Genomic DNA, 56,077 nt, shown 5'->3' with positions numbered 1-56,077 from the left:
CTTGATGGCGTCGCGCGCAGCGCCACGGGCATTGAGCGGCGCGGAGGTTTCACGCACCAGTGCATCCGCTTCAAGGCGATACCGGACAACTTGCCAGCGCGTGGGCAGTGTGGCCTCGCGCAGCCATCGCACGATACGCAGGTCGCCCCCGCTAAACGCGACTGCGGGTTCGCCAAGGTCATCGTCTCGTACGGCCTCGCCAAAATCCGTGTCGAGCTGCTCGAAGAGCTGATCGATGGCGCGCGTCTCCTGCAGGTTGTCTGCCAGTGCGTGCTGGCCGCGGATGATGCCGTCCAGCGAGCGCCACGAAATCAACGCAATGATCGCGAGGATGGTGATGGCGATCACCATCTCGATGAGCGTGAAGCCGCCGGGCGAACGCGCGCGCCGCATCACAGGGCCGGACTGGTGGGGGCGGTGAGCACGGTGGCGACCTGCGCCAGGCGCACGCGTGTGTCGACGCCTTCATCAGCGCGATAGACCGACACGACGACGAGGTGGAAGGCGGGGTTCTCCAGCGTGATCACGGTGTCTTCGCAGACGAGCGCGATGCGCCCCTGGCTGCATTGCGTGCGCTGCAGGCCGGGCGGCGGCAACACGCCCGTCAGTCGCATGCGCGCAAGATGGTTCGTGGCACTCCATTGCGCCAGCGTGCGCTCACGCATGCCGGCGCTCGAATCGGCCAGCATGCCGGTCGCGCGCAGGCAGGCGCCCAATGCGACGGCGACGATCACAAGCGCCACCAGCACTTCAAGCAGCGTGAACCCCTCGCTGCCGCGCGCGCTACTGCACGACATAGCGCCCGGGCCCCGTGGTGACGATATCGACCTGGGCATCGTCGCGCGCGAGGCGAATCGTGATGGCTGGCTCGATGGCTTCACGACCGAACAGCACCCGCACGGTGCCGGACTGCGGCGCGCGCCCCGCCTGCATGAACGACAGCGCCGACAGCGGCTCACGCCAGGCGCCGCCGCGCAGGACGTCGTCTTGCAACGGCTGCCAGGTATCACGTTCGCGGACGAGGAAGCGGTAGCCCTGCGGTGTCGCCTCCCAGACGATGGGCTGCGCGCGCAGGCGTGCCTCGTCGCGGGCAGCGTACAGAAGGAAGACGAGCTGCTGGGCCTGCTGCTCCAGGACATTGCGCTTGCTCGGCTGCGCGTTGACGACCACCGCACCCATCACGATGCCGATGATGACGACCACCACCAGCATCTCCAGCAGCGTGAAGGCACGAGAGCGGTCACGACCGCGGATATGGATACGGGGCCACAGGCTCATGTTTCAGCGCACCATCTGGTTGATGTCGAGAATCGGCATCAGCACCGCCAGCACGATCAGCAGCACCATCACGCCCATGCTGAGGATGAGCGCCGGCTCCAGCAGACTCGTGATGAACAGGGTGCGGCGCTCAAGCTCGCGCGTTTCGCCTTCGGCGGCACGGTCCAGCATGGGCGCGAGGTTGCCGGTGGATTCGCCCGAGCGGATGAGATGCACCAGCACCGGCGGAAACCGGTTGGCCTGCGCCAGCGCACGCGAGAGCGAGGTGCCTTCACGCACGCGGCTGATGGCGTCTTCTACGTTATGGCGCAGGACGACGTTGTTCAGCGTTTCTCCTGCCGCCTGCAGCGCGCGCAGGATGGGCACGCCCGCGCTGATCAGGATGGCGAGCGTGCTGGCAAAGCGCGCGGTGTTGTAGCCGCGCACGAGCCGCCCGACCAGTGGCGCGCCCAGCAGCCAGCCATGCCATGCCCGCTGGGGGCCGGGTCGTTTCAGCAGCCGCTTGATGCTTAACACCACGCCGGTGACAAAGAGCGCCGCAAGCCAGCCCCAGTCCCGCGCAAAGTCGCTGCACGCGAGCATGACGACGGTCAGCGTCGGCAACTTCTGTTTGGTCGTCGTAAACACGCCCACCACCTGCGGCACGACATAAGTCAGCAGAAAGACCACGATGCCGAATGCCACGACGGTTACGACGGCAGGGTAGGTGAAGGCCAGCTTGATCTTTTGCGTGAGGGCGTTGCGGCCTTCGATGTAGTCGGCCAGACGTGCGAGCACCACGTGCAGCTTGCCCGTGTGTTCGCCTGCGGAAACGAGGGCGCGGTAGATGTCGGGAAAGTCGCGCGGGTGCCGCGCCAATGCGCCGGAAAGCGACTGGCCGCCGACCACCTCGGAACGCAGCGTGCTGACCAGGTCGCGCACGTAGTCGCGTTCGGCTTCAGCGGCCAGCGCGGAGAGCGCTTCGTCCAGCGGCAGGCCAGCCGTCAGCAGGCTGGCGAGCTGCCGCGTGAACAGCGCCTGTTCTGTCGTGCCGAGCCGCTGGCCCAACAGCCCGAGGCGACTGCCCGCGGTGCGCTCCGCCACCGCCGATACGTCGATCGGAGTCATGCCGCGCGAGCGCAACAGCGCCCGCGCACCGCGGCTGCCGTCCGCGTCGATGACGCCACGGCGAAGTTGTCCGGCCGGCGTAACGGCCTCGTAGCGGAAGGTCGGCATGAGCTTGAACGAGCGATTGCGGGTTCATCAGCAAAGCCGGACCGACTTTAGGGAAGAAAGATGGCGCCTCGGTGTGGGAAAGTTTGCACCGACGTGTCAACGGCCCATGCTACGGCTGCTCATCGTCTTCCAGCGAAAACCGCTGCGCAGCGCGTGTGCCATTGCGAGCCGTTTCATCGACCACGCCGCGCATGACCACCCGCTGGCCGGGCTCCGCCGCGATGGTCGGGCGCCCCTGGTTGGGCCGGCTGTCGATCCCGGCGATGGGCGCTTCCGGGTCCGGCTCGGGGCGGCTGTTGTCGAGCGACGCGTTCGAGTAGATGACGTTGTCTTGCCACTGAGACGCACTCTTTGCGGCCTCGAGCCCCTTGCCGTCGGTATCGACGGTGTTGTCAGTCGCTTCAGCCCCGGCGGCGTCGACGGAGAGGATGCGGCGAGACGCTTGCGCCAGCGGGTCGTTGCGTGGGGCGTCAGGCGGCGGTTGCGTGAGCTTGGCGCTCTCCGGACGGTGAGTCACCGGCTCTTCGGGCTGAGGTTGCGCTTGATTGTGCTCGGCGTTGTGCATGATCGGGCTCCTGCGCCGCTGCATGCGGCATGAACCTCAACAGCATCGCAACGCCCGTGCCCGGCACGCTGGCGTCAGGCGCGTTTGCGGCCGGGCCGCCGCCCCGCCTCCTGCAGGAAGGCCACCGCACGGGGCTCGGTCGCATAGGCGCTGTTGATGCGCACCCACGGCGATACCTCCAGGTTCGGTCGGAAGTAATGCCCGGGCGCCAACGTCACGCCGTGCTTTTCTGCGGTGGCTGCCAGATCGCGCGAATCGTCCACGTGGGGCACACGCGCCCAGAGGAAGTTTCCGCCCGACGGATGGTGAAACACCTCCCAGCCTGCATCGGCCAACACATCCAGCGACGCGATGACGGAGTCACCCGCGCGGTGGCGCAGCCGCTCCACATATTTGCGATAGGCGCCGCGCTCCAGCAGCGTGCTGACCACGGCCTCGGCAAAGCGCGAACCGCCCACGCTGGTCAGCATCTTCACGTTGGTCAGGTCATGTACCAGCTCGCGCTTGGCAATCAGGTAACCCACTGGCAGCGATGCCGACACCGTCTTGGAAAACCCGCCCACGTAGATCACATGATCGAGCTGATCCAGTGTGGCAAGCCGTGCGGTCGGATCGGCCTGCAAGTCGGCAAAGATGTCGTCTTCGAGAAACGTGAAACCGTGGCGCCGCGCCAGTTCAAGCAGGCGGAACGCCACGGGCGGTGACACCACCGAGCCCGTGGGGTTCTGCAGCACGCTGTTGATGAAGAACAGCTTGGGCCGATGCTCGCGCAGCATCGCTTCCGTCACTTCCACGTCCGGCCCGTCGCTGCGGCGCGGAATGCCGACCAGCTTCACGCCGTGCAGCCGCAGCAGCCCAAACACGGTGTAGTAGCCCGGGTCTTCCACGAAGACCGTGTCGCCGGGTTTGAGCAGGTGCCGCATCACCAGGTCGATGGCCTGGCTCGTGCCGGCGGTGATGAGCACATTGGGCGGGTCGGCCTGGATGCCGAGCTGCCGCGCACGCATCATGACCTGATGCCGTAGCGCCGCGTTGCCCAGTGGCGAGGCGTAGTCGATTACCGCATGTGTATCGGTGCGCGATACCTGACGGATCGCCTGCGTCAGGCCATCGACATCGCGCCAGTCGGCCGGCACGAAGCCGCCGCCGAGCTTGAGCATGCCGTCGGGGTAGCTGAACTGCTCGAAGATGTGTTTGGACTCGGCCTCCGCCCGGCGCGGGTCTGACCAGCCGCGCCCGTCGCGCCCCGTCAGGTTGCTCTCGGCCACGTAGAAGCCCGAGCCGTGGCGCGAGTCCAGCAGGCCCAGCGAAACCAGCCGGTCATACGCCTCGATCACGGGGAAGCGGCTGATGCCGTAGTCCGCCGCCAGTTGCCGGATCGACGGCAGCTTGGCGCCGGGGCGCACGTCGTTGTCGCGAATCCACGCCTGTACGCCCGCCACGATCTGGTCGGCAATCGGGACGCGGGTGCTGGCATCGATGAGGAGTTTCATGGCGCGGGGGCGTGTCGGATGGGTAGAAGCTGCCGAACAGCCATCGCAAACTGTTCGGTAGTGTTCGCATTGTAGTCGGGGCCGGTGGAACGGAAAGCCCATCGCCCCGGCGGGGCGCCGCGCCTTGCTTATGCGTTGGGCAACGATCGAAGGGCGGTTTTATTCGTTTTGGCAAATATCACCCACGGCTAGAGTGGGCTTGTCCGTCACTCATTGCGCGCTCGTCGCGATTATTCAGTCGGAGGTTCGATGTCTGTCACCACCGTTCAAACTGCGCCACGCGATCCGGCTGTGCAAGCCGTGCTCGATAGCGTGCTGTCTACACCGTCGTCAACGCTGCTGGAGCGCGCACGCAGCCACGCCAGCGAGCAGGGGCTGCGCTACGCGGGCGGGCTGACACCGGCCGAAGCCTGGGCGCTGGTCAGCCGTGGCGACGCCGTACTCGTGGACGTGCGTACCGCGGAAGAACGGAAGTTCGTGGGTCGTGTACCGGATACCCCGCACGCGGCGTGGCAGACCGGGCCCGCCATGATCAAGAACCCACGCTTCCTGCGCGAGCTGGAGAAAGCCGCGCCCAAGAGCGCCGTGGTGCTGCTGCTGTGCCGCAGTGGCAAACGCTCTGCTGCCGCAGCGGAAGCCGCCGCCGCAGCCGGATTCCAGAACGTGTTCAACGTGCTGGAAGGCTTCGAGGGCGACCTGGACGAACAGCAGCAACGCGGCGAAGCCGGCGGCTGGCGCCGCTGGGGCCTGCCCTGGCAGCAGGACTGAGCGCCGCCGCAGCGCTAACAATCAAACCAACAGAACAGGGGAGCGACGATGAGCGATCGCGTCATCGCGGGGAGGCCTGCGTCCGCACACGACCCAGGCTGGCAATTGGACCGCATCGTCGGCGAGTTGCGTGCGGCCCGCGCTGATTGGCGCGCCCGCAACGGCCGTACCGAAGTCACAGGCCGCGAGTTGCCCTCGCGCGAGGCGGTGCGGCAGATCCTGGAGGCGCTGCGCGGGGCACTGTTCCCCATGCGGCTCGGCCCCACGGACCTGCGTGAAGAAAGCGAAGACTTCTACGTCGGCCATACGCTCGATTCGGCACTCAATGCGCTGGTAGCGCAGGTGCGGCTGGAACTGCGTCACACGGTGCGCCAGGCGCGCGCCGTGGATCGCGATCCCGATGCCGAGGCTGTGCAACTCGTGCGCGACTTCGCGGCGGCACTCCCCACGCTGCGTCGCCTGCTCGATACCGACGTGCTGGCCGCCTACCACGGTGATCCCGCAGCGCGCAGCGTCGACGAGGTGCTGCTGTGCTACCCCGGCATCCTTGCCGTCATCCATCACCGCATTGCCCATCACCTGTACCGCGCCGGCTTGCCGCTGCTCGCGCGCATGGTCGCCGAGACCGCGCATGCCGACACGGGCATCGACATCCACCCCGGCGCGCAGATCGGCAGCGGTTTCTTCATCGACCACGGTACGGGCGTGGTGATTGGTGAGACCGCCGTGATTGGCGAGCGCGTTCGTATCTACCAAGCGGTGACGCTCGGCGCCAAGCGCTTTTCTGCCGATGCCGATGGCCACCTCGAGAAGGGCGCCCCACGCCACCCGGTGGTGGAAGACGACGTCGTCATCTACGCCGGCGCGACCATCCTCGGGCGGATCACCATCGGGCGCGGCTCGTCCATTGGCGGCAACGTGTGGCTCACGCGCAGCGTGCCGCCTGGCAGCAGCGTCACCCAGGCAAACGTGCAGAGCGGCATTCAGGACGGAATTCAGGACCCGCGGCCGCACACGCACAGCGACAGCGAGGCACACCCCGCCCGCTGATCCGCCTAACGCACCTTTCCCACCGGTTTTATCCACCGCACCCGCCAGAGAAACGGGGGCATTTTTTCAAATGAAGTTGGGAGTCATTGCATGGCAGAAGCAGATACCCAGGACGTGCGCACCGCGCTAGGCGACAGTGCCGCACGCCAATTGGCGAACGCGACCAAGACCGTTCCGCAGCTTTCCACCATCAGCCCCCGCTGGCTGGTGCACCTGCTGCAGTGGCAGCCGGTGGAGGCCGGCATCTTCCGCCTGAACCGCGTGAAGAATCCGCGCGATGTGCGTGTTGCCTGCTCGCAGCGGGACGAGGCAGAGCTGCCGCAGACCTTTGTCGACTACGACGAACATCCGCGCGAGTACTTCCTCAACGCGGTGACGACGGTGCTGGACGTGCATACGCGTGTCTCCGATCTGTACAGCAGCCCGCACGACCAGATCCAGCAGCAGTTGCGCCTGACCATCGAGACCATCAAGGAGCGTCAGGAAAGCGAGCTGATCAACAACCCCGACTACGGCCTGCTGGCCAATGTGGATGAAACGCAGCGCATCTCCACGCTCACCGGCGCGCCCACGCCTGACGATCTTGACGAGCTGATCACCAAGGTCTGGAAAGAGCCGGCGTTCTTCCTTGCGCATCCGCTGGCGATTGCCGCGTTTGGCCGCGAATGCACGCGCCGTGGCGTGCCACCGCCCACCGTGAGCCTGTTCGGCTCCCAGTTCCTGACATGGCGCGGCCTGCCGCTGATTCCGTCGGACAAGGTGCCCATTGACGAAAACGGCCGCACGAAGATTCTGCTGCTGCGCGTGGGCGACAAGCGCCAGGGCGTGGTGGGCCTGTATCAGCCGGGTGTGGCGGGCGAGCAGAGCCCGGGCCTGTCGGTGCGCTTCATGGGCATCAACCGGAACGCCATCGCGTCGTATCTGATTTCGCTGTATTGCTCGCTGGCCGTGCTGACCGAAGACGCGCTGGCAGTGCTCGAAGACGTGGAGATCGGCAAGTACCATGACTACCCCGACACTTACAAGTAATGCGCCTGGTGTGAGCGGCCTGGCGCCGCCGGGGGGCGATGTGCCGGCAGGTTTGCCGGACGTGGCCGCGCTGGCGCAACTTGCCAACGCGTTCTTCACAGCACTGCCCGGTCATGAGCCGGAGCCCTCTATCGATCTGGCGCCGGCGGGTACGTCGCCGCAACTCAGTGCGTTGCCCGTTGCGGATGCCGCACCGATTGCTCCGCAGGTGCCTGTGCTGGGCGTGCCGACGCAGTATGCGGCGGCGTTGCCGCAGGCTGCATCCGGTCATGGCCAACCTGTACCGGCGCATTCCGTCTCGGCACCGAGTTCGCCGTACTACTTCCTGGGTGAGGCGAGCGGCTATCAGTCCGCTGCGCCGCATGCGGGGGTGGCGGCATCGGAGGCGGGCGTGCCAGAGGATCGCGTTTCGGCGCAGCCGTTCAATCTTCCCGGCACCGATGCGTTGGCACGGTTGATCGACGGCGCGGCGGGTACGCCCCCCGCGGGGCCGGAAGCATTGCAACAGCCGGGCGGTGCGACGCAGGCGGGGCAGTTTTACTTTCTCACCCCAGCCTCAGGCTCTGCTGCCCCCGCGCTGGAGGCACCGCGCAATACGAGGGACCAGCAGAGCCACCAGCCGCATCGCGCTGGCGCCTTCGACGTGCATGCCGTGCGGCGGGATTTTCCGATCCTGGCCGAGCGCGTCAATGGCCGACCGCCGATCTGGCTGGACAACGCAGCCACCACGCACAAGCCTCAAGCGGTAATCGATCGGCTGGCGTATTTCTACGCGCACGAGAACTCCAACATCCACCGCGCAGCGCATGAACTGGCCGCACGTGCGACGGACGCGTACGAGGGTGCCCGCAACAAGGCGGCGCGCTTTCTCGGGGCGCGGTCGGCCAGCGAGATCATCTTCGTGCGCGGCGCCACCGAGGCAATCAACCTCGTTGCGCAGACGTTCGGCCGTCAGCACATCGGCGCGGGGGACGAGATCATCGTCTCGCACCTGGAGCATCACGCCAACATCGTGCCGTGGCAGCAACTGGCCGCGCAGGTGGGTGCGCGCATCCGCGTGATTCCGGTGGACGACAGCGGGCAGGTTCTGCTGGACGAATACCGCAAGCTGCTCAACCCACGGACGAAGCTGGTGTCCGTCACGCAGGTGTCGAATGCGCTGGGGACGGTGACGCCCGTGCAGGAGATCATCGCACTGGCGCATGCGGCCGGCGCGCGCGTGCTGGTGGACGGCGCGCAGGCGGTCTCGCACTTGCGTGTGAACGTGCAGGCGCTGGACGCGGACTTTTACGTGTTCTCCGGCCACAAGGTGTTCGGGCCGACGGGCATTGGCGTGGTCTACGGCAGGCAGGATCTGCTCGACACGCTGCCGCCGTGGCAGGGGGGCGGCAACATGATTGCCGACGTCACGTTCGAGAAGACGCTGTACCAGCCCGCGCCTGCGCGCTTCGAGGCCGGCACCGGCAACATTGCCGATGCGGTGGGGCTGGGCGCTGCACTCGATTACGTCGAGCGTATCGGCCTGGAAAACATCGCGCGCTACGAGCATGACCTGCTGGTGTATGCCACGCATGGGTTGTCACGCATCCCGGGGCTGCGGCTGATCGGCACGGCGGCCAACAAGGCAAGCGTGCTGTCGTTCACGCTGGCCGGGTACCGCACGGAAGAAGTGGGCGCGGCGCTCAACCGTGAAGGCATTGCCGTGCGCTCGGGCCATCACTGCGCGCAGCCCATCCTGCGGCGCTTTGGGGTGGAGGCGACGGTGCGGCCATCGCTGGCGTTCTACAACACGTGCGAGGAGGTGGATGAACTCGTGCGCGTGGTGGGGGCACTGGCCCGGCGGTGAGGGGTTTTGGGCTGTTGAAGAAGAACGCCCTGTCGGTCCGATGCACCACGGGCTGGCGGGGCGTTTTTTTTGTTTTGGCTTTTGGCTTTTGGCCTTTGGCCTTTGGCGGGGCGGGGGGTGGTGGTGCATCTCTGTTTCTCCCCCTGCCGGGGGCGACTTACTTTCTTTGTCTTGCCAAAGAAAGTAAGCAAAGAAAGGCGCGCCCGAGATGGCGACCCCCTCCTTGGATTTTTGTCGCGGGGAGGGGAAGGAGCCAAACTCGCTGCGCTCAGACAAGGCTCCTTCCTTTTTCCTCCCCGCAACAAAAATCCAAGGCTCCATCAAGGGCAGGAACGTCAAAGGCCACACCGTCGGTGTGCTGGGCTAGGTGGCACTGGTTTGCTGCTGTTGTTGCTCGCTTTGCTTCGCGTTGTGCTGTGGATTGCTACGACACTGGTGATCGATGGTTTGGCCTTTGACTTTCCTGCCCTATGTGGCGACTTGAATTTCTGTTGCAAGGAGGAAAAAGAGGGGAGGCCTGTCTGAGCGCAGCGAGTTTGCCTCCCCTCCCTCCTTGCGACATAAATTCAAGGAGTCTTTCGCCGCATCGGGCGCGCCTTTCTTTGCTTACTTTCTTTGGCAAGACAAAGAAAGTGAGTCAGCCCCGCCAGGGGATGAAACCAAGAATGGACCACCAGAAAAAAAATCAACGACCCCTCAACGCGCCTTAAGCCGGCGCACCGAGAAATCTCCCACCCATTGCACCAGGCTCACCAGCCCGATCAGCACCACGATCACCACCGCCATGACGGTGGTGTCGAAGCGTTGATAGCCGTAACGGATGGCGATGTCGCCCAGCCCGCCTGCGCCAACTGCACCCGCCATGGCCGATGCGCCAATCAACGACACCACAGTCAGCGTAAAGCCGCCGATGATGCCGGGCAGCGCTTCGGGCAGCAGCACGTGCCAGACGATGTGGCGACGCTCGCAACCCATGGCCTGGGCGGCTTCCATCAGGCCGCGGTCGACCTCGCGCAGGCTGATCTCCGCAATGCGCGCGAAGAACGGTGTGGCGCTGATCGACAGCGGCACCACGGCCGCCCACACGCCGATCGTCGCGCCCACCACCAGCCGCGTGAACGGCAGCAGCGCCACCAGCAGGATGATGAATGGCGTGGCCCGAAAGCCGTTGATGAGTGCACCCAGCACGCGGTGTACGCGCGGCGACTCCAGCGCATTGCCCGGCGCGGTCAGCACCAGGATGAGCGCCAGCGGAATACCGGCCAGCACGGCGATGAGCGCGGAGGCCGACACCATCGTGAGCGTGTCGAGCAAGCCCTGCCAGATGCGGTCAATCGTGAGCGGCGACATAGCCGAGGCTCCGGGTGTGTTGCGACAACTGCAGCGCGGCGAGCGCGTCAGCCGACAGCGTGCTGCCCGCTGCTGCGACCAGCAGGCGCCCTTGCGTGCGGCCCTGGATGCGGTCAAGGTCGGCGCGCAGCAGGCGGGTGGGTTGGTGCAGCGCCTGGGCAATCTGCGCGAGTTCCGGCACGGCGGCGGTGCCGGTGTAGCTGAGTTCGATCAGTTGCTCGAACGGAGCGCGCGCGGGCGGCGTGGGCTGCAAACGTAGGGCCACGTCTTCGGGCAAGCCGCCGCGTAGCGGTTCGAGCAACGCCCGGGTGGCGTCGTGCTGCGGGTCGCCAAAGACGCGCCACACGGGGCCTTGCTCGGCAATGCGACCGGCTTCGAGCACGAGCACGTTGTCGCAGATATCGCGAATCACGCCCATCTCATGCGTGATGAGCACGATGGTTAGCCCCAGGCGGCGGTTGATGTCGCGCAGGAGGGCGAGGATGGCGTCGGTCGTTTCGGGGTCGAGCGCGGAGGTGGCCTCATCGCACAACAGAATTTCGGGGCGATGCACGAGTGCGCGCGCAATCCCGACGCGCTGCTTTTGCCCGCCGGACAGGCGCCCGGGATACACGTGCTGCTTGCCCTCCAGCCCGACCAGCGCCAACAGCGCATCCACGCGCTCCGCGATCTCGGCCGGCGGCACGCCTGCCACCTTCAGCGGCAGCGCGACGTTTTCCCAGACCGTCTTGGCGGAAAGCAGGTTGAAGTGCTGGAAGATCATGCCGATGCGCCGGCGCAGCCCCACCATTGCGGCGCTGCCGAGCGTGCCGACATCGACGCCGTCCACCAGCACCTGCCCGCTGGTGGGTTGTTCAAGTCCGTTGATGGTGCGCAGCAGGCTGGATTTGCCCGCACCGCTGCGCCCGATAATGCCGAAGATGCCCCCAGCCGGAATGTCGAGGTCGATGCCTTGCAGTGCATGCACATCGCCCGCGGCCGCGCGGTACGTCTTGCCGACGTTGCGAAACGTGATGGTGCCTGCGGTGGGCGTGGAGACCGCGGCATCGGCGTGCCTGGCATACGGCGCGATCTCGTCGGTCCAGATGTGTGCGGGGTTTGAGACGAGTGTGGTCATGGCCTTGGCGTCTTCCGAGTCACCGTTTCACCCAGGGCAGAGTGAAGAGCTTGTCGTCGTTGGCATAGGACGTGCGCACTTGCTGGCGCACGGCAGGCGAGTCCTGATACAGCTTGATGAAGCGGGCGATGCGCGGGTCGTTGGCGTTGTCGTTGCGGGCAACGAAGCGGATGGCGAAGTACTCGTCGTCGATGCCCGAGTACAGCAAGCCGGCGCTTGCAACGTCCGGTTTGCCCGCGTTGACGAAGTGCGCGGGGTAGCCCTGTGCAAGGTCCACGTCATCGAGCGCGCGTACAAGCTGCGGCCCTTCGATTTCGACAAACTTCAGCTTCTTCGGATTGGCGACCACGTCATTGAGCGTGCCGCGTGCACCCACGCCATCGCGCAGTTTGATCAGCCCTGCCTTCTGCAGCAGCAACAGGCCACGGCCCTGGTTGACGGGGTCATTGGCCACGGCCACGCGGGCGCCGTCCTTCAAATCGCTCAGGCGTTTGATCTTGCTGGAATACAGGCCGATGTTGCCCAGCACGCCGATGCCGACGCTCTTGAAGGCATAACCGCGTTCCTTGATCGCGTTGTCTAGAAAGGCCTGGTGCTGGAAGTAATTGAGATCCAGATCACCCGAGGCGAGTGCCACGTTCGGGGTGGTCCAGTCGGTCAACTCCACCACCTTGACGTCCAGCCCCTGCTTTCGGGCTTCGGCGGCGGCCACCTCCACGGAATCGGCCAGCGCACCAGGCGTGACGCCGATACGCAGTGGGGCCGCATGGGCGGCAGCGGCAATGGTGAGGGCGCTGAGTGCGAGGGCGAGTCGTTGAGTCAGTTTCATGGGAACGGTTGCAGCAAAAGGAACATGCAGTGATTCCAGCATGGCAACCGGGCCCATTCCCACGAATATTTGCGTAGATGGTTACTCGGTCTGAGTTAGAGCGATACTTGCGGTCGACCGTGGCAGTTCAATCACAAGGAGGGGACTCTTCGATGCATGCATCTTTCAAACGTCGCCGAGCGACGGCGGGGCGGGTGATGGGGCGTTTGCTGTTGGCAATCGCCGTCATCCTGGTGGCCCTTGCAGCGGTTGTGGGCGTCAATACGTGGCGGCACAACTCGCGCCAGCTGGATGTGCCGGCCGTCACGCCGGTCGCGGTGGATGGCCCGGCCGCTGCGGCGCACCTGGCCGAAGCCGTGCGCGCACGCACCGTGTCGAGCGCCGCCGATGCGCAACTGAGCGCCGACCAGTTCCGCCAGCTGCACGCCATGCTCGAGGCGCGTTACCCCAAGGCGCACGCCGTGCTGCAGCGTGAGCAGGTGGGCGACTTTGCGTTGCTCTACACCTGGAAGGGCGCTGACCCGTCGCTGAAGCCCATCATGCTGATGGCGCACCAGGATGTCGTGCCGATTGCCCCCGGCACCGAAGGCGACTGGGCGCAGCCGCCGTTCGACGGCGTCGTCAAAGACGGCATGGTCTGGGGGCGCGGTGCGTGGGACGACAAGGGCAACCTGATCTCTCAGATGGAAGCCATCGAGTTGCTGGCCGCCAGCGGCTTCAAGCCGCGCCGCACCATCCACCTGGCCTTTGGCGCCGACGAGGAAGTGGGCGGCGAGCGCGGTGCCAAGCAGATCGCCGCGTTGCTGAAATCGCGCGGCGAACGGCTCGACTTCGTGATCGACGAAGGTCTGCTGATTACCGAAGGCGTGCTGCCTGGGCTCACCAAACCTGCGGCGCTGATCGGCGTGGCAGAGAAGGGCTTCCTCTCCGTGCAGCTCAAGGTGGGCGCTACGCCGGGACATTCGTCGATGCCGCCTCCGCAAGGGCAGAGCGCCATCGCCATGATGAGCGCCACGCTCAAGCGGCTGGATGACGATCAATTGCCCGCGGGCATTAGGGGCGTTGCGCAGGAGATGTTTGCGACGCTGGCGCCCGAGATGCAGGGTTTCAGCCGCGTGGCACTGTCGAACCTCTGGCTGTTCGGGCCGCTGCTCCAGAAGCAATTGGAGGCATCGGGCAGCTCCAACGCCATGCTGCGCACCACGACTGCGTTGACCATCGTGCAGGCCGGCAACAAGGACAACGTGCTGCCCGGCCGCGCCGAGGCCACGGTCAACTTCCGCCTGCTGCCCGGCGACACCATCGCCTCCGTCACCGCGCACGTGGAGGACGCCGCCAAGGCGGCGGCGCCCAAAGGCAAGTTCGAGCTGACACGGCTGCCCGGCTCGAGCGAAGCCTCGCCGGTGTCGCCCACGCAATCGGCGTCGTATCAGTTGATCAACAAGACGGTGCGCGAGCTGTTCCCGGGCACGGTCGTGGCGCCGGGGCTGATGATCGGCGCGACGGATTCGCGCCACATGATCGAGATTGCCGACCATGTGTATCGGTTCTCGCCGGTGCGCGCCAAGCCGGAAGACCTGCCGCGCTTTCACGGCACCAACGAGCGGATCACCGAAGCCAACCTGGTGGAGCTGATCCGCTTCTACCACCGGTTGGTGCAGCAGGCGGCCGGGGCCTGATCTTAGTGTGAGGCTGCCACCAGCGTGTCGATGTGCGCGTCGTTGGTGGCTTCGGGGCGGCGCAGTTGCGTGCTGCGGCTGCCATCCACCGAGATGGCCGTGTCGCCATGCACGGTCACGCGGCGTACCAGGCGCGGCTGGTTGCCGTAATCGTTGATGGCGTAATGCTGCGTGGCGCGGTTGTCCCAGATGGCAACGTCGTGCTGGCGCCATTGCCAGCGCACGGTGTTGTCCAGCCGCGTTACGCGGTTCTGCAGCAGTTCGAACAGCCGCGTCGATTCGCTTCCCGGCAGGCCGGTGAAGCGCTTGACAAAATGCCCGAGCAGCAGGGCGCGTTCGCTGGTCTCAGGATGCACATGCACCACGGGGTGCGACGCTTCATACACCGACGCGGTAAACACCTCGCGGTGATGCTGCAGGCGTGCGCCGTCGATCTGCGTGCGCTCGGCACCGTAGTCGTAATCGTTGGTGTGCACGGCCCAGAGTTGCTCGGCAAGCTGCTTGAGCGTATCCGGCAATTGTTCGTAGGCGCGGGCCGTGTTGGCCCAGACCGTGTCGCCGCCGTAAGCGGGAATCGTCACCGCGCGCAGGATCGACACCTTCGGAAACGCATCGAGAAACGTCACGTCGGTGTGCCACGAGTCGGCACGGCCGCCGCCCTTTGACGCGTCCAGTTCAAACAGCTGCGTGCCGGTGGGCGCCGGCACGGTTGGATGGGCGACGATGCGGCCGAAGCGTTTGCCGAAGGCCTGGTGTCGATCATCGTCCAGATGCTGCTGGTCGCGAAAGAACAACACCTTGTACTTGAGCAGAGCGGCATACAGGCTCGCGAACGTGTCGTCCGCCAACTCCGCGTCGAGCTTGAGGTCGAGCACCTCCCCGCCGATATGTCCGGCCACGCGGCGTACGCGCAGGGTGCCGAACGTGGTGTCGATGGCGGCGTTGTGATCGTCTGGCATGGCGGCTCCGAGCAATGGCGATGGATCATGCTAGCCACCCGGTGCCCGGCCGAAAACGAACGGTTTGACATATCCAAATGCAGTTCTGTCGGTCATGCAGATGAACTGTTCGCGAAAGATGGTGAACAGTTCAGCGAAACTGTTCACAACTGTTCATGTCAACCGGTTGCGCTGCCGCTCAAGATGGGACCGTGCCGATCCGCAGTCCCCATAAAAATCCACCACGAACCCCGGCACAGGAGTCTCAATCATGCGCGAGATCAGAATCTTTGAACTGGACCGGCCGGGCGTGCCGGTGAGTTGGCGGTCGGCACGGGCCCAAACCATCGCCGCACAAGCCGGGCTGTTGTGGGTTACGCAGGAGCATCAGCGCCAGGACATCTGGCTCAAGCCGGGCCAATCGATCGATGTGCCGGCGGGCGTGCGGTTCTGGTTGTCGGGTGAGCCCGTCGAAGGCACACCGGCGCGCTTTGCCGTGACCGAAGACATCAACGCCCCGCGCCGCCTGCTGCGGTTTATCGGCGCGATGGTCGTGGCTGCATATCGGCAGATTCTGCGCGACGACGGGCAGGACGCTACGCGTACGCCGTCGGCACAGCGGATCGGTACGTAAGTCTTGCGTCAAGCCGGAAAGACCAGCCGGAACCCGGTCCGCCCACCCGGCGAGCTGCTGGCCTGCACGCTACCACCGTGCAGGTCCATGATGGTTGTGAAGATGGTCAGCCCCAACCCGGTCGACTGGCTTGATTGCGCATTGGATTGCGCCTGCGAGGGGCCGCCCCGGTAGAACCGCCACGTCGATGCGCGCGCGGGTGGGCTTGTGGTGCAGCTCCGCATCGCACTGCACGTCGATGGTGATGCTGCGATCGGCTGCCGCTGGGCCGAAGCAGTCGACCAGCACCTGGACTGGCTGGCTTATCGACAGGAGCATGAGCGGGCGACATTACGGCGCAGGCAAACGCGGCAGTGCCGTCTGCTGCGCCGTGACGGTGGCGTTTATTCCGCTTGCAGTGCGGCGATGATCTTCTCAGCTTGGGCCTTGAGCTTGTCGCTGTCAGCTTGGACACGGGCGTGTGGTTGCAGCGGGGTGTCGCTGTAGCGCGGCAGCACGTGAAAGTGCACGTGCGGCACCGTCTGCCCGGCGGCGCTGCCGTTGAGCTGAAAGATGGCGATGCCCGGCGGGGTGAACGCAGCCCGCACGGCGCGCGCCAATTTGCGCGTGGTGCGGATGGCAGCCGATGCGGCATCGTCGGACAGGTCGAACAGCTCTGCCGCGCCTTCCTTGGGCAGCACCAGCACGTGGCCGTCGGCCTGCGGCATGATGTCCATGAAGGCGATGGTGTGGTCGTCTTCGTACACCTTGATGCAGGGCAGCTCGCCGCGCAGGATCTTGGCGAAGATGTTCTGGTTGTCGTAAGTCGCGTCAGGCATGGGTGTCTCCAGTAAGCGGGAAATGCACGGGAAAGCGCTGCGCGAAAGTATATAGGCGACCGATGGCGACGCGCGTGGCGCAGGTTTGGCGCAGATCAAGCCTGGCTATCGTCCACCGACAGCGGCGCAGCCACGTGTTCGAGCGGTTTGCGCTCAGCGGCCGTCCCCCAGCACGCCTGTACCGCGGCCGCAAGCAGCATGAGCACCGCGCCGAACGCATAGCCGCCGAACACGGCACCGCGCGAGTGTGTATCGATCAGCCAGCCGAACAGCGCAGGCCCCGCAACGCCGCCCAGGCCCGTGCCCACGGCATAGAACAACGCGATGGCCAGTGCGCGCACCTCAAGCGGGAAGGTCTCGCTCACCGTCAGATACGCCGAGCTGGCGGCGGCCGATGCAAAGAAAAACACCACGGTCCACGCGAGGGTCTGCGTGGTGCCGTCGAGCACACCTGCCTTGAACAGCGCGCCGCTCACCAACAACAGCACACCGCTGATCGCATACGCGGCGGCAATCATCGTGCGCCGGCCGACCACATCGAACAACCGCCCAAGCAGCAGCGGCCCGAGAAAATTGCCCAGCGCGAACGGCAGCAGATAGGTGCCGACCTTCGTTGCGGGCACGCCATAGAAATCCGTCAGCACCAGCGCGTAGGTAAAGAAGATCGCGTTGTAGAAAAACGCCTGCGCGGCCATCAGCGCCAGGCCCACCAACGCCCGTTGCCGGTGCTGCACGAACAGCACGCGTGCGACTTCCACCAAGCGTGGATGGCCACGGCTGCGCATGCGCAAGCTGGGCAGCGGCGCGGTATCGAAGCGATGGCCGCGTGCGGTGATTTCGCTTTCGATCTCCTGCACGATGGCTTGCGCTTCTTCGTGCCGGCCGCGGGTGATGAGCCAGCGCGGGCTTTCCGGAATCCAGAAACGCATCACCAGAATGATGAGCCCCAGCACGGCGCCGATGAAGAAGCACAGCCGCCAGCCGGTATCGACGCTCATGTGCGCGGGGTCCAGCAGCCACAACGAGGCGCCCGCACCCAACGCGGCACCGACCCAGAACGTGCCGTTGATGGCGAGGTCCGTCCAGCCGCGCACGCGTGCCGGCGTCAGTTCCTGGATCGTCGAATTGATGGCCGCATATTCGCCGCCGATCCCCGCGCCGGTGAGCACGCGAAACACGACCAGGCTGGCAAAGCTCCACGAAAACGCTGTCGCCAGCGTGGCCAGGATGTAGACGCCCAACGTGATGAAGAACAGCTTGCGGCGGCCCAGTCGATCCGTCATCCAGCCAAACAGCAGTGCACCGATTACCGCACCGACCAGGTATGCGCTGCTGGCGATGCCGACCTGCGCGTTGGAAAGATGCAGCGCAGGGCTTTGCTTGAGGGCGCCCGCCACCGCGCCGGCCAGAGTCACCTCCAGGCCGTCGAGCAGCCACGTAATGCCCAGCGCGATGACCACACGCGTGTGAAAGCAGCTCCAGGGCAGGCGATCGAGCCGGCTGGGCAGGTCTGACGTGTGAAAGGCTGGCGATTCGGGCATCGCGGCGCACTCTAAAACGAATGCGCTCGATGCAGCACGATCTATTCCTGCGAGGGTGTGGCCGAATCTTCTTGCGGCGCGCCGGCAAGCAGCGTGTCTTCAAAGAAGCGGCGGCGCGCGTCTTTGTCGGGCTTGCTGCCCTGGTGCCAGAGCGTGGCTTCCGATAGCTGGTAGGCGTACAGCATGAAGGCGCGCGTCTTGGCGTCCTTGCGCGTAAAGCCGATCGCCTGGAAATGCTGGATGTAGTAGTCCATGCGGTGTTCGTCGACGGCTTCGACGGCTTCCTGCGCCATCGGGTCACGCCGCGCCCAGGCACGGATGGCGAATTCGATCATGGCCGTGCGTCGCGCGCTGCGACCGCGAAACGGCAGTGCCAGCAGATCGCGAACGAGCCCTTGCACCGAAGGGTTCTGTCGCTCCAGCTTGGGGCCCACGCGTGTGCGCTCGCTCCAGTCCTGCAGCACCTGGTGCAGCAGGTCGTCGCGGTTCTTGAAGTGCCAGTAGAAGCTGCCGCGCGTCACGTCCAGCTGCTTGGCGAGCACATCCACGCGCACGGCATCGATGCTCTTGGTGACGAGCAGATCGGTGGCGGCGCGAACCCAGTCGTCGGGCGTAAGTTGTGCACGCGGTGCAGCAGGGGCTGAGGATTCGGCATCAACGTCGACAGCCGCGTCGTGTTCGTCGATCCGCAAGGAAGGCTTGGGCATGAACGCGGATTCTAGTCCCGCTGACACGGCTGTCCAGCGCTTAAATCAGGCTGAGGCCCCCAGGTTTGCGCGGGTTGACACGGCAATAAACGCACTCCTACCATGCACATACGTTTGTGTATGGAAGGATCGAGCTACTGCAAGCCTCGGTTTGCGGTTTAGTAAAAGAACCATGCTCGACGATGCCTTCTGCACGGCGTCTAACGATAAGACATCAGGAGACATTTGCATGAAGGCATTCCGACTCGCGCTGTGCGCGGCGGCAGCAGTTGGCACATTCGCGGGCGCACTCTGCCCGAGCATTGTCCACGCCGAGACCGTCAAGATCGCGTGGATCGATCCGCTGTCCGGGCTGATGGGCGCGCTGGGCCAGAACCAGTTGCGCAGCTGGCAATACGCGGCTGACCTCGCCAACCAGCAGAACTGGAGCGGCAACGGCACCAAGTTTGAAGTCGTCGGTTTCGACAACAAGGTTTCACCGCAAGAAAGCCTGACGATCCTCAAGCAGATCACCGACCAGGGCATCCGCTACGTCGCGCAGGGCGACGGGTCCAGTGTGGGCATGGCGCTGCAGGACGCGATCGCCAAGTACAACGACCGCAACCCGGGCAAGGAGATCATCTATCTGAACTACGCCGCGGTCGATCCGGACATGACCAACAGCAAGTGCAACTACTGGCACTTCCGCCTGGACGCCAACTCCGACATGAAGATGGAGGCCCTGACGAGCTATCTCGCCAAGGACCAGAGCATCAAGAAGGTCTACCTGCTCAACCAGAACTACTCGTTCGGCCACCAGGTGGCGCGCGCGGCGAAGGAGTACCTCAAGCGCAAGCGCCCGGACATCCAGGTGGTGGGTGAGGATCTGCACCCGCTCGCGCAGGTGAAGGACTTCTCGCCGTATGTCGCGAAGATTCGTGCTTCGGGCGCGGATACGGTCATCACCGGTAACTGGGGGAGCGATCTGGCACTGCTGATCCGCGCATCGAAGGATGCGGGCCTCAACACCAATTTCTACACGTACTACGCCGGCACCACCGGTGTGCCTACGGCAATGGGCGCCTCAGGCGCAGACCGCGTGAAGGTCATCAGCTACTTCGCGCCGAACGACGGCAACCCGAAGACGAACGCCGTGCTCGACGGCTTCAAGAAGAAGTACAACGACGACTTCTTCAACGCCGATGTCTACACCGGCATCGCCTTCCTCGCCAAGGCTATCAAGACGAGCGGTTCGGCAGAGCCGGCCAAGGTGGCCAAGGTGATGGAAGGCATGACGGTCGATGGGCTCAACGGCCCGATCGAAATGCGCAAGACCGACCACCAGGCGCAGCAGACGCTGTACGTGACTACCTGGGTGAAGGCCGACGGCAAGAAGATCAAGTACGACCAGGAAAACACCGGCTACGGCTGGCGTACCGACGTCACGCTGGAACCGCACCTCGCGGCCCAGCCGACGTCGTGCCAGATGAAGCGTCCGGCGTCGTAATTGTGTGATCGGGGTGTCCCCAGGTCAGTTCATTCGACCGGGGACACCACGCCTGTGCCCGCCAGGTGCCCGCGGGCGTTCTCCAGAAAGCGATCGACCGTAGCCTGCACCGATTCCGGCGACCAGCCGGCAATGTGCGGCGTCAGCACGACCTGGTTCAGATCCAGCAGCCCGGCCGGCGGTTTGGGCTCGCTCTCATATACATCCAGCCCCGCGCCGCCCAGCTTTCCTGAACGGATGGACGCTTCCAGCGCCGCCGTATCCACCACGCTGCCGCGCGCAATGTTGACCACGTAGCCACACGGGCCCAGCGCCTCCAGGATCGTCTGGTTGACCAGATGCTTCGTCTGCGCGCCGCCCGGCGTGGCAACGATCAGGAAGTCGGCCCACTCGGCCATGTCCTTCAGCACATCGAAATAGCGGTACGAAACGCCGTCGCGCGGCTTGCGGTTGTGATAGCCGATCTGCATGTCGAAGCCCGCTGCGCGGCGCGCGATCTGCATGCCGATGGTGCCCAGGCCGACGATGCCCAGGCGCTTGCCGCATACGCCGGGCTGCAGCGGAATGTCGTCACGCCAGACGCCATTGCGTGTGGATCGATCCAGCTTGGGAATGCCGCGCACGGTGGCCAGCAGCAAGCCAAAGGCGTGGTCGGCCACGCAGGCGTCGTTGGTGCCGGCGCCGTTGGCCACCGCCACGCCACGTGCGCGGGCGGCCTCCACGTCGATGTTCTCGTAGCCGGCACCGAGCGCGCAGGCCAGTTCCAGCTTGGGCATCGCGGCGATTTCTGCGCCGGTCAGGCCCGTCGAGCCGTTGGTGAGCACGATGCGGACATCCTGCCCGTGGCGAGCGATCGCGGCGTCGCGCTCGGCGCGGGTGGGCGCATGGATGACGTGGAAATGTTCAGCGATCTGCGCCACGTTGTCGGGCGTCATCGCAATGAGGAGCAGCAGGGTCGGTTGCATGGGGAGGAGAGGGTGCAGGCTCACGAACGGGGCAGGTCCCGGTCGGCACAGAGGTGCGCCGCACGGCGCCTGGCGATCATAACGCGCGCTCCAATGCGGTGCTGAAGGCCGTGCCCCCATATGCTTACACCCCGTTACCGATGAGCAGGTTTGGTTGCACGGGTTTGCCGGCGTGCGGCATAGACTTTGCGGTAAGAGGCGCATGGCCGCGGGCCGCACAGCAGACTGCACGGCCGGCCCGGACGCTTCGTTCACCAGACGGGATTCATCATGCGAGCAACGAACAAGTCAGACCGTGCAGGGCACGCAGCGCGTTGGGTGGCGGCGGTTGCACTGACCGGCGTGGCAGCTGGGCTGACAGGCTGCGTGACGGCGCCGGCGTACCCCGGCTATGGCGCCGGCTATGGTGCAGGGTATGCCGCGGGCAGCAACGCCTACGCTAACAGTACCGGCCCGACCACTTATGGCAGCGGCTATACCAGCGGGTACGACAACACGTACAACAACGGCTACGGCAGCTATGACCCCAACGCACCGCAGCCGTATCCGCAACAGCCCGCGCCGACATACTCGCAGCCGAACTATTCACCGTATCCGAGCAGCAGCGACCCGTCTTATCAGGCGCCGGCGGATAACCGCTACGGCGTTGTCGAATACGTCGAAGCCGTGCCCGTGCGCGGTCAGGCCAGCGGCGTCGGCGCGGTGCTCGGCGGCGTGGTGGGCGGCTTGCTGGGCCACCAGGTGGGCGGCGGGCGCGGCAATACCGTGGCCACCATCGGCGGCGCGGTTGCCGGTGCCATGGCGGGCAACGCCGTGGAGGGCAACACGGTGGTCGGCCAGACCTACCGCGTGACCATGCGGCTGAATGACAACTCGCGCGTTACGCTCACGCAGAACAACCCGAACGGCTTGCGCGCGGGGGATCGCGCCCGTATCGAAAACAACATGGCAGTGCCGTACTAGCCACATCGCGCATGGGAGTGCCCGCGCGGGGCTTCAGAAACCACGCGGGCCGGCCGATATAGCGGAAGCAATCACCCGCTGTGACTCCCATGCTCAATCGACTTTCCATCCGTTTCCGACTCAACGCCGCGCTGGCGCTACTGGCTGCGCTGCTGACGGCCACTGGCACCATCGGCGTGGTTGGAATGCGCGCGTCCGACGCGAACATCAACGAGATCTACACCAATCAGCTTGCTTCGACTTCGCTGGTCGGCAAGTCGCAGCTGAATGCGGCGATCGTGCGAACGACGCTCGATCGTGCGGTCTTCCATCCGGATGCGGCCGACGTGCCGGCTATCCTGGACAAGGCCAACGGATACCGCGCCAAGTCTGACGACGCGTGGAAACAATACAAGGCCTTGCCCATGAGCGCGGATGAAACGCGCCTGGCCGCCGACATGGAAGCCAAGCGCAACGCGCTCTTCCGCGACGGCATCGAGCCGTTGATGAACGCATTGCGGGCCCGCGATGCCGCAGCCGCCGACAAGGTGGTGATGAACGTCATCCCGCCGCTGTCGGTCGCGCTGTCTGCGGCAGCCGATGCGCTCGACCGCAGCCAGATCGAGCAGGCCAAGGCCGCCTACGAAAGCGCGGCAGCCCGATCGCATGCATTCCTGCTGCTGATCATTGGCGCCATCGTGGTGGGCATTGCGGCCGCACTGGGCTGCGCCTTCGGCCTGCACCGCGCGATCTCGGTGCCGCTGTCAAAGATGCTGGGCCATTTCAGCGCGATCTCGAAGGGCAACCTGACCGAACGCATCACCGTCACCAGCAAAGACGAAATGGGTGCGCTCACGCAAGGTCTCATCGACATGCAGCACGGCCTGATCCGTACCATCGTGACGATGCGCGGCGGCAGCGAATCTATCGCGAGCGCCACCAAGCAGATTGCGGCCGGCAACATGGACCTGTCGCAACGCACCGAAGAACAGGCGTCGTCGCTGGAAGAAACCGCGTCGAGCATGGAAGAGCTGACGAGCATCGTGCGTCAGAACGCCGACAACGCGCGTCAGGCCAGCCAGCTCGCAGGCAACGCATCGGACATCGCCGTGAAGGGCGGTGAAGTGGTGGGCCGCGTGATCGAGACGATGTCGGGCATCAACGACAGCAGCAAGAAGATTGCGGACATCATCGGCGTGATCGAGGGCATTGCATTCCAGACCAACATCCTCGCGTTGAATGCGGCAGTGGAAGCCGCCCGCGCGGGCGAGCAAGGCCGCGGCTTTGCGGTGGTGGCCGGTGAGGTACGCAGCCTTGCACAGCGCTCGGCCACGGCAGCCAAGGAAATCAAGGAACTCATCAGCGATTCGGTTGGACGTGTTGAAAACGGCACGACGCTGGTTGCCGAAGCAGGCGACGTGATCGACGAGGTCGTCGTTGCCGTGAAGCGCGTGACTGACATCATGGGCGAGATCAGCTCGGCTTCTGAGGAACAAAGTGCCGGTATCGAGCAAGTCAACCAAGCCGTCACACAGATGGATGAGGTGACCCAGCAGAACGCCGCGCTGGTGGAAGAGGCGGCGGCCGCTGCGCAATCGCTGGAGGAACAGGCTGGTGTTCTGCGCGAGGCGGTGGCGTCATTCCGCCTGCCGGCGGCGGGCGCGAATGCGGAGCCTGTGCTGGCTCCCGCAGCTGCCAGTGCGCTGAGCGTTGCCAAGGCAGCAGCACCGGCGGTATCGACGGTGCGGGCTTCGCCCAATCCGGCAGCGAAACCGGTCGCGCGCAAACCAGCGGCAGCGACGGCACGTGCCGCACGCAAGCGCCTCGCAGCGCCTACAAAGCCGGCGACGGTACCGGCCCCGGATGCGAAGGCGGCGCCTGTTGCGGTGGCCGAAGCCAAGCCGGGCAAACTTGCCCTGGCTGCGGTGTCCAGCGATGCCGACGACTGGGAACAGTTCTGACTCGCAAGCCGACACGCTCACCCCAACAAGCCGCGCCCTGAGCGCGGCTTTGTGTTTCAGCGCTGCAACCGATTTGCCGATTTGCCAGCGCCGATGTTTTCGCTTGCTCTGGCCATGGGTGCGGCAACATCGCTGACGCATGGCTGGACTCCGCGGTCAGCGGCATCTGATGAGCGATCCGCCTGGCAAGTCCTTTGCGCATCGGGCTTTGCAGCCGCTTGTCACCGTGCAGTGCAGTGCAGGCACCAACTTGCGCGCCGCGCTGGTCAGGTGAGCTTCCCGCTCGCCTAACCCAAATGCCCTGCATCGGCCGGCTCGACGCATCGATCATTTGGAGGGAGGCCCTGTCCGCAGCCTGACGAATGTCTCACCCCATCAGATGGCGTTGCATGCCGTGGCGTTGATCTTGCCGCCGCCGGACCCTCTCTCTTGCGTTCACCCATGTAACAACCCGGCGCATCGGGCACGTGCAGGAAGGCCCTTGTGCTGCGCTGCACCGCATAACCGCGCGCCTTGGCGGGTGTTGGTATGGTCCTCGCGTTCCCCCACGCGAGAAGCAGGCTAGAGAGCGACGCATCGACCCGATCGATAGCAGGCGATTGGGCCGGATGCAGCGGCGCTGGCGGTTGCGTTGCACGTCGAAAAAAGACCTTGGGGGAAGCATGAGCGCCACAGCGCAAGGCGGGGGTTATGCCGGACAAGGGCAACGTGCCCGCAGGGCCGGGCCAGGGGAGCGGCCATGAGCGAACTGCCATGGGAGCTTTACCTTGCGTTGCTCAACACGTTGACGGTGGCGACCACGCTCGTCATCTTAATCAGCACCACCGACGACTTTTTCCTGGACGCCTTCTATTGGGTGCGCGAGCTATGGCTCTGGCCGCAGCGTGGCCGCACGCCCGTCACGATCTCGGCGCAATCGCTACGCGAACGTGAGGAGCAGTGGCTCGCCATCATGGTGCCGGCATGGAAGGAGTACGACGTCATCGCCAAGATGGTCGAGAACACCCTGGCGACGATGGAATACACGCGCTTCATCATCTTTGCCGGCGCGTACCGCAACGATGCGGAGACCACCACCGAAGTCGAACGCATGGTGCGCCGCTACCCGGGCCGCGTGGTGCGCGCCGCCGTTACGCACGATGGCCCGACGTGCAAGGCCGACTGCCTGAACACCATCATCCAGACCATCATCCGGCATGAGGCCGGGCATGGCATCCGCTTTGCGGGCGTGATCATGCACGACTGCGAAGACGTGATCCACCCGCTGGAGCTGAAGTACTTCAACTACTTCATCCTCGATCAGGATCTGGTGCAACTGCCGGTGCTTTCGCTCGAGCGCAAGTGGTATGAGTGGGTGGCCGGCACGTACATGGATGATTTTTCCGAAACGCACCAGAAAGACCTGGTGGCGCGGCAGGCGCTGACTGGCACGGTGCCCGGAGCCGGCGTCGCGCTCTGTTACAGCCGCCGTGCGATTGAGGCGGTGATGAAGGTGCGTGGCGATTCACCGTTCAACACCAGCACGCTGACCGAAGACTACGACTTCAGCTTCCGCCTGCGCGAACTGGGCATGCGCGAAGCATTCGTGCATTTCCCGATCTGCGAGAACGCAGAACCCGCTGAAGACGCTGAGGGCAAGGTGCGCACACGCTGGCGACTGGGGCGTCGCAAGGGAGCACGTCCGCAACTGTTGGCCACGCGCGAATACTTTCCAAGTACCTTCCGCACGGCGTATCGGCAGCGCGCGCGCTGGGTGCTCGGTATCGCGTTCCAGGGTTGGCTGCAGATGGGGTGGAATGGCAACCTCATTACCCGCTACATGTTCTTCCGGGATCGAAAAGGCGTGCTCACGGCACTGTTCTCCATCCTGGCCTATGTGCTGTCGCTGAACTATCTGGCGCTGGGCGCGCTGATGTTCAACGGCGTGATCACGATCCCCGATGGCACGTTCGTGGTCGGCAGCATCTGGATGCAAGACCTGCTGGCCATCAACGCGGCGCTGCTCTTTAACCGGCTGGCGCAGCGCGTGTACTTTGTCGGTCGGCTCAACGGCCCGCTGCAGGGCGTGCTGTGCCTGCCAAGGCTTGTGGTGAACAACTTCATCAACTTTTTCTCGGTGTGCCGTGCGTGGAAGATCTTCCTGATCTACTGCCTGACCGGCAAGCCCATCGCCTGGGACAAGACACAGCACACCTATCTATCGAACGACGCGCTGGGCCGCACGCGCTGCAAACTGGGCGAAACGCTGATCAAGTGGGAAGTCCTCACGCAGGCGCAGCTGGATGCGGCCCTCGCCATTCAGAGCCAGACCGGGCGCCGGCTTGGACAAGTGCTGGTCGAGCAGGGTCTGGTCACGCCGGACACGCTGGCCGATGCACTGGCAGAGCAGGTCGACCTGCCGCGTGTGAGCCTGACCAACGTCGTGCTCGGTGCGCTGGCGGATTGCCTGCCGCGTGACCTCGCCGTGCGGCATCACGTGGTGCCGTTTTCGATTGGCGAAGACGGCTCGCTCAACATCGCCGTGTCGGAGTTGCCGCAGGGCGAAGTGCTCGAAGAGCTGGCCCGTGCGGCGGGCCGCAAGGTCGCCTGCTTCATGGCGTGCGACCACGAGATGTCGGCCGAGCTCGCGCAGATGGCCGATCCCAACCGCCGTGCCACGGTCGTATTCGGCCCGTCGGCGCATTCGGCCATCTTGGCCGTTGAATCCATGACGGGCGCCGGCTCAGGCGTTGCAGCCGGCACGGCGCCCGCACCCGAGGCTTCCACCATCCCCCCGATTCCTGTGCCGCCGGATCCGCCCCCCGGGCCAGACCCGCGGCCCAACCCATCTGTTGCGGGAGGTGTGGCATGACACACGAGAGAACCAACCGTTTAACCGTGCGCCGTCTGCGCTGGCCGATCGCCGCGGCAGTGTGGGCGCTATGTCACGGGGTATCGCCAGCGCAGACGCCCGCGCCGTTGCTGCCCGACGCCTACTTTCGAGCCGACCGCGCCTACCGCGCCATCGACGCCAACAAGCTCGACGATGCCGAAGCCGCTACGCGCGCCGCATTGGCTGCGCAGCCAGACAGCTTGCAACTGAACCTGCTGCTGTTGGATGTGCTGACGCGCAAAGGCCAGTTGGATGCGGCACGCGCACAGGCCGATGCGCTGCTGCGGAAGTATCCCGACGAGCCCCGCGTGTTTGCACAGCACGGCTTTCTTGCGCAGAAAGCGAACGACCCCGCTGTCGCTGAACGGGACTTCGCACGCGCCGTGCAAGGCAGCGACTGGACCGCGCAGGAGCAGCGCAACCTGCATCTTGCGTGGTCGGACAGTGCATATTCCGCCAAGCACCCACAGGCTGCCCTCGATGCGCTTGACGGCATGAAGGACGAGCCTGATGCCGACGTGCAACTGCGCCTCGCGCAATCTCGTCTGCAACTCGGTGACCGCAATGGCGCGGCCCAGGCCGCCACGCTGGCTGCCGAACATGCGACCGATCCGGCGCGCCAACGCTATGCCAAGGCGCTGCTTGCCCAGGCGGTGGCGCCCGAAGCGCAGGGCGACGCCGCATCTGCCACTGACCCGCGCGTGATCGGCCAGCGCGAGCTGAACGACGCCTACAGTCACCTGCGTGCGCGTGACGACCGTGCCGCGCTGGCAGCGTTCCAACGGGGCTTTGCCACGGGGCAGGGCAACTGGACGCACTACGCCGATGCCGCCTACGCAGCAAAGCGCCTGGGTGACAACCCGACCGCCATCGGGCTTTTCCGGCAAAGTCTCGACCGCGCCGATGCCGATGCCAAGGGCGACAGCGGCGGCAATGGCGACGACCGCCTTCCAGCAGACCGTCGCTTCGGCTACCGGCGCGAAGTCGAGCAGATGCAGCGCAACTTCGGCATGGTCGTTTCAGGCGCATATCAAACGTCGGCGTTCGGCCTGCCCAACACCGTGAGCGTGGGCCAAGCGGGCGCGGAGGTGTATTGGCAGCCGCCGGGCATCGGCTATCGCGACGGCAGCATCTTCCAAGTCTTCGCGCGTGGCTACGACAACGTGTATGACCGCAATGGCCACACCGGCTTGCCGACTGCGCAGGGCTCTGTGGGTGCGCGCTACAAGCCGATCAAAGACATCAACCTGGTGTTCACGGCCGAGCGCCTCTTCCGCATTGGGCAACTGACGACCAACGACACGCTGCTGCGCATCGGATTCTCGACCGACCAGGGGCTCGACCTGCAGGTCACCAAGCCGCGCTGGCAGACCTGGCAGGTGTATGGCGAGGGCGCCTATTTCCTCAACCAGGGCCGGATGATCATCAGCACGGAAATGCGCTACGGGCACACGTGGCCGCTGAACTCCATCAGCGATCGGCTCACGGTCTACCCGCACATCGTGCTGGCCGGCGATCACGACAACAAGGCGCTCGACCATCACCTTGCGCTGGGTGCCGGCCCAGGCATCAACTTCCGTTACTGGTTTCGCGAGTCGCACTACGCGGCACCGGCCAGCTGGCTGGACTTGACCGTGCAATACCGCTTGCCGTTGACGCACGCGGATCGAGCAAAGGGGGTGGTCGCAAGAGCCATTCTTTGGTTCTGAGGCAAGCCCGGATGCAAGCAGACCCCAATCAGAGGTGTCGCAGATGAAACGTTTTTGACGACCGAGGGAAACGGGTAACAAAGAGAAACGGCAGCAACGTCCGCAGGATGGCGTTGCGGCGCCAGGGTGGTGCAAAGCAAGACGCATGGCACGGCCTTCGCTCAGTAGCGAGGTCTGCCCGGCGCCAGAAGCGACACGCGCGTCCACGCGCCTGTCGTGCTTTGCAGGCGCGCCAGAGCAGACGACAGGGGAGTGCAGTGATGATGGGGAAGATATTGACCGTGTTCGGTACGCGCCCGGAGGCCATCAAGATGGCGCCGCTGGTGCAGGCATTGCAGGCCGAGGCAGGCTTTACGTCGGCGGTATGCGTGAGCGCGCAGCACCGGCAGATGCTGGATCAGGTGCTGGAGCTCTTCGGCATCGTGCCGGAGTTTGACCTTAACTTGATGCGGCCTGGGCAGACACTGTCCGATATCACGTCCAACGTGCTGGGCGGCATCGACGGCGTGCTCGATGCCTACAAGCCCGATGCCGTGCTCGTCCACGGCGATACGACGACCACGCTGGCTGCAAGCCTGGCCGCGTTCTACCGGCGCATTCCTGTCGGGCATGTGGAAGCGGGTTTGCGTACCGGCAACATCTGGTCGCCGTGGCCGGAAGAACTCAACCGGCGCGTCACCGATTCCGTCACCACCTGGCACTTCGCGCCCACAGCAGAATCGCGCCAGAACCTGCTGGACGAGGGCATCGACCCGGAGCAGGTCACGCTGACCGGCAACACCGTCATCGATGCGTTGCTGGCCGTGAAGCAACGGCTGGACGACGATGCCGCGCTGTCGGCACAGATGGCGGCGCGCTATCCATTCTTGCAAGCCGGCCGCCGCATGATCCTGGTGACAGGTCATCGGCGCGAAAATTTTGGGGCGCCGTTCGAGAACTTCTGCGTGGCGCTGCGCGTGCTGGCGGCGCGGCATCCGGATGTGCAGGTTGTGTATCCGGTGCACCTTAACCCGAACGTGCAGCAGCCGGTCAACGCCATCCTTTCCGGTCACGACAACGTCCACCTGATTGCGCCGCAGGACTACCTGCCGTTCGTCTACCTGATGGACCGCGCCTACCTGATCGTCACAGATTCCGGCGGCATTCAGGAAGAGGCACCTGCGCTGGGAAAACCGGTGCTGGTGACGCGCGACACCACCGAACGTCCCGAAGCCGTGGCCTCCGGCACCGCCCGGCTGGTGGGCACCGACACACAACGCATCGTCGACGAAGCAGAAAAGCTGTTGTGCAACGCCGACGAATACGAACGCATGGCCCAGGCACATAACCCGTATGGCGACGGCCAGGCCTGCCGACGCATTGTCGATGCGCTGAAGAAGGCCTTCGTCACGCAGCCGCAGCAGGCAGCGCGGGGGCCGCAACTCATGCGCAAACCGGCCACCGAGGCCGAGATCATCGATCTGGAAGCGGCGCGTGCCACCGCGCAAGGGTCGTCAACACAGCACCGCCTGAACGGTTAGGAGGCTTTGATGAAAGCGAAGCAAATCGGGGGCGGCGTGTTGGTTGCCTCCGCACTTGTCGCCGGTTGGCTGATCGTTGCGCCGCCGGGCGCCCGGGATGGCGGCGTACCCGCCATCGTGACCGGCGCGACAGACCAGCGCAGCCCCGGCGCCGACACAGACAAGAAAGCCCCGCCGCCCGCGTCTTCCAAGGCGACGGCTACGGCTGCGCAGCCGATGCAGCCCACCGTGGTGGCAGCAGCAACACCCAGGCCCGTGACAGGAGGCGCGCGCGCCTACGGCTACGGCGTCATGGATGAAAACGGACGGGTCATCCCACCGCCGCGTCCGGCAGTCATGACCGAAGTCCGACCCGGCATGCCGGAAAACGAGACGACAGGCACAGACCGTGGCCACGATCGTGGTCCCAACTTCAACCTCGGGCTCTACCGCCAAGCGGACGGCTCGTTCTATCGCCCATGATTGCCATGAGTCGGAGAGTCATCATGAAGACATTGCTACGAAAGTTTCTGTGCGCGCTCGTCTTTGCGGGCGGCATGCTCGGGGTCTCGCTGACAGCGCAGGTCCAGGCCGCCACCTGCACGATCGGACTCGGGCCCATCTGCGTGACCATTGGTGGATCCGCGTCGGCGCAAACCGCGCCAGCTCCGATGCTCGTGTTGTACGACGCCCCGCCAAACGATCCGTACACCAACCTGGGCAAGTCGTACGCGATCATGCTGTACAACCTGCTCGCGCATTTCAATACCACCATCACCATGCTGCCGGTGCAGAACTACACGGCGGGCATGACCGAGCAGTACACCGCCATCTTCTACATGGGGAGTTACTACAACAATCCCATACCGGCGGCGTTTCTGTCGGATGTGACGACCACACAGAAGACCGTGGTCTGGTTCAAGTACAACCTGTGGGAGCTTGCCTGGAATTCGGCGTATCCGTTCACCTCGCGCTACGGCATTTCGTTCTCCGGCCTGGCGGGCATGAACGCGGCGCCGTCTGCCAGCGCCCCGAATCCTGGTTTCTTCGACACGATCACCTACAAGAACCAGACGATGACGAAGTACTACGCCTTCAACGCCTCGACGGGCGCGATCTCCGCAGACCCCGACATCGGGGTGACGGCGGTGGCCGATGCCACCAAGGCGACGAGCCTGGTGACGATCACCAACGCGGTGACCAAGGCGACGGCTCCGTATGTGATCCGCTCAGGCAATTTCTGGTACTTCGCCGACATGCCGTTCTCGTATATCGGACCGCGAGATCGCTATTTGGTGATGTGCGACATGCTGCATGACATCCTGGGCACCAACGCACCCACGCAGCATCGTGCGCTGGTGCGTCTGGAAGACATCAACGCCACCAACACGGTGACGTCCATCAACACCCTCACGGACTACCTGTACAGCAAGAACATTCCGTTCTCGCTTGCCACCATCCCGCTGTACAAAGACCCGAACGGCGTCTACAACGGCGGCGTTGCGCAGTCGATCCACATGGTCAATGCAACGGGGCTCAAGTCGGCGCTGAACTATGCGTTGTCGCGTGGGGGCAAGATCCTGATGCACGGCTACACGCACCAGTACAGCAACATCCCGAACCTCATCAACGCGGTCAGCGCGAACGACTTCGAGTTCTGGCTCGCTACGCAGAACCGGCCCGTGAACGAAGATTCAACGCAATGGGCAGCAGGGCGGTTGTCGTCGGGGTTGCTGGAGTTCCAGCTCAACGGCTACGCGCCGTTCGCCTGGGAGGCACCGCACTATCAGTCGTCTCCGCTAGCCATCAAGGCGGTGCCGCAGTATTTCAAAAACACCTATCAGCGCGTGGTGTACTACACCTCCGACAACCCGCAGACGCTGAATGCCTCGACGCCGGGTCATGATTTCTCGGTTGGCCAGTTCTTCCCATACATCATTCAGAAGGACTACTACAACCAGCGCATCATTCCGGAAAACCTGGGCAACGTGGAATACAACATCTGCAATATCGATCCGTCGTCGTGCCTCTCGTACACCGCGCAGGACATCCTGACCAATGCGACGTATGCGCAGGTGGTGCGAGACGGCTTTGCCTCGTTCTTCTTCCACCCGTTCTGGCTTGAACCGGAGGTCGGCACGCCGGGCTACGCGGATTTCCAAACCATCATCAACGGCATCACCGCGCTCGGCTTTACCTGGGTCGATGCCAGCACGGCGCAGTAGGCCATGCTGCGGATGCGCTCGATACTGGCCACAGCCATGCTGGTCTTGAGCGCATCCACCGAAGCTGCAGGGCCGTTGGGCGCAATGCCTTCCGGCCCTGCGCCGTTGTATGGCGTGACCATCGATGCCGTCGACAACGTGCCTGCGGTAGTCGACGCACTGTCGCACCTGTCGCGCACGCCTACGGTGCGCGTGGTCTTTGATGAAGGCATGGATGCACCGCATTACGTAGGGCCAGTGGCCGCCATCCGTGATGTGGCTTACGTGATGGGCGAGCTGGCCGATTCATCCACGCTCAAGCAATACACCGCGCCGCAACTGCGCGAGCGCGCCGCTGCTTACCTGCACTCGCTCGGCAGCAATGTCGACGTTTGGGAAATCGGCAACGAAATCAATGGCGAGTGGACCGGCGGCACACGCGACGTCGTCGACAAGACGATGGCCGCCTACGAGGTCATCAAGGCCGGTGGCGGCCGTACGGCACTCACGTTGTACTACAACGAGGGCTGCGCCGAGCAGCCATCCCGCGCGATGTTCGATTGGACGCAGCGCAACCTCCCGCCCCGCCTGCGCGATGGACTCGACTACGTGTTCATCAGCTTCTATGAAGACGACTGCAAGATCGCGCCGCCCGATTGGGACGCCGTGTTCGCCCGCCTGGGTGAATTGTTTCCGTACGCCGCTCTGGGTTTTGGGGAGGTCGGCACACGGCATGCCCCACGGAAGGCAACGCTCGTGGCGCGCTACTACGGCCTCGCGGTCATGCATCCGCGCTTTGTCGGCGGTTACTTCTGGTGGTACTTCCGGCAGGACATGGTGCCGCGTTCGAGGCCGCTGTGGCGCAGCCTCGATGCGGCGTTTCTCGGTATGCCCGCAGCGGTCAACCGCTAGCCCGGGCACCCACGCGCTGGGCGTTGGCCGTTGATTTGCGATCTGCGAGATCATCAGGTTCAACGGGCTCGCCGTCACGACGCACCAGTTGAATCGTCCGGGTGGGCAGCGCAAACGAGGTGCCGAGGTTTTCCAGCCCCTCCAGGATTGTCAGGTTGATGCGTTGCTGGATATCCATGTACAGATTGAAGTCCGGATCGGTCACGAAATACACGACCTCGAAGTTCAGCGCGTTCTCGCCAAACTCCTTGAAGTGCGCACGATCGAAGCGCGTGTTGCCGGCGGCTTCCACCGCACGGCGCACGATGTCCGGAATCTTCTTCAGTTGCGCGGCGCGCGCATCATAGGTCACCCCAAAGGTGAAGACGATGCGTCGTTCCGACATCCGTTTGTAATTGTGAATCGTGCTTTTGAGCAGCGCCGTGTTGGATGCGACGATCTCTTCGCCCGACAGGCTGCGGATACGCGTGGTCTTGAGGCCCACGTGCTGCACCGTGCCGGCGATCGATTCGAAGACGATGAAGTCTCCGATCTCGAACGGCTTGTCCAGCCCGATGGCAAGGGAGGCAAACAGGTCGCTCAGGATGCTCTGCACCGCCAGCGCCACCGCCACGCCGCCCACACCCAGGCTGGCGACGAAGGCCGTGATGTTCACGCCCACGTTGGCCAGGATGGCCAGCAGCAGCATCGACCACAGCGCAAACCGCAGCACCCACGCGGTCATCGACGTGATCACCGGGTTACGCGTGGCGTGAGTCTGGGTCGACAGCCGATCGCGCGCCCACAGCTTCACGCCGCGGTTGAGCCACAGGGCAATCTGGAAGCCGATGATGACGAACCAAATGTGGTCGAGCTTGTTGGCAATGCGCGTGGGCAGATCGATGAAGTACGAACCAGCAAGCAACGCGGCCAGCGCGATGAACAGCGGGTGCGTATCCCGCAGCACCGCGGTGACGAGAATGTCGAAGCGATAGCCGGTCCGGCGCGCACGCGCGTCAAACCGGTTGCAGATCAGGTGCAATACGCTGGACAGCACCGCATATGCGGCGATCGCAGTCAGTGCGGCGGCTGCCCAGTCGCGGGCCGGCACGCGCAGGAAGGTGTGGGCGTTGAGCCACTCCATTGGCATCTCCGTGCAGAAAACACGGATGCTGCGCCGCACAAAGCGTGCCTGCGTTACGGCCGCAGCGTTGCCTCCGGCTCAGCGTCGGTCGGCACGCACACGCGGTTGCGGCCCTGACGCTTGGCCTCCATCAGTCCGAGATCGGCATTGGCCAGCAGGCGTGCCAGGTCTTGCCCGGGTCGCAGCGGTGCCGCGCCCACGCTCACTGTCAGCGGCCCCGCGGGCGTTTGCGTGCCCGCCACCGCCGTCTTGAGCCGTTCGACCACGGCGAGCGCACCCGTCAGGCCGCAACCGGGCAGCAGCACGGCAAATTCGTCGCCGCCCAGACGGCCAAACAGATCGGCCGGGCGCAGCACGCCCGCCAGCGCATCGGACAGCGCGACGAGTGCCTCATCGCCGGCGGCGTGTCCCCACGTATCGTTGATCGACTTGAAGTGATCGACGTCTAGGTACAGGGCGCACAGCGGCTCGGCGTGATGTTGTGCGCGCTCGACCGCAAAGCTGCCCAGCTCAAAGAAGCGCTGGCGCGCCAGCATGCCGGTCAGGTGGTCGGTGTTGGCGCGATCGGCCAGGCTGCGTTCGGCCGCAAAGTGCCGGGCCATGGCGCGCAGCAGGTAGTGGTGAATGACGGCGGCCGCGGCAATGCAGATGGGCAGATAGAGCACCAGCCCCAGCCAGCCGTGGTGGATTGCCGCGGCCGGTTCCGGCGCGATGAGCAGCGCAACGACGGGCCCGGCCGTGCAGAGCGCCATGGCAATGCAGAAATCGCGCCGTGTGAGCCACGCGGGGCTGGTGGCAAGCGGCATCAGGTAGAACGCCGGCAGCACCCATTGCAGACCTGCCTGATGGCCGAACGCGATGATCGCCACTTCCTCCGCCAGCAGGTGAGTGAGCGCCAGCACGCCCCACATGCCGGTATGCCGATAGCGCTGGGCTGTCACCACGATCGCCACCAGAACCAGGAGCAGCGCGAGTAGCGGTTCGGGCCGATGCAGCAGCCCGACCGACCAGCCCAGCATGACCGCGAAGGCGTAACCGAGCACGCCGCATTTGCTCAGCGCGAGGATCATCGGCACGAAATGGCGCGCCTGATAGTCGAGCGAGGGCGTGCGGGCGTCGGGCAGGTCGGAAGCGGTAGGCAGGTTCGCGCTCAAGGCAGGACAAGGGAGGCCTGCTGACGCGACGGGATGATGCGGGCGCGGGCGTGGCCGGATTGCGCAACAAAGCGCGCATTCTAATGGCGGCAGGCGGCGCCGTGCGCGGATTTTTAGTGGGGGAAATCCCGCAATGGGCGTATCAGCCCGCCAGTACCTGCCATACCAGCCACACATTGGCGACGCCGATGACGACGAACAGGCCCCATGCCAGCCACGACGTGAATCGGCTGTTAGCAAAGACGCCCATCAGGGTGCGATCGCCCGTCATGCGGATCAGCGGAAACATCGCAAATGGCAACTGCAGGCCGAGCACCACCTGGCTGATGACCAGAAGCTTGCCGATGGCGTGGTCGCCCAGCATTGCTACGCCGATGAACGCGGGAATCAACGCCAGGGCCCGCGTGATCAACCGCCGCTGCCAGCAGGGAATGCGCAAATCGAGGAAGCCCTCCATGAGGATCTGCCCCGCGATGGTGCCGGTAAAGGTCGAGCTTTGCCCCGCCGCCAGCAACGCGATACCGAACAGCAACCCCGCCAGCGCCGTTCCGACGATGGGCTCCAGCAGGCGATAGGCATCCTGGATGTCGGCCACGTTCTGATGGCCGTGCGCGTTGAACGCCGCTGCCGCCAGGATCAGGATCGCGCCGTTCACCAGCAGCGCCAGCCCCAGCGACACGATCGTGTCAAGCCGCGACAAACTGATGGCCTCGCGCTTGGCGGCTTCGGTGTTGGCCGTCATGCGGGTCTGCACGATGGACGAATGCAGGTACAGGTTGTGCGGCATCACCGTCGCGCCCAGGATGCCGATGGCCAGATACAGCGGCTCGCGCTGGCTCACGGCCTGCCACGACGGCATCAGCCCTGCGGCCACCGAGGGCCAGTGCGGCTTGATGAGCACGAGTTCAACGAAGTAGCACAGCCCGATCGTCAGAATCAGCCCCAGCACGATGGCTTCCAACTGGCGGAAGTTCTTGCCCTTCAGGCCCAGCACGATCAGCGTGTCCAGCGCGGTGAGCGCCACGCCCCAAAGGATCGGCACGCCCAGCAGCAAGTGGAAGGCCAGCGCGCAGCCCAGCACCTCGGCCAAGTCGCACGCGATGATAGACAGCTCTGCCAACAGCCACTGCACGCGCAACGCGCCGGGTTGATAGCGATTGCGCGACGCACGCGCCAGATCCATGCCCGTGACGATGCCAAGCCGCGCCGACAGACACTGCAGCACCATCGCCGCCAGACTGGAGAGCACCACAACGAACAGGAGCGCATAGCCATAACGTGAACCGGCTTCAATGTCGGTTGCCCAGTTGCCGGGGTCCATGTAACCGACCGACACCAGCAGCCCCGGCCCCGCAAAGCGCAGCAGCTTTTTCCACAGGGGCAGGCCGGGCGGGACGGCAACGGTGCCGCGCACCTCGGACGGGCAGAACGGTGCGGTGGCGGTCGTGGGCAGACGGAACATGCGCGGTTGCTGAAGAAAAATGCAATCGGAATTCCGGAATGATAGCTAAACACCACGCTGCGCGCCCGCGACTGCGCCCAGTCTGGGTTCACGGGGCGACTTCTTCGTCACGTGTCTCCACACATTTAAGGTAAAGCTCAGTCCGTTGCGGTAGATTTCGACCTTCGCCGGCGCCTGTTTCCCAGGTGCCGGTTGTCCGTTTACCGTCATTACCGCCGCCGAGATTCCCGCGCATGAACGCCATCCTCCTCATCGAAGACGATTTGCCGTTGGGCACGGCGCTGGCCCGCGCGCTGCGTCAGGCCGGCTACAACGCGACCTGGGTGCGCCGCCTTGTCGACGCGCAGAAATGGATCACCACCAACACGTTCGAAGCCATCGTGCTGGATCTCGGGTTGCCCGATGGTGAAGGCCATACGTTCCTGGAAGAACTGCGTGCCGCGCACAGCGACGTGCCCGTGATCATCGCCAGCGCGCGCGACGCGCTGTCGGAACGGCTCAAGGGCCTGGATTCCGGCGCGGACGATTTTCTCGTCAAGCCGTTCCCGGTGGACGAACTCATCGCCCGTCTGCGCGCCGTGCTGCGCCGCCATGCGGGACAGAGCACCAATCAGTGGAACGTCGGCAACCTGGTGGTGGAACCCTCGCAGAAGCGCGTGACACAAGAGGGGCAGGTCATTGAACTCACGCCGCGCGAATACCAGCTGCTGCTCGAACTTGTGCGCCGCGCCCACCGCTGGGTACCGCGCGAGACGCTCATGGATGCGCTCTATCGTGAGGGCGACAGCGTGAGCGCCAACGCGCTGGAGGTCGTCATCCACCACCTGCGCAGAAAGCTCGGCAACGAAACCATCCAGACCATTCGCGGTGTCGGCTACATGATCGGTGGCAACCGCGGGGCGGGCCAATGAAGCTGGCGGTTCCAGCCATCCTGCGGGTTCGCTCGCTGTCGTTCCGCCTGTATGTGCTGATCCTGCTCGCGCTGGTGTTGATGCTGCTGGTGCAGCTCGTCATCGCGCATCTGGAAATCTCGCGCACCAACAGCCGCCAGGTGGTGAGCGATCTGCGCATGTCGGCGCAGGCCTATGCGGACCTCACCACGCTCAACATGGATGACGTGCCGCGCCGCGAAGAATTCCTGCGCCGCCTTACCGACATCAAGCTGGGCCTCTCGCTGCCCAACATCCTGCCTGGCGAATTCCGCTACGTGCTGTGCGATCGCGCCGGCAACGTCATCACCGCCTTCCCCGGTGCGCCCACCATGCCGTGCGGAAAGGCGCACGACACCGTGGTCGAGATCATGCTCGAGGGCAAGCCGTGGCGCAGCTACACGGTCGACAGCGTTGACGGCAAGATATCGGCCACCGTCGCGCAGCCCCTGGCCGCCTACGAACGCGCCATTCGCGATCTTTTCCAGGAAGTGGCGGTGGCGCTGGCCATCCTGGCGAGCGCCCTGATGGTGATGGTTGGTTGGGCGGCGCATCAGGGCCTCAAGCCGCTGCGTACGCTCACGCGCCAGGTGGAAGCGCGCGACTCCGCCGATCTTGACCCCGTGCAGAGCGTCGAACACGCCGAGTTGAAACCGCTGGTCGAAGCCCTGAACGGCCTGTTCGCGCGCGTGCGTCGCGGTATCGAGGCGGACCGCCGTTTCTTCGCCGATGCCGCGCACGAACTGCGCACGCCGCTGGCCGCCATTCAGGCGCAGGCATATGTCGTGTCGCATTCCGACAGCGAAGACGACCGTTCCACCGCCCTGCGCGAGTTCGATCGCGGGATTTCACGCGCGACGCAGTCGCTCGCCAAGCTGCTCGCCATTGCCCGGCTGGATGCGCGCCGGGTGGAGGCGCAGCTCGCGCAGGGTGCGCTCTCCGACCTGGCCGGCTGTGCGCGCAGCGGCGTGATTCAGCAAGCCTCGCGCGCCGAGCGTCGCAACATCACGCTGTCGTATGACGGCGCCAACCAGGCGTGGGTATCGGTGTCGCATGAAGACGCCGCGACGCTGGTCGAAAACGTGCTCGACAACGCCGTGCGCGAAACACCCAATGGCGGCGAGGTGCGCGTGGCCGTCAACCGCATCGAGCAGGCGGGCGTGCCCATGGTCGAACTGCGCATTGAAGATTCCGGCCCCGGTATCCCGCCCGACGAGCGCGATCGCGTATTCGAGCGGTTCTACCGCCCGCGCACCAGTCAGTCGCAAGGCAGCGGCCTGGGCCTGGCGATCGTGCGCCGCATCGTTGAATTGGGGAATGGCTCGGTGGCCATCGAAGACGGCCTGGCCCATGCCGAAGGCAGAGGGTGCGCGATCGTGATCCGCCTGCCGGCGCTCGAATCCGCGCCCGAGCCGATCGAGCCCGATGATGCGCCGCCGGGCATGGCCGACACGCGCGGTCATTGATTGGCGCGCACCCCCGTGCCCCCATCCGCCGCTGATCAGTAACCGACCGTGAAACGCTGGCGCGGGTGTGCCGGCTTTTCCGTTTCGTCGAGGAAGGCGATGGCGTAGTCTTCCATCGAAATCCAGGGCTTGCCGTTCGCATCCACCAGCAGTGAATCCTTGCCGACGCGGAAGCGCCCCGTGCGCTCGCCCGGTTCGAAGATGGCCGACGGCGACACGAACGTCCAGTTCAACTCGGTTTCCTTGCGCAGCGCGTTGAGGAAATCGCGGCCGGCCGATGCTTCTTCAAAGTACTCCTTAGGAAACTGCGGCGTGTCGATCAACGCCACGCCCGGAGCCACTTCCAGGCTGCCGGCACCACCCACGACCAGCAGGCGCGGCACGGCGGCCTTCTTCACCGCGCCAACAATCTGGTCGGCATTTGCCTGCAGGAAACGCACGGTGCTGTAGACCACATCGTTGCCGGCAAGCGCTGCCACGAGCCCCGCCTCGTCGGCCACGTCGACATCCTTGGTCGTCAGGCCAGCGCGCGCTGGCAGCTTCGAGGCGGTGCGCGCAATGGCCGTCACCTGATGGCCGCGGCGCAGCGCTTCGTCGATCAGGCGGGTGCCCACGCGCCCCGTGGCGCCGATGATTGCGATCTTCATGGTCAATTCCTTGTGGTTGGTCTGGGTGGTTGAAACGCTATATGTAATTAATGCAGTTACATATAGGGATAAAAAAAAGAGGCCGACATGCGGCCCCGCTAGGCCCGACGGCGGCGGCGTTGCGCGTGCCCCACCTCGCTGAGGATGCTGGCGATGGTTTGCGCAGCCAGCTCGGCTTCCAGCGCGGCCTGCGCGCGTTCCGTCACGCGTTCGAGCACGCCGGTGATCTCACGACCGACCTCGCACGCCGGGTTGGGCGCGTTGGGCGGCAGCGCAATCAGCATCGGAGCTTCCACCACACGAAAGACGTCGAGCAACGTGATTCGGTCTGCCGGCCGCGCCAGCGTGGCGCCGCCGGTTGCGCCCATCTGCGAGGTCACAAAACCGGCATCCGCCAATTGCGCCACCAGACGCCGGATCAGCGCCGGGTTGGTACCCACGCTGCCAGCAATGAGCGAAGACGGCACCGGCCCCTCCGCACTGGCAAGCAGGGTCAGGATGTGCACGGCGACGGCGAAGCGGCTGCTGGTAGACATGGAGTCACGTACAAAAGTGTAACCATGTTAGATACACTTTGGCTCGCGGTCAACCCCGTCGGCAGACGTGCATTTCAGAAGGCTGCGCCCAACGCCGCCGCTCGCGCTTTGGCATCGGCCTTGGTCGCCGCGAGCAGATCGGGCGCGGTGAGCGTGGGCGCGGCGCTGATCTCCGTCACATCTTCAATGCCGAGAAAACGCAGCCAGCGGCGCAGATAGGGCTTCTGGAAATCGTCCGGCGATTCGCTGGCACCCTCGGTGTGTGCGGCGTACGCCCCGGCGCTGGCGTAGATAAGCGCTGCCTTCTTGCCCGAGAGCAGCGCCTGATAGCCCGTGGCGGGCGACCAGTTCCAGTTCTGCCCCGGCAACGTCACCACATCAATGAAGTGCTTGAGCCGATACGGCACCCCGAAATTCCACATCGGTACGGAAAAGAGGTAATGGTCGGCCGCGTTGAACCGCTGCGCTAACGCCACGGCGCGCTGCCATTGCGCACGCTGCTGCGGCGTGGCTGTCTGGGTGCGCAAGACGGCAAACTTGGCGCCGATCATGTCGGCATCGAACGCGGGCAGGTCGATGTCCCGGCTCCACAAGTCGATCGTGTCCATCTCGTGGCCGGGGTGCGCGGTGCGGTACGCGTCGAGAAACTGCTTGGCCACGTCGATGGAGTGGGACAGCGTTTTCATGGGTGAAGCTTCGATATAAAGCAGGCGGGTCATGCTGGGCTCCTGAGGCGGTGTTACGCAGCGTTGAAGAAGTTGAGGCCGACGGTGCCGGCAATCACCAGCCCGATGCAGGCCAGGCGCGCGGGCTGCATGCTCTCGCCAAAGAGCACGATGCCCAGCACCGTCACGCCCACTGAACCGATACCCGTCCAGATGGCGTAGGCCGTGCCGGCAGGCAGGCCGCGCATGGCATGCGTGAGCAGGAAGACGCTCGCAAGCGCCGTTACGATGCCGAGCACGCTGGGGATCGGGCGCGTCCACCCCTGCGCAAACTTGAGGGAGACCGCCATGGCGATCTCCACAGCCCCGGCTGCCAGCAGCCAGAGCCAAGCGGTTTGAAGCATGGAACCTCCGAGGTGTCCGCTGCCGGGCCGGCAAGCGGATACATTGCGATGCACGCAGAGTAAGGACGGTGCGGCGTGGCAACAAGTACGCACCTGGAGGTAACCACCATGGGCCGCGTGGGTATGCGCGTCCGATTTTGGTCGTGGTGGCCCGCATCATCCATACTGCGTGCAAATTGCCAACTCGGTGCCCGAACTGCGCCCGGCCTGGCTTGACGAGCGGGACCGCACGGTGGCCCATTCCGCGGCGGTCTCCATCTAACAGAGAAGCAAAAGGAACGACATGATTCCCGCATTCCGCATCGCGATCATTCCAGGAGACGGCATCGGCAAGGAGGTCATGCCAGAAGGCCTGCGCGTCATCCAGGCAGCGGCCAAGCGCTTTGGCGTGCAGCTTGAGTGCCACCCCATCGATTGGGCCAGCTGCGACTACTACCAGCAGCATGGCCAGATGATGCCCGACGACTGGAAGGCGCAGCTCAAGGGCATGGACGCGATTTTCTTTGGCGCGGTCGGCTGGCCCGCCACGGTGCCCGATCACGTTTCGCTGTGGGGTTCGCTGCTCAAGTTCCGCCGGGAGTTCGATCAATACATCAACCTGCGCCCCGTGCGATTGTTTGAGGGCGTGCCGTGCCCGCTCGCCAATCGCAAGCCCGGCGACATTGATTACTACGTCGTGCGCGAGAACACCGAAGGCGAATACACGTCGCTCGGCGGCATCATGTACGAAGGCACCGACCGCGAGATCGTGATCCAGGAATCGGTCTACTCGCGCAAGGGTGCACAGCGGCTGCTCAAGTTCGCGTTCGACCTTGCACAAAGCCGCCCGCGCAAGCACGTGACGCTCGCCACCAAGAGCAACGGCATCGCCATCAGCATGCCGTGGTGGGACAAGCGCGCTGAGGAAGTCGCACAAAGCTACCCCGATGTCACGCTCGACAAGCAGCACATCGACATCCTAACCGCGCGCTTCGTGCTGCAGCCGGATCGCTTCGATGTGGTGGCCGCCACCAACCTGTTTGGCGACATCCTGTCCGATCTTGGCCCCGCCACCACCGGCACGATCGGCCTGGCCCCTTCCGCCAACCTGAACCCCGATCGCACGTTCCCGTCGTTGTTTGAACCGGTGCATGGCTCCGCGCCTGACATCTACGGCAAGAACATCGCCAACCCGATCGCGATGATCTGGTCGGGCGCGCTGATGCTGGACTTCCTCACGCAAGGGCAGGGCGCGGGGCGTGCGGCGCACGACGCCATCGTCGCGGCCATCGAAGCCGTGCTCAAAGACGGCCCGCGCACGCCTGACCTGGGCGGCGCCGCCAATACCACGCAGGTAGGCGAGGCGATTGCCGAGCATGTTGCTGCTCACTGATCTTCATCGACTGGATCGTTCACGCGGACAAGGTATGCGCTCTTGCGTGGACGACTACCTCCGCACCACGAATGTCTGCCAGGGCCAGCTCGACTGACAGGCTGCATTGCAGGGCTGGACGATTGGCGGTACGGTCGCGTATCCCAATCGTGTTCCGGAGGCCCCCATGGCCGACAACATGGCCCCGTCCTCTTCGTCCACGCCGGAAAGTGTGGCTGAAGGCACCGTGGACGCCTGCCCGTCCACGCGCGCGCTCGAACTGGTTGCCGGCAAGTGGGCGCTGCGCATCTTCCCCGCGCTGGAAAACGGCCCCGTGCGCAACAACGAACTCCTGCGCCGCGTGGGCGACGGCATCTCGCAAAAAATGCTCACGCAGACGCTGCGTGAGCTGGAAGCCAACGGCCTCATCCTGCGCACCATCTACGACAGCGTCCCGCCGCACGTCGAATATCGTCTTAGCCCGCTCGGTGAATCGCTTAACCGCACGCTCGTCGGCCTGGACGATTGGGTGCGTGCGCATTGGCCTGAAATGGAACGGATTCGCAAAAGTCAGGTCGATTCCGATTGATATCCGCGCGATCTGCCCGACGTTGTGTGTAGATGCAGCATTTTTCCGATAGTATTCGGAGCCCATGTTTGTGACGAATCTTTCCTCCGCCTTGCCGACGTTGTCTCGCGCCACCGCGCGGGGCGTGCTGTCGCGTGCGCGCGGCGTACGGTGGATCGTCACGATTTGGTGTCTGTTGTTTACGGTGTCGGTGTTTTCGGCCACCCATTTTCCCGATGGCCAGGCTGCGGACGACGCGCTTGAAGCCATCGAAGCCGTGGTTGACGACGTGCCGGGTGAAGCGCTGCCCGCTGCTAAGCCCAGCAAGGGTTTTGAGCGTGCCATCAAGGTCGCGCTTGGCAAGACGGTCAAGCAGCCCGGCCAGTGCTTCAGCGTCGAACACTGGGTTGCGAACGCTCCCGATGCGCCCGATGCGCCCACCACCAGCGCCGCCGCCCCCGATCACCCCAGCGACGCGCCAGAACTCTGGCTGCCGCCGCCGCCCATGGTGTTGACGCCCGGCTTGCGTGTCGCGCGTGTCCGTGTTTCGCTTCCTCCGTTCCAGGCTGGCCCCACGCCGGCCCCCATGCTGCGCCCGCCCGCACGCGCCTGATCTCCGGCTTTCGCCGGAAACCATCCCCTTGAGTTGCTAGTGCTGCGCCAACCGGTCTGTTGACCGGCTGGGCGTTCGCGCTTGCCTGTTCTTCTTTTTCAGGATGATTTCGGATGTTGTGCAATCAGGATGCGGTCAACCCGCGCCCCGCAGCAGGCGCGCGCGCGTCGCGACGTGCTGTTCTTTCCGCTGTGCTGACCGCGATGGCTGTCCATGCCAATGCAGCGCCCCCGACACCGTCGCCACGTAGTGCCCAGACCGCCACCGCCCGTGCCGACGAGGCGCTCCCGCAGCCGCGCTACACCTTGCAGCAGTTGCTGGAACTGGCACGCGCCAACCACCCGGCACTCGCCGCTTCACAGGCGCAGGTGCAGGCTGCGCAGGCGGGCATCGCCACCGCACGCGCCTGGCCCAACCCCGAGGTGGAAGCCATGGCCGGCCGCCAGCGTGCCCGCATGCCGGGTGCGGCGGAAGGCCGCACAAACAGCGTTTCGATTACGCAAAAGCTCGACTTGCCATGGCAGCGCGCCGCCCGTACGCAAGCCGCCGACGCCGCGTACGAAGCGTCGCAAGCGACCGCCCGGTCGCAGGCGCGGGACGTGGAAGCCGATCTCAAGCTGCGCTTTTACGACGTGGTGCGCCGCGAGGCCGAGCAGCGCAACGCGCGCGAAGACGTGACGCTGGTCGAGCAGATCCGCCGTGGCGTGGCCGTGCGTGTGGAAACCGGCGAAGCCCCGCGCTACGAACTCATCCGTGGCGACGCGGAGTTGCTCAACGCGCAGCGCAACGAGCAGGCCGCCGCACTGCGTGTGCAGCAGGCGCTGGCCGAACTGCGCCGCGCCGTGGGTGCCGATCTGCCGCAGACGTTCGATGTCGATGCCGGTGCGGAAACGCCTCCCGTCGCGCATCTGCCTCCGCTGGCCGATCTGGTTAGCACGGTCCTCGCCACGCATCCAGAGCTGGAGGCCGATCGCGCCGCCGTGCGTGAGGCCGAAGCGCGTCTTGCGCACGAGCGCAGCCAGCGTTGGCCGTCGCTGGCGCTGCGCGGGTCGGTCGACCGCCAGCCCGATCTGCAGGACAGCCGCGTGGGCTTGGTGATGTCGATTCCGCTGTTCGACCGCCGCGATGGTCCCGTCGGTGAAGCCGTGGCCGCCCGCGAACGCGCCCGCGCCCTGTTGCGCGACCGGGAGTTGCGCACGCGCCAGGCAGTGGAATTGGCCTATCGCCAATACGAGATTGCGGAGTCGCAAGTCAGCGCGCTCGAATCCGGCGTCATCAAGCAGGCCGAATCGGCGCTGCGCGTGGCCGAAGCCGCATACCGCCACGGCGAGCGCGGGATTCTCGACTACCTCGATGCCCAGCGCGTCTTCCGCCAGGCACGCAATGACCTGATTGCCGCACGCGCAGACCTGCGCACCGCCGCCGTTGAACTCGACCGCCTGCGCCCGGAGGCCCCATGAAACGCCAGAGCCATCGCGTTGCCTCCCGAACTCACGAATCCAGCCAGACCATGACCGTACCTTCTTGTTTCTCTTCTTCGATCCGGCTGGCCGGCGTTGCCCTGGCGGCGATGCTGCTGCTGGCCGCCTGCGGCAAAGATGCCGCCAACGATGCCAAGGCTGCGCAACAGGCCGTCGACCCGAACCTCGTGGTTGCACAGCCCACGCTGGTGCAGCGCCTCAAAGTGGCGCCTGTGGGCAAGCAGCCGATTGCCGAGCGCCTGCGCGTGCCGGGGCAGATTGCGTTTGACGAACAGCGCGTGGCGCGCATCGGTGCCACCGTCACGGGGCGTGTGACGGAGCTGGTCGCCACGCCGGGGCAGAGCGTGAAGGCAGGCGACATCCTCGCGCAACTGCACAGCACGGAGCTTGGCGCCGCGCAGCTCGCCTATCAGAAGGCTGCAGCGCAGCGCGACCTGCAGGCGCGTGCGCTGGAACGCGCCAAGCTGCTGCTGGCTGCCGACGTGATCGGCTCGGCCGAACTCCAGAAGCGACAGAGCGAACTGGCGATGGCCGATGCCGAAGTGCGCGCGGCCGTCGACCAATTGCGCGTGATGGGCGTGTCGCCCGGCAAGCTGGCGAAGATGCGCACGAGCGGCATGTCGTCGATCTCGCCCGTGGTGGCGAGCATCAGCGGCACGGTGGTCGAGCGCAAGGTGACGCGCGGCCAAGTCGTGCAGCCGGCCGACGAGCTGTTCACCGTGGCCGATCTGTCGCGCGTGTGGGTGGTGGGTGAAGTGCCCGAAAACGCCGCTGCGGGCGTGCGCGCAGGCCAGGCCGTGGAGATCGACACCGGCGCGGGCGATCGCATTGTCGGCAAGCTGATCTGGGTGTCGGACATTGTCGACCCGCAAACGCGGACGGTCACGGTGCGCACCGAAGTGGACAACGCGGAGCGCACGCTCAAGCCGTCGATGCTGGCCACGCTGCTCATCCAGTCGCGCCCGGAAGAACGCGTGGTGGTGCCGACTTCCGCGGTGGTGCGTGAAGACAACCGCGACTACGTATTCGTGCGCACCAGCGAGACGAACTACCAGCTCACGCCGGTCAAGCTCGGCGATGAATCGAACGGCGTGCGCCCGGTGGTTTCCGGCGTGCAGGTCGGGCAGCCCATCGTCGTTGAAGGCGGCTTCCATCTGAACAACGAGCGCAAGCGCGCCGAGATGGAGGGCGCATGATCGACGCATTGATTCGCGGCGCGCTCAAGCAACGGCTCGTGGTGGCGGTGATTGCCGCCGTGCTGCTGTTCTTCGGGTTGGATGCCGCACGCAAGCTGTCGCTTGACGCGTTTCCGGACGTGACCAACGTGCAGGTGCAGATCGCCACAGAGGCGCCGGGCCGCTCGCCGGAAGAGGTAGAGCGCTTTGTGACCGTGCCGGTGGAAATGGCGATGACCGGCCTGCCGGCGCTGACCGAGATGCGCTCGCTCAACAAGCCGGGCTTGTCGCTCATCACGCTCGTCTTCACCGACGAGACCGATGTGTACTTCGCGCGCCAGCTTGTGATGGAGCGGCTGATCGAGGTGCAGTCGCGCATGCCGACGGGCGTGACGCCGGTGCTGGGCCCCGTATCGACGGGCCTGGGCGAGGTGTATCAGTACACGCTCGACAAACCGGATGACGGCGACAAGGAGCTTTCGGTCGAGGAACTCACCCAGCGCCGTATTGCGCAGGACTGGGTGGTGCGGCCGCTGCTGCGCTCCATTCCGGGCGTGGCCGAGATCAACTCGCAGGGCGGTTACGAGAAGCAGTACCAGGTGCTCGTCAATCCGGAGCGCCTGCGCCACCACAACGTGACGGTCAAGCAGGTGTTCGAGGCGCTGGCCGCCAACAACGCCAACTCGGGCGGCGGGGTGCTCCCGCACTTTGCGGAGCAGTACCTGATCCGCGGCGTGGGTTTGGTGCGCGACACCAACGACATTGGCGCGATCGTGCTCAAGGAGGCCAACGGCACACCACTCACGATTCGCGATGTGGCCGAGGTAAAGATCGGCACGGCGGTGCGCGCGGGGGCGGTGGTCAAGAACGGCGTGACGGAATCCGTCGGCGGTGTGGTGATGATGATGCGCGGCGGCAACGCGAAGGAAGTCGTCGCCCGCATCCAGGATCGCGTGAAGGCCATCAACAACGACGGCATGCTGCCCGACGGCCTGAAGATCGTGCCGTACTACGAGCGTTCGGAGCTGGTCGATTCGGCCTTGCAGACCGTCATCAAGGTGCTGGCCGAAGGCGTGGTGCTGGTGGTGATCGTGCTGTTGCTGTTCCTGGGCGATATCCGTTCATCGCTCATCGTGGTCGGCACGCTGATCCTCACGCCGCTGCTGACCTTCATGGCGATGAACAAGCTCGGCATCTCGGCCAATTTGATGTCACTCGGCGGGTTGGCCATCGCCATCGGCTTGATGGTCGATGGCTCGGTGGTCGTGGTGGAAAACGCCTTTGCGCACCTCGCCAAGCCGCGTGATCCGAACGAGAGCCGCGCGCGCGTGATCCTGCATGCTGTGACGGAAGTGGCGACGCCCGTGATCTTTGGCGTGGGCATCATCATCCTGGTGTTCCTGCCGCTGATGACGCTGGAGGGCATGGAAGGCAAGATGTTTGCGCCGCTGGCCTTCACGATTGCGATTGCGCTGTTTTTCTCGCTGGTGCTGTCGCTCACGCTGACGCCGGTGTTGTCGTCGTATCTGCTCAAGCCCAAGGTGCACAAGCACGTGGAGGGTGGGCACAGCGACGACCCCCACGCCGAGCACGACGCGCATGACACGTGGCTGATCCGCAAGATGAAGAAGCCGTATCTGCGCTTGCTGGAGCTGAGCCTCAACAACGGCCGCAAGACCGTCATCGTGGCCGTGGCCGTGTTTCTGGCCACCGGCGCGCTGATGCCGTTCCTGGGCACGGCGTTCATTCCGGAGATGAAGGAGGGCTCGGTGGTGCCAGGCATCAACCGCGCGCCGAACATCTCGCTGGAAGAGTCGATCCGCATGGAGATGGAAGCCATGCGCCTGGTGATGCAGGTGCCGGGCGTGAAGTCGGCCGTCTCCGGCGTGGGCCGAGGCGAGTCTCCGGCCGACCCGCAGGGCCAGAACGAATCGACGCCGATCGTCTCACTCAAGCCGCGCGATGAATGGCCCAAGGGCTGGAACCAGGACGACATTGCCGAAGCGATGCGCAAGGCGCTGCAGGTGCTACCCGGCGTGCAGATCGTCATGGCGCAGCCGATCTCTGACCGCGTTGACGAGATGGTGACCGGCGTGCGTTCCGATGTGGCCATCAAGGTGTTCGGCGATGACCTGAACACACTGCGCGAGAAGGCCGAGGCGATTGCCAAGGTGGCGCAGGGCATCCAGGGCGCGCAGGACATGCGCGTGGAGCGGATCACCGGTCAGCAGTATCTGCAGATCGCGATCGACCGCCAGGCCATTGCACGCCACGGCCTGAATGCGGCCGACGTGCACAACGTGATCGAGACCGCCATCGGCGGCAAGGAAGCCACGGAAATCTTTGAGGGCGAGCGCCGCTTCAGCGCGGTGGTGCGCTTGCCGGACGCGTATCGCGGCAGCGTAGAGGCCATCCGCAACCTGATCGTGGCCGCCCCCAATGGCGCACAGGTGCCGATGGAAAGCATCGCCCGCATCGATGTGACCGACGGCCCTGCGCAGATCAGCCGTGAGCTGGGCAAGCGCCGCGTGGTGGTGGGCGTGAATGTGCGCGACCGCGACTTGGGCGGCTTCGTGGCCGAGCTGCAGGCGGCCGTCGCGCAGAAGGTCAAGCTGCCCGAGGGCTACTACCTGGAGTGGGGCGGCCAGTTCCAGAACATGGAACGCGCCATGGGCCACCTGAAGGTGATCGTGCCGATCACGGTGGCGGCCATCTTCTTCCTGCTCTTCCTGCTGTTCAACTCCGTGCGCTATGCCACGCTGATCATTCTGGTGCTGCCGTTCGCCTCGGTGGGCGGAGTGATCGGCCTGTTCGTCACGGGTGAATACCTGTCCGTGCCGGCATCGGTGGGTTTCGTGGCGCTATGGGGTATCGCGGTGCTCAACGGCGTGGTGCTGGTCAGCACGATCCGCAGTCTGCGCGAGCAGGGCATGCCGGTGGAGGAATCCGTGCGGCTGGGCTCGCGCATGCGTTTCCGCCCCGTGATGATGACGGCCACGGTAGCCATGCTGGGCCTGATCCCGTTCCTGTTCGCCACAGGGCCGGGCTCGGAAGTGCAACGGCCGCTGGCCATCGTGGTGATCGGCGGTCTGCTGACCTGCACGCTGCTGACGCTGGTGATGCTGCCCACACTGTACAAATGGTTTGATGAGGAGTCGAAGGCATGAAGGAAATCCGCATCGTAGTGCGCCCGCAACTGCTGGAGCGCTTGCACGAAGCGCTGCGCGTTTGCCCTGGTTTCCCGGGCATGACGGTGGCCGAGGTGAATGCCTATCCGCCAACGGCTTCACAGGCCGGCGCGCATTCCATCAAGGAAGACCTGACGGAGTTCGTGCCGCGCGTGCGCATCGAGATCGTCGCTTCCGATGCGCTGGCCAGCGTGCTGTTCGAAAGCGCCGTCAAGGTGCTGGAGCACGGCCAGACCGGCGAAAGCGCTCTCTGGATGACCGACGTGATCCAGGCCACCTTCCTGCATCGCACCGGTTGAGAATCGTCTGACGCGCGCATGAAAAACGGCGGACCGTGTCCGCCGGAAATCAGGAGCCACCCTTGCAGCGGGCCGCATCGTAAGACGCGGCCCGCTTGCTTTGGTGCTTACCGCTTGATGTCGGTCAGATGCTTCATGAGACCTTCGTAGCGGAACGTGTGGATCGGGCGATCCATCGACTGCATTTCCTGCAACTGCACCGCTTGCGGTTGCAGCGAGCCGGTTGGCTTCACAGACTGGGCGGCCAGTGTTGCCACCGCAGGCTGGAAGTTCTTGATACCGACGATCTGGTCGTACTGCGCCTTGGTGATGAGCTGCGCGTTATACAACTGCGTGGCATCGCCTGCGATGTTGGTCTTGGCCGCATCGCTGCTGATGGCCCCGGCCTGCGCCAGCAGGTTGCTCCACAGCGTCGGGCTGTAGTTGGTCACGTAGTAGTCCAGGCCCGAGGGGTTGGCCAGCACGGCCGAGCACGTCGGCAGCGTGACCTGCGCGGTCTGCTGGTCGAGCACGATGGTCTGCGACTGACCAAAGTTGTCGCCGTAGGCCAGCGTGAGCGGCACGTTCCACTGGTAGCCCGAATAGACGTTCTTGTTCGGGAAGGCCTTCTGCGTGATCGTCAGCACGTTCTGGTTGGTGACCGGATTGCACTGCGCATCGATGGTGACGAGCGGCAGGCCGGTCTGGCGCACGAAGCTGTCGCCCACCTTGCCCACCGGCTTGCCGCTTGCCGCTTCCAGTTCTGCCCACAGGCGCGGCGGCGTGCCGTTACCGAACTTGTACTTGTTCAGGTAGCTCTGCAGACCCTTGCGCATGGCGTCCTTGCCGATGTAGTTCTCGAGCATCTGCAGGACATGGCCGCCCTTGTTGTAGGCAAAGCGGTCGAGGAAGTCCATCGAGCCGGCATCGCTCAGGTTGTGCTGTACCGGTACGGCGGTAGGCTGCAGGTCCAACGTGTAGACGCGCTGCTTGACGGCTGCATAGTCGGCCCATGTGTTGCCTTGGAACTCGGGGTGCAGCGCGATCTTGGTGACGTTCTCGAACCAGTTGGCGAAGGACTCGTTCAGCCAGATATCGTCCCACCAGTCCAGCGTGACCAAGTCACCAAACCATTGGTGGGCCAGTTCATGCGACACCACGACGAACGAGCGCGCCTTGCCCATCGAGTGGACCGTTGTCGGTGCGCCATCGGGCGGCACCAGCACCTGGTCGGCAAACTCGAAGATGGCGCCCCAGTTCTCCATGCCGCCAAAGCCGGCATTCTTGTTGTTGTAGCTGTCGTTGGCGACGATGGTGTCCATCTTGTCGAACGGCAGCGGGATCTGGAAGTAGTTGTAGTAGTGGTTCAGCGCTTCCTTGGTGAACTGCATGCCGGAGACCGCCGAGTGCGCCTCGCCGGGCGGCACCCACCAGCGCAGGCGCATGCTGCTGCCGTCGAGCGGGTTGGTGAACTGGTCTTCCAGGATGTCGAACTTGCCGCCGCCGAAGAACAGCAGGTACGCCGGCATCGACGGTGTCTTGGCAAACGACACCTGCTGATAGCCATCCGGCAGCTTGGTGGCGCCCGTCTGTCTCCCGTTGGCCACGGCCTTCCAGTCGCCCGGAATTTCCGCCGTCACTTCGAAGGTGTTGCGGAAGGCCGGCTCATCCCAGCTCGGGAACCACTCGCGCGCGAAGTTCGACTCGCCTTGCGTGACGATGGCGTCCGAGCTCTCACCCGTTGCCGCCTGCAGGCCCAGCTTGAAGATGCCCTCGGCCTTGGTGAAGTTGATCGTGCCCGTCCACTCCATGTGCAGCACGTAGTTGCCGGGCTTGATGTCTCCGGTCGGGTCGCGCAGGTCATAGAAGGCCCCTTGCGATTGCGGAATCGGCACGAGCACACGCGCCGCGCCGTTGCCCGAGGTGGGCGTGAGCGTCAGGCGCGAGCCGTCGAGCTTCAGGTCGCGCACGGCCAGCGTCACGGCACCGGTTTGCTTGGTGACCTTGATCTCCACATCGGCGCGGCCCGAGAAGCTGTTCAGGTCTGCGCTCGGGCGGAACCACAGCTTGTAGTTGACCGGCCTGATGTAGTCCGGCAGTTCGACCGGCGGCACCGTTGCGTCGACTGCCGGCGCTGGTGCATTCGTGTTGCCGGTGTTGGTATTGCCCTGCTGCTGCGAGCCGTTTGCGTCCAGCTTGCCGCCGGCCGGCGTGAGCGCGTCATCTCCGCCGCCGCCGCACGCGGCCAGAATCAGCGCGGCCGCAGCCTGTGCCACGAGTGCCAGCTTGAACGAGCGACGTGTCCGGGCGTTGGAGGCGCGCCCGGTATGTGTCGTGGCCGTACGACGGTGGGTTGTCGAATCCCGCATTGCATTTCTCCTGAGTTGGAAAACGAATCCGCGGCCCAGGGCTCAAGAGAAAATCGGGGGGCAGGCCGCAGAATCGGGACAAGGAATTACCCGCTTCTTGCGCGGTGCAAATCACAGCCCGCGCACGGGATGCACGGATTCTGGAGGAAACGGCCTGCGAATCGAGACGAAGTTTTTTAAATCACGTGCGAGAGAATCTGCTGCGGAATTTGCAGTTTTTGGTATGTGCATTTACGAAGCGGCGGGCGCATCTCGGAACGATCGGCGATTTCTGCAACGCGCATTGAAAAAATGAAAGGCGCGACGCGCTTCATGAAAATATCTTAAAAATAGCAGCGGCTTTTTTTACAACGCCAGATAAAGAAAAACTAAATACGGAGTAGCTTCGCAAAAATCCGTTTGGGGAACTTTCTGGATATTCGGCAAGGTATTGCGCTGCAGCAGCTGACAGCGCATCGCCTGCATGGGGGTAATCCTTCCGGATGAGCGAGGCGCTGTGCGCGGTGTTACACAAAACCAGTACGCTCGCAAGGTTTGCGAAGTGTTCTTGTTCCCGTAGAGCGATTCATGCAATCCGCGTCCGATAGCGTCAGCAGCCCGGCGGCTGTGGGTGTCAACCTGATCGATTTCTTCGATGTCACCCCCACGTCATTGTGGCTGGAGGATTACAGCGACCTGCACCGCCTCTTTGCCGAGTGGCGCGCCGCCGGGGTGACCGACCTGCAACACTTTCTGGAAGAGGACGTTTCGCGCGTGGCGGCGTGCTCGGCTTGCATCAAGGTGCTGCGGGTGAACCGGCGCACGCTGTCCATGTACGCCGCCCCGGATGCCGAGACCCTCACTGCCCGCCTGGCCGACGTACTGCGCGACGACATGCTGGAAGCGCACGTGGGTGAACTCGTCCAACTCTGGTCTGGCGAACCGTCGTTCGAGAGCCGCAGCGTCAACTACACGCTTGACGGCCGCCGCCTCGACATCCTGCTCAAGGGCGTTGTCCTGCCTGACCACGCCCAGCCGTGGGACCGCGTGCTGGTGGCCGTGGACGACATCACCGAACTCGAAGACGCCCGCCGCCGTGCCGCGGCCAGCCAACTCTATGCGCGCGGGGTGTTCGAGCATGCGCCGGTGTCGCTGTGGGTGGAGAACTTCAGCACCATCAAGATGCTGCTGGACGAAGTGCGCATGCAGGGCATCACCGATTTCCGCACCTTTACCGACGTGCATCCGGAGTTTGTCGAGCGCTGCATGCAGGAAATCCAGGTGCTCGACGTCAACGGCTTCACGCTGGAGATGTTCAAGGCGCGTAACCGCAATGACCTGCTGGGCCGCTTGCCGGAAATCTTTCGCGACGACATGCGCCCGCATTTTCGCGAGCAGCTGATCGACCTGTGGGAAGGCAAGCTCTTCCAGCAGCGCGAGGTCGTCAATTACGGGCTGGATGGCAACCCGCTGAACATCCACCTGCAGTTCTCGGTGTTTCCGGGCCGCGAGAAGGATTGGGACATGGTGCTGCTGGCGCTGACCGACATCACGGCGCGCAAGAAGGCCGAGTCATACCTGGAATATCTCGGCAAGCACGACGTGCTGACCAAGCTGAAGAACCGCTCGTTCTATGTGGACGAGATCAACCGGCTGGAGCGCAAGGGCCCGTTTCCGGTCACGGTCATCATGATCGACCTGAACGACTTGAAGGGCGTGAATGACCAGCTCGGCCACGCCGCAGGCGATGCGCTGCTGCGCCGCGCCGGCGAGGTGCTCGGCAAGGCCGTCGACAAACCTGCACACGCTGCGCGCATTGGTGGCGACGAGTTTGCCGTGCTGTTGCCCGGTGCCGATGCCCAGGCCGGTGCGGCGCTGGTGGAGAGCCTGCGCAAGCTGGTCGAACTCAACAATCAGTTCTATCCGGGCGCGGAGCTCGGGTTTTCCATGGGCTGCGCCACCTGCCACGAAGGCGGGCGTCTGGAAGAAACGCTGCGCGAGGCCGATGTCGCGATGTACGAAGACAAACGGGTGCAGCACGAAGGCAGGCGTCTGGCATGACCTAGACGCCCCGCGTCTTCAGGAGCCAGCCGGCGCAAAAAACCGTTCGTGCAGCTCGCCCAGCCCGAGCGTGCTGATCACCTCGTTCAGCCGCTCGGTCGGGCGGCGACGCGGCAGATCTTTGTAGTGCGCGATGATCAGTTCGTTTTTCATCGAGTGTTCCCACCCGACCAGTTCCGTCACGCTGACCTGATAGCCGTGCGCTTCGAGCTGCAGGCAGCGCAGCACGTTGGTGACCTGGCTGCCGAATTCGCGCGTGTGCAGCGGGTGGCGCCAGATTTCCGTAAGCGCATTGCCGAGTGACTTGCCCTTGTTCTTGCGCAGCACGCCGGCCACTTCCGCCTGGCAGCACGGCACGAGCACGATGTATTGCGCATGCTTTTCGAGCGCGAAGCGAATCGCGTCGTCCGTGGCGGTGTTGCACGCATGCAGTGCCGTGACGATGTCGATCGTGCCGGGCAGCTTGTCAGACGTGATCGATTCCGCCACCGACAGGTTCAGGAACGACATCCCCTTGAAGCCCAGCCGCGCGGCAAGCTCGGTCGACTTGGCGACCAGCTCTTCGCGAGTCTCAATGCCGTAGATATGTGAGGTGCCGTCGCCCGGTTGCTCTTTGCAGAACAGGTCGTACAGGATGAAACCAAGGTAAGACTTGCCCGCGCCGTGGTCGACCAGCGTGACGTGCCCCTTGGAATGCTGCACGTCGGCCATCAACGGCTCGATGAACTGGAACAGGTGATAGACCTGCTTGAGCTTGCGGCGGCTGTCCTGGTTCATCTTGCCGTCGCGCGTCAGGATGTGCAGTTCCTTGAGCAGTTCGATCGACTGGTTGGGGCGGATTTCGTGGGTCTTGTTGGACATCGTCAGGACAGCCTGGGCGACATGTCGCACGGAATGGGACCGGTGCGGCGGCGCGGAGAAAAACGGAAAGAGGGCGCCAGTTTACCGAAAAGCAGGGTGGGCGACGGCCAGCGCACCCCAAGGGGCGTCATGCGCGGCCTGGTTTGCCCGCGTTCGGGCGGGATGTGACAATAGCGCCCCGCTTGTCCGCCCCGCGCGATTCGATCCGTTCCTCCCCGCATGTCCGAAACATCCAACGCCCCTCTCGTTGCCGTCATCGGCGCCGGCCCCGCCGGGCTCATGGCCGCTGAAGTCCTGTCGCGCAACGGCGTGCGTGTGCAGGTGTTCGACGCCATGCCGTCGGCCGGGCGCAAATTCCTG

At 64.8% G+C, this 56,077-nt stretch carries 51 protein-coding genes (2 of these 51 running past the window's edge); 26 read left to right on the top strand and 25 right to left on the bottom strand.

All coding sequences use genetic code 11. The annotated features are described in order from the left end of the window. The 6 genes from N5B55_RS21845 to N5B55_RS21820 all read right to left on the bottom strand — a co-directional run. Positions 1-393 carry the 5' portion of a prepilin-type N-terminal cleavage/methylation domain-containing protein gene (locus N5B55_RS21845; protein ID WP_304540050.1) on the bottom strand. Its footprint begins 231 nt before the window's first position, so 393 of the gene's 624 nt are visible here — the first part of the coding sequence; its start codon is at positions 391-393; its stop codon lies beyond the left edge, outside the window. Beyond that, the gene (gene gspI, locus N5B55_RS21840) at positions 393-797 is read right to left on the bottom strand and encodes a type II secretion system minor pseudopilin GspI (RefSeq protein ID WP_304540049.1); all 405 of its coding nucleotides are present in this window, start codon (positions 795-797) and stop codon (positions 393-395) included. Before gspI ends, N5B55_RS21845 begins: the two co-directional genes overlap by 1 nt. After that, positions 784-1,278: a GspH/FimT family pseudopilin gene (locus N5B55_RS21835; protein ID WP_304540048.1), complete on the bottom strand. Its 495-nt coding sequence runs from the start codon at positions 1,276-1,278 to the stop codon at positions 784-786. Before N5B55_RS21835 ends, gspI begins: the two co-directional genes overlap by 14 nt. Before the next feature lie 3 nt (positions 1,279-1,281). Continuing rightward, positions 1,282-2,493, bottom strand: a complete 1,212-nt coding sequence (gene gspF, locus N5B55_RS21830) for a type II secretion system inner membrane protein GspF (RefSeq protein WP_304540047.1) — start codon at positions 2,491-2,493, stop codon at positions 1,282-1,284. A 109-nt stretch (positions 2,494-2,602) separates the two neighbouring features. Next, positions 2,603-3,058: a DUF3005 domain-containing protein gene (locus N5B55_RS21825; protein ID WP_304540046.1), complete on the bottom strand. Its 456-nt coding sequence runs from the start codon at positions 3,056-3,058 to the stop codon at positions 2,603-2,605. A gap of 74 nt (positions 3,059-3,132) precedes the next feature. Next, complete coding sequence (locus tag N5B55_RS21820; RefSeq protein ID WP_304540045.1) at positions 3,133-4,551, bottom strand: aminotransferase-like domain-containing protein; 1,419 nt, start codon at positions 4,549-4,551, stop codon at positions 3,133-3,135. A 249-nt stretch (positions 4,552-4,800) separates the two neighbouring features. On the opposite strand from N5B55_RS21820, the gene N5B55_RS21815 reads away from it, so the two are divergent. From N5B55_RS21815 to N5B55_RS21800, 4 genes are all read left to right on the top strand, one after another. Further along, a complete protein-coding gene (locus N5B55_RS21815; RefSeq protein WP_039373939.1) occupies positions 4,801-5,319 on the top strand; it encodes a rhodanese-like domain-containing protein in 519 nt (172 codons plus the stop codon). A gap of 48 nt (positions 5,320-5,367) precedes the next feature. Then, positions 5,368-6,369, top strand: a complete 1,002-nt coding sequence (gene epsC, locus N5B55_RS21810) for a serine O-acetyltransferase EpsC (protein ID WP_304540044.1) — start codon at positions 5,368-5,370, stop codon at positions 6,367-6,369. Between the two features lie 90 nt (positions 6,370-6,459). After that, positions 6,460-7,398, top strand: coding sequence for a family 2A encapsulin nanocompartment shell protein (locus N5B55_RS21805; protein WP_004631502.1), 939 nt, complete (start codon positions 6,460-6,462; stop codon positions 7,396-7,398). After that, on the top strand, positions 7,373-9,244 hold the full coding sequence (locus N5B55_RS21800; protein ID WP_304540043.1) for a family 2A encapsulin nanocompartment cargo protein cysteine desulfurase: 1,872 nt from the start codon (positions 7,373-7,375) through the stop codon (positions 9,242-9,244). Before N5B55_RS21805 ends, N5B55_RS21800 begins: the two co-directional genes overlap by 26 nt. Positions 9,245-9,940: 696 nt before the next feature. Here N5B55_RS21800 and N5B55_RS21795 read toward each other — a convergent pair. The 3 genes from N5B55_RS21795 to N5B55_RS21785 are packed head-to-tail and all read right to left on the bottom strand — an operon-like array spanning position 9,941 to position 12,540. Next, entirely contained in the window at positions 9,941-10,594 is a 654-nt protein-coding gene (locus N5B55_RS21795; RefSeq protein WP_102065345.1) for a methionine ABC transporter permease, read from the bottom strand. Beyond that, positions 10,575-11,711 (bottom strand): methionine ABC transporter ATP-binding protein, encoded by a 1,137-nt coding sequence (locus tag N5B55_RS21790; RefSeq protein ID WP_304540042.1) that lies wholly within the window; start codon positions 11,709-11,711, stop codon positions 10,575-10,577. The genes N5B55_RS21795 and N5B55_RS21790 overlap by 20 nt, the downstream gene beginning before the upstream one ends. A gap of 19 nt (positions 11,712-11,730) precedes the next feature. After that, positions 11,731-12,540 carry a MetQ/NlpA family ABC transporter substrate-binding protein gene (locus tag N5B55_RS21785; RefSeq protein ID WP_065855730.1) on the bottom strand — a complete coding sequence of 270 codons (810 nt, stop codon included), beginning with the start codon at positions 12,538-12,540 and terminating at the stop codon, positions 11,731-11,733. Positions 12,541-12,692: 152 nt separating this feature from the next. Between N5B55_RS21785 and N5B55_RS21780 the strand changes: the two genes are divergently transcribed. Then, positions 12,693-14,219, top strand: coding sequence for a M20 family peptidase (locus N5B55_RS21780; RefSeq protein WP_304540041.1), 1,527 nt, complete (start codon positions 12,693-12,695; stop codon positions 14,217-14,219). Between the two features lie 2 nt (positions 14,220-14,221). Here N5B55_RS21780 and N5B55_RS21775 read toward each other — a convergent pair whose 3' ends face one another. Further along, the gene (locus N5B55_RS21775) at positions 14,222-15,178 is read right to left on the bottom strand and encodes a TauD/TfdA dioxygenase family protein (protein ID WP_304540040.1); all 957 of its coding nucleotides are present in this window, start codon (positions 15,176-15,178) and stop codon (positions 14,222-14,224) included. A gap of 250 nt (positions 15,179-15,428) precedes the next feature. Here N5B55_RS21775 and N5B55_RS21770 point away from each other — a divergent pair, with 250 nt between their 5' ends. Beyond that, on the top strand, positions 15,429-15,791 hold the full coding sequence (locus N5B55_RS21770) for a DUF2917 domain-containing protein (RefSeq protein ID WP_065855722.1): 363 nt from the start codon (positions 15,429-15,431) through the stop codon (positions 15,789-15,791). Positions 15,792-15,799: 8 nt separating this feature from the next. Here the strand turns inward: N5B55_RS21770 and N5B55_RS21765 are convergent, their stop codons facing one another. The 4 genes from N5B55_RS21765 to N5B55_RS21750 all read right to left on the bottom strand — a co-directional run bounded on the left by N5B55_RS21765 (position 15,800) and on the right by N5B55_RS21750 (position 18,857). Beyond that, entirely contained in the window at positions 15,800-16,015 is a 216-nt protein-coding gene (locus tag N5B55_RS21765) for an ATP-binding protein (RefSeq protein WP_369812440.1), read from the bottom strand. Between the two features lie 159 nt (positions 16,016-16,174). Further along, positions 16,175-16,609: an HIT family protein gene (locus tag N5B55_RS21760; protein ID WP_009239937.1), complete on the bottom strand. Its 435-nt coding sequence runs from the start codon at positions 16,607-16,609 to the stop codon at positions 16,175-16,177. Positions 16,610-16,704: 95 nt separating this feature from the next. Beyond that, positions 16,705-18,150 (bottom strand): MFS transporter, encoded by a 1,446-nt coding sequence (locus N5B55_RS21755; protein WP_304540039.1) that lies wholly within the window; start codon positions 18,148-18,150, stop codon positions 16,705-16,707. A gap of 41 nt (positions 18,151-18,191) precedes the next feature. Further along, complete coding sequence (locus N5B55_RS21750; RefSeq protein ID WP_065855713.1) at positions 18,192-18,857, bottom strand: TetR/AcrR family transcriptional regulator; 666 nt, start codon at positions 18,855-18,857, stop codon at positions 18,192-18,194. A gap of 229 nt (positions 18,858-19,086) precedes the next feature. Between N5B55_RS21750 and N5B55_RS21745 the strand changes: the two genes are divergently transcribed. Further along, entirely contained in the window at positions 19,087-20,343 is a 1,257-nt protein-coding gene (locus tag N5B55_RS21745; protein WP_304540038.1) for a branched-chain amino acid ABC transporter substrate-binding protein, read from the top strand. Positions 20,344-20,372: 29 nt separating this feature from the next. Here the strand turns inward: N5B55_RS21745 and N5B55_RS21740 are convergent, their stop codons facing one another. Beyond that, the gene (locus tag N5B55_RS21740; RefSeq protein WP_304540037.1) at positions 20,373-21,308 is read right to left on the bottom strand and encodes a 2-hydroxyacid dehydrogenase; all 936 of its coding nucleotides are present in this window, start codon (positions 21,306-21,308) and stop codon (positions 20,373-20,375) included. 270 nt (positions 21,309-21,578) lie between these two features. Here N5B55_RS21740 and N5B55_RS21735 point away from each other — a divergent pair, with 270 nt between their 5' ends. The 8 genes from N5B55_RS21735 to N5B55_RS21700 all read left to right on the top strand — a co-directional run bounded on the left by N5B55_RS21735 (position 21,579) and on the right by N5B55_RS21700 (position 33,407). Then, the gene (locus N5B55_RS21735) at positions 21,579-22,271 is read left to right on the top strand and encodes a glycine zipper 2TM domain-containing protein (RefSeq protein ID WP_304540036.1); all 693 of its coding nucleotides are present in this window, start codon (positions 21,579-21,581) and stop codon (positions 22,269-22,271) included. Between the two features lie 89 nt (positions 22,272-22,360). Beyond that, positions 22,361-24,211 (top strand): methyl-accepting chemotaxis protein, encoded by a 1,851-nt coding sequence (locus N5B55_RS21730; protein ID WP_304540035.1) that lies wholly within the window; start codon positions 22,361-22,363, stop codon positions 24,209-24,211. 739 nt (positions 24,212-24,950) lie between these two features. Continuing rightward, positions 24,951-27,062: a glycosyl transferase family protein gene (locus tag N5B55_RS21725; protein WP_304540034.1), complete on the top strand. Its 2,112-nt coding sequence runs from the start codon at positions 24,951-24,953 to the stop codon at positions 27,060-27,062. Then, the gene (locus N5B55_RS21720) at positions 27,059-28,792 is read left to right on the top strand and encodes a bacteriophage N4 adsorption protein A (RefSeq protein ID WP_304540033.1); all 1,734 of its coding nucleotides are present in this window, start codon (positions 27,059-27,061) and stop codon (positions 28,790-28,792) included. The genes N5B55_RS21725 and N5B55_RS21720 overlap by 4 nt, the downstream gene beginning before the upstream one ends. Before the next feature lie 260 nt (positions 28,793-29,052). Then, positions 29,053-30,312, top strand: a complete 1,260-nt coding sequence (gene wecB / locus N5B55_RS21715) for a non-hydrolyzing UDP-N-acetylglucosamine 2-epimerase (protein ID WP_065855704.1) — start codon at positions 29,053-29,055, stop codon at positions 30,310-30,312. Between the two features lie 9 nt (positions 30,313-30,321). After that, a complete protein-coding gene (locus N5B55_RS21710) occupies positions 30,322-30,774 on the top strand; it encodes a hypothetical protein (RefSeq protein ID WP_304540032.1) in 453 nt (150 codons plus the stop codon). Between the two features lie 23 nt (positions 30,775-30,797). Beyond that, on the top strand, positions 30,798-32,516 hold the full coding sequence (locus N5B55_RS21705; protein WP_065855700.1) for a DUF2334 domain-containing protein: 1,719 nt from the start codon (positions 30,798-30,800) through the stop codon (positions 32,514-32,516). Between the two features lie 3 nt (positions 32,517-32,519). Beyond that, the gene (locus tag N5B55_RS21700) at positions 32,520-33,407 is read left to right on the top strand and encodes a hypothetical protein (protein WP_304540031.1); all 888 of its coding nucleotides are present in this window, start codon (positions 32,520-32,522) and stop codon (positions 33,405-33,407) included. Here the strand turns inward: N5B55_RS21700 and N5B55_RS21695 are convergent. From N5B55_RS21695 to N5B55_RS21685, 3 genes are all read right to left on the bottom strand, one after another. Next, positions 33,397-34,530 (bottom strand): mechanosensitive ion channel family protein, encoded by a 1,134-nt coding sequence (locus tag N5B55_RS21695; RefSeq protein WP_065855696.1) that lies wholly within the window; start codon positions 34,528-34,530, stop codon positions 33,397-33,399. The two genes, N5B55_RS21700 and N5B55_RS21695, sit on opposite strands and share 11 nt — an antisense overlap. 53 nt (positions 34,531-34,583) lie before the next feature. Further along, positions 34,584-35,684, bottom strand: coding sequence for a GGDEF domain-containing protein (locus N5B55_RS21690; protein ID WP_304540030.1), 1,101 nt, complete (start codon positions 35,682-35,684; stop codon positions 34,584-34,586). Between the two features lie 142 nt (positions 35,685-35,826). Next, positions 35,827-37,146, bottom strand: a complete 1,320-nt coding sequence (locus tag N5B55_RS21685) for an Nramp family divalent metal transporter (protein WP_304540029.1) — start codon at positions 37,144-37,146, stop codon at positions 35,827-35,829. Between the two features lie 233 nt (positions 37,147-37,379). Here N5B55_RS21685 and N5B55_RS21680 point away from each other — a divergent pair, with 233 nt between their 5' ends. Both N5B55_RS21680 and N5B55_RS21675 read left to right on the top strand, forming a co-directional pair. Then, on the top strand, positions 37,380-38,057 hold the full coding sequence (locus N5B55_RS21680) for a response regulator (RefSeq protein ID WP_009239921.1): 678 nt from the start codon (positions 37,380-37,382) through the stop codon (positions 38,055-38,057). Continuing rightward, complete coding sequence (locus tag N5B55_RS21675; protein WP_065855693.1) at positions 38,054-39,541, top strand: ATP-binding protein; 1,488 nt, start codon at positions 38,054-38,056, stop codon at positions 39,539-39,541. The genes N5B55_RS21680 and N5B55_RS21675 overlap by 4 nt, the downstream gene beginning before the upstream one ends. A 35-nt stretch (positions 39,542-39,576) precedes the next feature. On the opposite strand, the gene N5B55_RS21670 is transcribed toward N5B55_RS21675, so the two are convergent. From N5B55_RS21670 to N5B55_RS21655, 4 genes are all read right to left on the bottom strand, one after another. Further along, a complete protein-coding gene (locus N5B55_RS21670; protein WP_154207547.1) occupies positions 39,577-40,188 on the bottom strand; it encodes an NAD(P)-dependent oxidoreductase in 612 nt (203 codons plus the stop codon). Positions 40,189-40,286: 98 nt separating this feature from the next. Further along, positions 40,287-40,724 carry an Rrf2 family transcriptional regulator gene (locus tag N5B55_RS21665; RefSeq protein WP_304540028.1) on the bottom strand — a complete coding sequence of 146 codons (438 nt, stop codon included), beginning with the start codon at positions 40,722-40,724 and terminating at the stop codon, positions 40,287-40,289. 74 nt (positions 40,725-40,798) lie between these two features. Then, a complete protein-coding gene (locus N5B55_RS21660) occupies positions 40,799-41,443 on the bottom strand; it encodes an FMN-dependent NADH-azoreductase (protein ID WP_178961268.1) in 645 nt (214 codons plus the stop codon). Positions 41,444-41,463: 20 nt separating this feature from the next. Continuing rightward, a complete protein-coding gene (locus N5B55_RS21655; protein WP_024541774.1) occupies positions 41,464-41,793 on the bottom strand; it encodes a DMT family transporter in 330 nt (109 codons plus the stop codon). Between the two features lie 283 nt (positions 41,794-42,076). On the opposite strand from N5B55_RS21655, the gene N5B55_RS21650 reads away from it, so the two are divergent. The 7 genes from N5B55_RS21650 (at position 42,077) to N5B55_RS21620 (ending at position 50,468) form a co-directional block, all read left to right on the top strand. Beyond that, a complete protein-coding gene (locus N5B55_RS21650) occupies positions 42,077-43,165 on the top strand; it encodes a tartrate dehydrogenase (RefSeq protein WP_304540027.1) in 1,089 nt (362 codons plus the stop codon). A gap of 166 nt (positions 43,166-43,331) precedes the next feature. Further along, positions 43,332-43,733, top strand: a complete 402-nt coding sequence (locus N5B55_RS21645; RefSeq protein WP_304540026.1) for a winged helix-turn-helix transcriptional regulator — start codon at positions 43,332-43,334, stop codon at positions 43,731-43,733. A 64-nt stretch (positions 43,734-43,797) separates the two neighbouring features. Further along, on the top strand, positions 43,798-44,325 hold the full coding sequence (locus N5B55_RS21640) for a hypothetical protein (protein WP_178961265.1): 528 nt from the start codon (positions 43,798-43,800) through the stop codon (positions 44,323-44,325). 113 nt (positions 44,326-44,438) lie between these two features. Next, entirely contained in the window at positions 44,439-45,785 is a 1,347-nt protein-coding gene (locus N5B55_RS21635; protein WP_304540025.1) for a TolC family protein, read from the top strand. Next, the gene (locus tag N5B55_RS21630; protein WP_304540024.1) at positions 45,782-47,002 is read left to right on the top strand and encodes an efflux RND transporter periplasmic adaptor subunit; all 1,221 of its coding nucleotides are present in this window, start codon (positions 45,782-45,784) and stop codon (positions 47,000-47,002) included. The genes N5B55_RS21635 and N5B55_RS21630 overlap by 4 nt, the downstream gene beginning before the upstream one ends. Further along, on the top strand, positions 46,999-50,148 hold the full coding sequence (locus N5B55_RS21625; RefSeq protein ID WP_304540023.1) for an efflux RND transporter permease subunit: 3,150 nt from the start codon (positions 46,999-47,001) through the stop codon (positions 50,146-50,148). Before N5B55_RS21630 ends, N5B55_RS21625 begins: the two co-directional genes overlap by 4 nt. Next, on the top strand, positions 50,145-50,468 hold the full coding sequence (locus N5B55_RS21620) for a P-II family nitrogen regulator (protein WP_009239909.1): 324 nt from the start codon (positions 50,145-50,147) through the stop codon (positions 50,466-50,468). Before N5B55_RS21625 ends, N5B55_RS21620 begins: the two co-directional genes overlap by 4 nt. Positions 50,469-50,575: 107 nt before the next feature. Here the strand turns inward: N5B55_RS21620 and N5B55_RS21615 are convergent, their stop codons facing one another. Together N5B55_RS21615 and N5B55_RS21610 are read right to left on the bottom strand one after the other, a co-directional pair. Next, positions 50,576-52,816 carry a M1 family metallopeptidase gene (locus N5B55_RS21615; protein WP_178961260.1) on the bottom strand — a complete coding sequence of 747 codons (2,241 nt, stop codon included), beginning with the start codon at positions 52,814-52,816 and terminating at the stop codon, positions 50,576-50,578. 176 nt (positions 52,817-52,992) lie between these two features. Further along, on the bottom strand, positions 52,993-53,130 hold the full coding sequence (locus tag N5B55_RS21610; RefSeq protein ID WP_304540022.1) for a hypothetical protein: 138 nt from the start codon (positions 53,128-53,130) through the stop codon (positions 52,993-52,995). A 253-nt stretch (positions 53,131-53,383) separates the two neighbouring features. On the opposite strand from N5B55_RS21610, the gene N5B55_RS21605 reads away from it, so the two are divergent. Further along, entirely contained in the window at positions 53,384-54,856 is a 1,473-nt protein-coding gene (locus N5B55_RS21605; protein ID WP_304540021.1) for a sensor domain-containing diguanylate cyclase, read from the top strand. A gap of 18 nt (positions 54,857-54,874) precedes the next feature. Here N5B55_RS21605 and N5B55_RS21600 read toward each other — a convergent pair whose 3' ends face one another. Then, a complete protein-coding gene (locus N5B55_RS21600; RefSeq protein WP_304540020.1) occupies positions 54,875-55,717 on the bottom strand; it encodes a class I SAM-dependent methyltransferase in 843 nt (280 codons plus the stop codon). Between the two features lie 219 nt (positions 55,718-55,936). On the opposite strand from N5B55_RS21600, the gene N5B55_RS21595 reads away from it, so the two are divergent. Then, on the top strand, positions 55,937-56,077 hold the beginning of the coding sequence (locus tag N5B55_RS21595; RefSeq protein ID WP_304540019.1) for a TIGR03862 family flavoprotein. Its footprint extends 1,122 nt past the window's final position; 141 of the gene's 1,263 nt are visible here — the first part of the coding sequence; its start codon is at positions 55,937-55,939; the stop codon falls past the right edge of the window.

Origin of the sequence: Ralstonia pickettii (assembly GCF_030582395.1) — a bacterium.
Taxonomy (GTDB): Bacteria; Pseudomonadota; Gammaproteobacteria; order Burkholderiales; family Burkholderiaceae; genus Ralstonia; species Ralstonia pickettii_D.
The sequence above is the reverse complement of the archived record's forward strand: the minus strand, read 5'-3'. Positions and strand labels throughout refer to the sequence as shown.

What these genes read in the sequence shown, in the direction of transcription:
- gspI (WP_304540049.1), bottom strand. Translation starts at nt 797, where the DNA reads ATGTCGTGCAGTAGCGCGCGCGGCAGCGAGGGGTTCACGCTGCTTGAA.
- N5B55_RS21835 (WP_304540048.1), bottom strand. Translation starts at nt 1,278, where the DNA reads ATGAGCCTGTGGCCCCGTATCCATATCCGCGGTCGTGACCGCTCTCGT.
- gspF (WP_304540047.1), bottom strand. Translation starts at nt 2,493, where the DNA reads ATGCCGACCTTCCGCTACGAGGCCGTTACGCCGGCCGGACAACTTCGC.
- N5B55_RS21825 (WP_304540046.1), bottom strand. Translation starts at nt 3,058, where the DNA reads ATGCACAACGCCGAGCACAATCAAGCGCAACCTCAGCCCGAAGAGCCG.
- N5B55_RS21820 (WP_304540045.1), bottom strand. Translation starts at nt 4,551, where the DNA reads ATGAAACTCCTCATCGATGCCAGCACCCGCGTCCCGATTGCCGACCAG.
- N5B55_RS21815 (WP_039373939.1), top strand. Translation starts at nt 4,801, where the DNA reads ATGTCTGTCACCACCGTTCAAACTGCGCCACGCGATCCGGCTGTGCAA.
- epsC (WP_304540044.1), top strand. Translation starts at nt 5,368, where the DNA reads ATGAGCGATCGCGTCATCGCGGGGAGGCCTGCGTCCGCACACGACCCA.
- N5B55_RS21805 (WP_004631502.1), top strand. Translation starts at nt 6,460, where the DNA reads ATGGCAGAAGCAGATACCCAGGACGTGCGCACCGCGCTAGGCGACAGT.
- N5B55_RS21800 (WP_304540043.1), top strand. Translation starts at nt 7,373, where the DNA reads ATGACTACCCCGACACTTACAAGTAATGCGCCTGGTGTGAGCGGCCTG.
- N5B55_RS21795 (WP_102065345.1), bottom strand. Translation starts at nt 10,594, where the DNA reads ATGTCGCCGCTCACGATTGACCGCATCTGGCAGGGCTTGCTCGACACG.
- N5B55_RS21790 (WP_304540042.1), bottom strand. Translation starts at nt 11,711, where the DNA reads ATGACCACACTCGTCTCAAACCCCGCACACATCTGGACCGACGAGATC.
- N5B55_RS21785 (WP_065855730.1), bottom strand. Translation starts at nt 12,540, where the DNA reads ATGAAACTGACTCAACGACTCGCCCTCGCACTCAGCGCCCTCACCATT.
- N5B55_RS21780 (WP_304540041.1), top strand. Translation starts at nt 12,693, where the DNA reads ATGCATGCATCTTTCAAACGTCGCCGAGCGACGGCGGGGCGGGTGATG.
- N5B55_RS21775 (WP_304540040.1), bottom strand. Translation starts at nt 15,178, where the DNA reads ATGCCAGACGATCACAACGCCGCCATCGACACCACGTTCGGCACCCTG.
- N5B55_RS21770 (WP_065855722.1), top strand. Translation starts at nt 15,429, where the DNA reads ATGCGCGAGATCAGAATCTTTGAACTGGACCGGCCGGGCGTGCCGGTG.
- N5B55_RS21765 (WP_369812440.1), bottom strand. Translation starts at nt 16,015, where the DNA reads ATGCGGAGCTGCACCACAAGCCCACCCGCGCGCGCATCGACGTGGCGG.
- N5B55_RS21760 (WP_009239937.1), bottom strand. Translation starts at nt 16,609, where the DNA reads ATGCCTGACGCGACTTACGACAACCAGAACATCTTCGCCAAGATCCTG.
- N5B55_RS21755 (WP_304540039.1), bottom strand. Translation starts at nt 18,150, where the DNA reads ATGCCCGAATCGCCAGCCTTTCACACGTCAGACCTGCCCAGCCGGCTC.
- N5B55_RS21750 (WP_065855713.1), bottom strand. Translation starts at nt 18,857, where the DNA reads ATGCCCAAGCCTTCCTTGCGGATCGACGAACACGACGCGGCTGTCGAC.
- N5B55_RS21745 (WP_304540038.1), top strand. Translation starts at nt 19,087, where the DNA reads ATGAAGGCATTCCGACTCGCGCTGTGCGCGGCGGCAGCAGTTGGCACA.
- N5B55_RS21740 (WP_304540037.1), bottom strand. Translation starts at nt 21,308, where the DNA reads ATGCAACCGACCCTGCTGCTCCTCATTGCGATGACGCCCGACAACGTG.
- N5B55_RS21735 (WP_304540036.1), top strand. Translation starts at nt 21,579, where the DNA reads ATGCGAGCAACGAACAAGTCAGACCGTGCAGGGCACGCAGCGCGTTGG.
- N5B55_RS21730 (WP_304540035.1), top strand. Translation starts at nt 22,361, where the DNA reads ATGCTCAATCGACTTTCCATCCGTTTCCGACTCAACGCCGCGCTGGCG.
- N5B55_RS21725 (WP_304540034.1), top strand. Translation starts at nt 24,951, where the DNA reads ATGAGCGAACTGCCATGGGAGCTTTACCTTGCGTTGCTCAACACGTTG.
- N5B55_RS21720 (WP_304540033.1), top strand. Translation starts at nt 27,059, where the DNA reads ATGACACACGAGAGAACCAACCGTTTAACCGTGCGCCGTCTGCGCTGG.
- wecB (WP_065855704.1), top strand. Translation starts at nt 29,053, where the DNA reads ATGATGGGGAAGATATTGACCGTGTTCGGTACGCGCCCGGAGGCCATC.
- N5B55_RS21710 (WP_304540032.1), top strand. Translation starts at nt 30,322, where the DNA reads ATGAAAGCGAAGCAAATCGGGGGCGGCGTGTTGGTTGCCTCCGCACTT.
- N5B55_RS21705 (WP_065855700.1), top strand. Translation starts at nt 30,798, where the DNA reads ATGAAGACATTGCTACGAAAGTTTCTGTGCGCGCTCGTCTTTGCGGGC.
- N5B55_RS21700 (WP_304540031.1), top strand. Translation starts at nt 32,520, where the DNA reads ATGCTGCGGATGCGCTCGATACTGGCCACAGCCATGCTGGTCTTGAGC.
- N5B55_RS21695 (WP_065855696.1), bottom strand. Translation starts at nt 34,530, where the DNA reads ATGGAGTGGCTCAACGCCCACACCTTCCTGCGCGTGCCGGCCCGCGAC.
- N5B55_RS21685 (WP_304540029.1), bottom strand. Translation starts at nt 37,146, where the DNA reads ATGTTCCGTCTGCCCACGACCGCCACCGCACCGTTCTGCCCGTCCGAG.
- N5B55_RS21680 (WP_009239921.1), top strand. Translation starts at nt 37,380, where the DNA reads ATGAACGCCATCCTCCTCATCGAAGACGATTTGCCGTTGGGCACGGCG.
- N5B55_RS21675 (WP_065855693.1), top strand. Translation starts at nt 38,054, where the DNA reads ATGAAGCTGGCGGTTCCAGCCATCCTGCGGGTTCGCTCGCTGTCGTTC.
- N5B55_RS21670 (WP_154207547.1), bottom strand. Translation starts at nt 40,188, where the DNA reads ATGAAGATCGCAATCATCGGCGCCACGGGGCGCGTGGGCACCCGCCTG.
- N5B55_RS21665 (WP_304540028.1), bottom strand. Translation starts at nt 40,724, where the DNA reads ATGTCTACCAGCAGCCGCTTCGCCGTCGCCGTGCACATCCTGACCCTG.
- N5B55_RS21660 (WP_178961268.1), bottom strand. Translation starts at nt 41,443, where the DNA reads ATGACCCGCCTGCTTTATATCGAAGCTTCACCCATGAAAACGCTGTCC.
- N5B55_RS21655 (WP_024541774.1), bottom strand. Translation starts at nt 41,793, where the DNA reads ATGCTTCAAACCGCTTGGCTCTGGCTGCTGGCAGCCGGGGCTGTGGAG.
- N5B55_RS21650 (WP_304540027.1), top strand. Translation starts at nt 42,077, where the DNA reads ATGATTCCCGCATTCCGCATCGCGATCATTCCAGGAGACGGCATCGGC.
- N5B55_RS21645 (WP_304540026.1), top strand. Translation starts at nt 43,332, where the DNA reads ATGGCCGACAACATGGCCCCGTCCTCTTCGTCCACGCCGGAAAGTGTG.
- N5B55_RS21640 (WP_178961265.1), top strand. Translation starts at nt 43,798, where the DNA reads ATGTTTGTGACGAATCTTTCCTCCGCCTTGCCGACGTTGTCTCGCGCC.
- N5B55_RS21635 (WP_304540025.1), top strand. Translation starts at nt 44,439, where the DNA reads ATGTTGTGCAATCAGGATGCGGTCAACCCGCGCCCCGCAGCAGGCGCG.
- N5B55_RS21630 (WP_304540024.1), top strand. Translation starts at nt 45,782, where the DNA reads ATGAAACGCCAGAGCCATCGCGTTGCCTCCCGAACTCACGAATCCAGC.
- N5B55_RS21625 (WP_304540023.1), top strand. Translation starts at nt 46,999, where the DNA reads ATGATCGACGCATTGATTCGCGGCGCGCTCAAGCAACGGCTCGTGGTG.
- N5B55_RS21620 (WP_009239909.1), top strand. Translation starts at nt 50,145, where the DNA reads ATGAAGGAAATCCGCATCGTAGTGCGCCCGCAACTGCTGGAGCGCTTG.
- N5B55_RS21615 (WP_178961260.1), bottom strand. Translation starts at nt 52,816, where the DNA reads ATGCGGGATTCGACAACCCACCGTCGTACGGCCACGACACATACCGGG.
- N5B55_RS21610 (WP_304540022.1), bottom strand. Translation starts at nt 53,130, where the DNA reads ATGAAGCGCGTCGCGCCTTTCATTTTTTCAATGCGCGTTGCAGAAATC.
- N5B55_RS21605 (WP_304540021.1), top strand. Translation starts at nt 53,384, where the DNA reads ATGCAATCCGCGTCCGATAGCGTCAGCAGCCCGGCGGCTGTGGGTGTC.
- N5B55_RS21600 (WP_304540020.1), bottom strand. Translation starts at nt 55,717, where the DNA reads ATGTCCAACAAGACCCACGAAATCCGCCCCAACCAGTCGATCGAACTG.